Origin of the sequence: Rhodopseudomonas boonkerdii (genome assembly GCF_021184025.1) — a bacterium.
Lineage (GTDB): Bacteria > Pseudomonadota > Alphaproteobacteria > Rhizobiales > Xanthobacteraceae > Tardiphaga > Tardiphaga boonkerdii.
The window spans coordinates 458,272-513,280 of sequence record NZ_CP036537.1; the positions used below are offsets into that span (position 1 = coordinate 458,272).

The window sequence follows — 55,009 nt, forward strand, 5'->3', positions numbered from 1 at the left end:
ATGGCGCCGCCCGTCAGCAGAGCGGTGGCGGCGAGTGACGTGTTGGCGGTCGCCGCAACGAATGCGCCGTCGCCGGAACGATGGGCCTGCAGCATCATGAAGGCCACGCCGCCGCCTGTACCGAGAATGACGACGGCGCCAAGCACGTGGAGGAATTTGAGAAAGAGATAGACGGTCATCGTGAGCCCAGGTAGCGGGTATCCGGCTCTGCCTACCCACGTCGCCCATCGCCAGCAAGTATCGTCCGCGAATCAGGTGCGAGGCAAATCCCGACAACACATGCGTGTGGGGGAATCCCGCGACGCGTGTTTGAAGGTGCGGCGGTGGAAAACTGGATCGGCCACTGACCCATCCCGTCACGATCTGTCTTTTTCCGGGACAGATTTTCACGGAACTGATGCAAAAATTCCACATCTTAACTGATAATTAACGATGCTCTTGAAGACGGCGCGGTGCGCTGCTTTGATCATGCCCATGAGCACAACCCTGATCGAAGTCCGGCCGGCCAAGACCGCAGATGCGGTCGAGGTGGCGTCCACCCACGATGAAGCCTGGCGCGCGGCCTATCAGGGACTGATTCCGGGGCCGGAACTCGACAAGCTCATCAACCGCCGCGGTCCGCAGTGGTGGGATTCGGCGATCCGCAAGGGCAGCCGCGTCAGCGTTCTCTGTTTTGGCGACAAGGTCGCCGGCTATGCCAATTACGGCCGCAACCGCGCCCGCAGCCTGCAATTCGAAGGCGAAATCTACGAACTTTACCTGCGGCCGGAATTCCAGGGCCTCGGCTTCGGCCGCCGCCTGTTCGCCTCGGCCAAACGCGACCTGATGCAGAGCGGGCTGAAGAGCCTCGTCATCTGGGCGTTGTCGGACAATGCTGGCGCCACGGAATTCTATCGTGCGCTGGGCGGCCGCATGGTGGCCCGCTCGTCCGAGCGGTTCGGCGCCAAGTCGCTCGACAAGGTGGCCTTCGCCTGGAACGCGTGAGGTTTCCCGCTGCCCCGCATATTCTCTTTCCCTCATGGTGAGGAGGCGCGCAGCGCCGTCTCGAACCATGAGGTGGCCGGGCTCCTGAGCCCGTCACCATCCCTTGCGAATGGCTATGGCATTCGCGGGGAGAAGCGGCCTTGCGGTCGCTCCTTAGGATGAGGGCGGAGTTGGGGCGACGGCTATAGGTATTTCGGCTAAGCCATTCACCAGCCGCGCGATTTTCGCGCGGTTTGGCGTTGAAACCTTCAGCCCGCTCGGCTAGGTCTGGCGCAATTCGTCACACCAGAACCGGAGCTTTCGATGCGTCTTGACGCAATCCCCCTCGGCGCCAAGGCGCCGCATGAAGTGAACGTCGTCATCGAGGTTGCGGTTGGCGGTGAGCCGATCAAATACGAGATGGACAAGGCGTCCGGCGCGCTGTTCGTCGATCGCTTCCTCTACACGCCGATGCGTTATCCCGGCAATTACGGCTTCATCCCGCACACGCTCTCCGGCGACGGCGATCCCTGCGACGTGCTGATCGCCAACACCCGCGCCATCGTGCCGGGCGCCGTCATGGCGGTGCGCCCGGTCGGCGTGCTGTTGATGGAAGATGAGGGCGGCCAGGATGAGAAGATCATCGCTGTGCCGACCTCGAAGCTCACCCAGCGCTACGACAAGGTGAAGAACTACAGCGACCTGCCGCAGATCACGCTGGACCAGATCCAGCACTTCTTCGAGCACTACAAGGACCTTGAGCCTGGCAAGTGGGTGAAGGTGGTGCGCTGGGCGGATGCCGCCGAAGCGCATAAGCTCATCCAGGAAGGCATCGACCGCGCCAAGGCCGAGAAGGCCAAGTCCTAAAGGAGATGGGCTAAACAGCGTGCGGTCCCGGGGGAGCTTCCGATGCGCCGCATGCTGATCTGGTTTCGCAACATCATCCTCGCCGCGGTTGCCATTGTCGTGGTGCTCGCGGCGGTGGTTTTCGTGAATACGTTCCGGCAGGGCTCGCGACAGATCGCCGTAGCGCCCGTGCCGAAGGTCGCGGTGGACGAACAGGCCGCGGCCAAGCGCCTGGCCGAGGCGATCCGCTTCCAGACGATTTCCAACGCTTTCAATCCAGATCAGGCGGCGGGTCCGCTGCGCGCCATGCAGGCGCATCTCGCGGCGAGCTTCCCGGCCTTTCATGCCGCGACCACGCGTGAGGTCGTCGGCGGCTACAGTCTGCTCTACACGTGGCAGGGCAGCGATCCCGCCGCCGGGCCGATCGCGCTGCTGGCGCATCAGGACGTGGTGCCGGTGGCGCCGGGCACCGAGAAGGACTGGCAGTATCCGCCCTTCGACGGCGTCGTCGCCGATGGTTTCATCTGGGGGCGCGGCTCCTGGGACGACAAGGGCAATCTCTACGCGATCCTTGAAGCCGCCGAGGCGATGGCGAAGGCCGGTTTCCGCCCGAAGCGGACGATCTATTTTGCGTTCGGCCATGACGAGGAAGTGTCAGGCACCCGCGGTGCCACGGCGATCGCAGCACTGCTGAAATCGCGCGGCGTGAAGCTCGACTTCGTGCTCGACGAAGGCCTGCTGATCACCGAAGGGATCTTAAAGGGACTCGACAGGCCGATGGCGCTGATCGGGGTGGCCGAAAAGGGCTATGCGACCCTGGTGCTGAATGCGCGCGCGACGCCCGGCCATTCCTCCATGCCGCCGCGCGAGACGGCCATCGGCATGATGAGCGCCGCGCTCACCCATCTGGAAAATGCGCGGCTGCCGATGCAGATCCGCAGCACGGTGGGAGAGATGTTCGCCACCATCGCGCCGGAGATGAGCGGTTTCAATCGCGTGGTGCTGTCGAATCTGTGGCTGTTCAAGCCGCTGCTGCTGCGCGAATTTGAGAAGAGCGGGCCGACGGAAGCGACGGTGCGCACGACGACGGCGCTGACCATCTTCAATGCCGGCGACAAGGACAATGTGTTGCCGGGCAACGCCGAGGCGGTGGTGAACTTCCGGCTCTTGCCGGGCGATACGCAGGCCAGCGTGACCGAGCACGTGCGCAAGGTGGTCGGCAATGAAAAGATCGAGATCAAGCCGTATCCGGGCAACACCGATCCGCCGCCGGTGACGGGTACCGCGAGCGCTTCCTATCGCGCGTTGAACACCACGATCCGCGAGGTGTTTCCGGATGCGCTGGTGGCGCCTGGGCTGATGGTGGCGGCGACGGATTCGCGGCACTATGCGGATGTGACCGACAACATTTTCCGTTTTTCACCGGTGCGCGCGAACGAACAGGATCTCAAGCGCTTCCACGGTACCAACGAACGGCTCAGCATCGCGAACTATGCGGATATGATCCGGTTTTATCGGCGGCTGATGGAGAAGCAGTAGGGCAGTGGCTATCTGTTGCCCCACACTCAGCCCCTCATGGTGAGGAGCGCGCTCTTGCGCGCGTCTCGAACCATGAGCTGGCATCGCTCCGAGCGTGCGGCCATGGTTCGAGACGCGGCCTACGGCCGCTCCTCACCATGAGGGGCGGAGTGCCTTACACCGCCGGAGCCTTCAGTCCGTTGATCGCGCTGGCTGCACGCAGCGTGTTGACCAGCAGACACGCCACCGTCATCTGGCCGACGCCGCCCGGCACCGGGGTGATGGCGCCGGCGGTCTTCAGCGCCTCCTGATAGGCGACGTCGCCGACCAGCTTCGATTTGCCATCCGCGGCCGGCAGGCGATTGATGCCGACATCGATCACCGTGGCGCCGGGCTTGATCCAGTCGCCGCGCACCATTTCCGCTTTGCCGACAGCGGCGAAGACGAGATCGGCCTGTGCCGTCAGCTTCGGCAGATCGCGCGAGCGCGAATGCGCGATGGTGACGGTGGCGTTCTCGTTCAGCAGCAATTGCACCAGCGGGCGGCCGACGAGATTGGAGCGGCCGATCACGATGGCATTCATGCCTTCCAGCGAGGGATGCACGCTCTTCGCCAGGATGATGCAGCCGAGCGGCGTGCAAGGCGACAGCGCGTTCATGCCGCTGGCGAGACGGCCGGCATTGACGGGATGCAGGCCGTCGACATCCTTGGCAGGGTCGATGGCGTTGATGACGGCCTGGGTGTCGAGGCCCTTCGGCAGCGGCAGCTGCACGAGGATGCCGTGCACGGTGGGATCGTTGTTGAGCTTCTGCACCAGCGCGATCAGATCGCCTTGCGCGACATCGGCGGGCAGCACGTGTTCGAAGGAGGCCATGCCGGCTTCCTGGGTCTGCTTATGCTTGCTGCGCACATAGACCTCGGAGGCGGGATCGTTGCCGACCAGCACCACGGCGAGGCCCGGCGTCAGGCCGTGATCCTGCTTCACGCGCGTCACTTCGGCGGCCACGCGGGCGCGCAGTTCTGCGGCGATTGCTTTTCCATCGATCACGCTGGCGGTCATGCAGGGTCTCCGTCGTCAGAAGGGGCGGCTGCGAGGGCGCGCAGCAGCAGCCCGAGTTTGTGAGGATCGCCGTTCACGGCGATCTGTTTGATGCGGGAGGTGGCGCCCGACAGCAGCCGGACATCCCGCTTCGGCACCTTGAGTTGCGTCGCCAGCAGTTCTGTCACGGCGCGATTGGCTTCGCCGCCTTCGGCGATAGCGCGGACGCGCAGCTTCAGCACCGCGCGACCGTTGGCCATGGTCTCAACCCCATCGATGTCGTCGCGGCCGCCGCGCGGGGTCACGCGGACGGCGATGCTGACGCCGTCGGCGCCATATCGCCAGGGATCGGCCAACGTATCAAACGACGTAAGGATAGATGTAGTAGCCGATCACCCGCTGCAGGAAGATGATGATCAGGATCACCACGATTGGCGACAGATCGAGGCCGCCGAGATTCGGCAGCATCCGGCGGATCGGCGCCAGCACCGGCTCGGTGATGCGGTACAGGAACTCGCCCACTGCGGCGATGAACTGGTTGCGGGTGTTCACCACGTTGAAGGCGATCAGCCAGGACAGGATCGCCGAGGCGATCAGCAGCCAGACGTAGAGATCGAGGACGATCAGCACGATATCGAGAACGGCGCGCATGGCGGAGGGAGCTCGCGGGTTGGATCGCGGATGGGATAGAGGCTAAATATCGGTTCGGCAGGGTGCAAACAAGGGAAGGGCGGGGCAAAAAGGCCCGGAAAATCGAGACTTTGCGCTGTTTGCGGGTCGTTCTTGACTTGCCGTTAACAGGGATTGTAAATGGCGCCCATTCCAGACCTGCGCCGCTTCGCGGCACAAGTTCTCGACGGGCCCATAGCTCAGCTGGGAGAGCGCGTCGTTCGCAATGACGAGGTCGGCGGTTCGATCCCGCCTGGGTCCACCACGCTTCGCCAAGAGGCTTCGCGTGGCGCAGCCATGCGAAGCCTCTTGGCGAAGCGTGGTGTCCGGCGAAGCCCGAAGGGCGAAGACGGACGGAAGTTGAAACTCCGAAACGCGGATTTTGTAGGGACGAATCCCCCCTAAACCTGCCCCACCCGCGTCAGCTGCAGCTTCGCCACTGCTCCCGCGATAAAGCTCCTTGGAAACAGACGGAGCAGGATCGGGACGATCTTGATTCCGAGGCCCGGAAATACTGTGCCCTTGTTCGCCATCAGGCTCTTATAGGCGAGGGCCGCCACATCCTTCGGCGACACGCCGAGAATCATCGAATCCAGGCCTGGCTTGAAGCCCGCGCGCGCCTGGAATTCCGATGGCACCGGACCGGGGCACAGCGCGGTCACGCGCACGCCCTTGGGGCCGAGCTCCTGCCGCAGCGCTTCGGTGAAGGACAGCACATAGGCCTTACTGGCATAGTAGACGGCCATGCCAGGGCCCGGAATCAGGCCGGCGATCGAGCTCACATTGAGGATACCGCCCTTATGACGGATCACAGCCGGTGCCAGACGCAGGGACAGATCGGTGAGCGTGCGGATATTCAGGTCGATCATGCGCAGCTGCGCGTCGCGGTCCATGTCGACGGCGAATCCGAACATGCCGAAACCGGCATTGTTGATCAGATACTCCACTTCGACATCGGCGCTTCGCAGCGCGTCTTCGACCGTCGCGCAGGCGCCGGGCTGCTCGAGATCGCAGGGAATGATGATGGGCGCCGGACCGCCGGCGGCGACGATCTCGTCCGACAGCGCGACGAGGCGATCGGTGCGTCGTGCCACCAGCGCCAGACGGTGCTTGTGCGCGGCGAAGACACGGGCCATCTCGGCGCCAATTCCCGCCGAAGCACCGGTAATCAACGTCACGCGCTCGGTCACAGAAATTCTCTTGCCCGTATGGCCTGAAGACGAATGGTTCTAACTAACGGGTAATAGGGATATCATTGATGTGCAAGCGCGAATGACCACCGGAGTACCAGGGCCAGGTCGGCGCATGTGTCGCGGTGTCGCAAATCGCGCATCGAAGCATCAGCAATGTGCCGTTCGGGTCAGGCTGTCTCGGCCGTATCGCCGGCAACGCGGCGCTTGAGTTCGACACGGTCACGGGCGGATACACCGAGCAGATCGGCCGCGCGCCACACCACGTTTTCCTCGAACTCGCTGACCTTGCCATCGGCGAAGACCAGCTCCCACATCATCTCGACCAGGCGGATGCGACCGGGCTCATCGACCACGCGCATGATGACGCTGGTGAAGTGATAGAGATCGACGGCTTCGCCTTCGACCAGCGTCGCGGCTTCGATCAGGCGATCTGCGGTACCGGGGTCGAGTTCGAAGCGTGTCTCGATCAGGCTATGCAGCTTGGCCTGTTCGACTTTGGACGGCGCCCCATCGATCGAGATCACGTGGATCAGCAGCGCCGTGGCAGCGAGCCGGAAGCCGGTATCGTCGAACTTCTGGTCGGCGTTGGCGTCGGGAGACACCACATCGGTGATGAACTGGCGCAGTTTCTCGAGCATGGGATTTTATGAACCGGATGGGGCATTCGCCTTGCGGTGAACAAGACTGGTGCGTTGTGGCGCGGAAAGGGAACGCACACAATACACAGCGGTTCCTGACGGCGTCATTACAGTTAAGCAAGGCTTTGCCGGCTCATGGAATCTCGTAGACCAGAACCTTGTCGGCAATGCCGCGTAAAGCGGCAGCCTTTTCGATAGGCATCGCCCCCGATTTTTGCAGGATCGCTTCGACGCCTTTCGCGGAAACGATCGGCGATGTCACATGAATGGATTGTGACGTGGCGAGTCCCTGCACGCGTGCGGCAATATTCACGGTCTGGCCGAAATAATCCTGCCGCTCGTTGAGCATGACCGCGAGGCATGGCCCTTCATGGATGCCGATCTTGACCACGAGGTCGCGGGTTTCGCGTTCGTCATTGAGGCGCTCCATCGCCTTGCGCATTTCGATCGCGGCAAGCAGCGCCTGTTCGGGATGCGTGAAAGTAGCCATCACGCTATCGCCGATGGTCTTCACCACGGCGCCGCCCTCGGCCGCGATGATGTCGAGCAGGGCATGGAAGTGAGCGCGAACGAGATCGAAAGCGGCGAGATCGCCCACGCGCTCATACAGCGCGGTAGAGCCCTTGAGGTCGGTGAACAGGAAGGTCAGTGAGGTGATATTCAGCCGCTGGTCGATGCTGAGATTGTCGGCCTTGTAGAGATCGCGAAAAGTCTGGTTGCTGAGGATCCGCTTGGCGGTGAGGAACGGCTTGCGCTTGCCAATCAGGAGGTGGAGCGCATCGGCGGCCACAAGGATCGAGGGCAGCACGCGGGTGCTGGTCTGATTGTCGTAGGAGATTGTCAGCGGGCCGGGCCGCATGGTGGTGGTCAGCGTCGGCGCATGTTCGTTCTTGTAGGTGAGCGACAGCTGCCGTGCCTCGTCGGTCGGCTCGCCCTGCACGTCGATGAAATGCGCCGTATGCGTCACCGGATCGAACAGGATGATGAATTGCGGCGGTAGCATCAAGCTGAGCTCCGCTTTTTGATGCGCAGGCAATTCGCGTGCATCGAGCACCACGTCTTTCGACAAGGTGGCCAGCGCGTCAGCATTGAATTCGATGCCCGAACTCCAGAAGACCTGGCGGTAGTATTCCCAGATAGGCAGCGAATTCGGATCGTGCGCAGCGACGCGGCGGATACGCGGCGCGATGGTGAAGGCGACTTCCACCTGCTCGTCCACGGATGCGGCGTAGCCGCGACCGCAGAGGCCGCACTGGTAATCATCGCTGCGCAGCGATTTTAGCGTGCCATGAGCATCGAGCACGCCGCCGCAGCCGGGGCACATCACATTCCAGGTGAGATCGAACAGGCCGAGCTTCGAGGCCTGCAGGAAGCCGGCGATGACCTTCTCCTCGTTAAGGCCAGTGCGAACAGCGAAGTCCAGCGGATTGACGCGGTTGAGTTCATGATCGGCGCCGTCCTGTGCCAACAGCGCAATGGCCTCGGCGACCGCGGGATCGGTGACCTCCTTGAGACGCGAGAACTGAGAGAGGATGTCGGACATGGAGAGAAGATAGGGTGAGTTGGTGATAAGGCCAAGACGTCGACGAATTCGCCCCTCACCATAAAGAGACGATGACTAGCGCCTCTCGATCCGGAACATGGGCGAGCGATCCGGTTGCGTCGTCACCACGCCCACCGGCATCACCGGCTCGCGCTCCGGCAGCGTCACCCGGAAATTGCCGATGATCGTCGCCAGTGCCAGCGTGGCCTCGACGATCGCGAAATGCGCGCCGATGCAGACGCGGGCGCCGACCCCGAAGGGAAGATAGGCGAACCGATCCGGCTGCGGGGCGCCGGGCATGAAGCGTTGCGGCATGAAAGCGTTCGGGTCGGACCAGCGCTTCTCGTTCCGGTGCAGCAGCCACGGGGCCATCAGGGCGATGTCGTCTTTGGCGATTGCCATGCCGTTTACTGTATCCGCTGCACGCGCCGCGCGTGCGATCAAGAAAGCGGGGGGATACAGGCGCATGGTCTCGTCGATCACGGCGCGGGTGAATGTCAGCCGGTCGAGCTCCAGCGCACCCGCTGACATGGCGGTGCGCGCTTCGTTTGCCACGCGCTCCTGCGTGGCCGGATCGAGCGTCAACAGATAGAGCGCCCAGAACAGCGCTGTTGCCGTGGTCTCGTGGCCGGCGAGGATCATGGTCGCGACCTGATCGCCGAGCTGGTCGTCGGAGAATTCGGTGCCGGTTTCCGGATCGCGCGCCGCGAGCATCAGCTCGAACAGGTCGCGCGGCGGTGCGTTGTCCGCCTTGCCAGCGGCGCGGCGTTCCGCCACCAGCATGGCGACGAAGCGGGTCCAGCGCCGGCGGAAGAAATAACGCGGGATGTCCTGCGGCGTCGGCCAGCCTTGCGGCAGCAGCAGATCGAAAAAATGCGGCCTGGCGAGGGTCGCGCCATATTCCATCACGAAGTCGCGCAGCGTCTTGCCGTGTTTGGCCATGCCGTAAGAGAACATGGTGCGTCCGGCGATCTCCAGCGTCATACGCTGCATGATCTCCCGCAAATCCACCGGGCCGTCCGTCTTGCCCTGCAGATCGGCGACGGCGTCGTCGATGGCCGACAGCATGTGCGGCACCAGCGTCGTCACCGCACGCGGCGTGAACGCAGGCGCCAGCGTGCGGCGCTGATGCTTCCAGACGCGGCCCTCGGCGATCAGCAGTCCCTCGCCAAGCATCGGCCGCAGCACGCGGAACGCGGTCGGCGTGCGGGTATAGTTCTCGTAATTGTCGACCAGTACATGGCGGATGGCATCGGGGTCGTTCAGGATGAAGCTGGCACGCCCGAAAAAGCGGCCCTTGATGATGTCGTCCTCGTAGGCCTTCTGGCCCCACGTCTCGATCGCGCTACGGCGCATCGCCGCCATTCTTGCGCGGGCGGTCATGTCGTCAGGCGCCCGCGGCGGGGCGGGCGGCACCACGCGGCGCGGGGGCACGGGAAAGTCGTAGACCTCGGCAATGCTCACGACGGGCCTCGCTCAGTCGATAACGATGCGTGAGCATATCACGCGCTGAAACGGGCGCTATGAGGGCGATATGGGAAGATGCCTCCGCTTGTCATCCCCGCGGAAGCGGGGATCCAGTAGACATCGACAGCCCAATTTCCATCTCTCAGTGTCTACTGGATCGCCCGGTCAAGCCGGGCGGTGACACGAGAGATTTGTGCTGCAGTGCGGGCATCTCGGTTCGGTCGTGGAAACACTGGACAGGCACCGCAATTCGCAGGCATCAACGGGTGGCATGACGGATACGCCGAAGTTCACCCCCACATCGACGCCTTTACCCTCTGACGGCATCGCCGCGCCGCTGCGCTATCCGGTATTCCGGCGCATCTGGCTGGCCAGCCTGCTGTCAAATCTCGGCCTGATGATCCAGAGCGTCGGCGCCGCTTGGGCGATGACGCAGATGACGGCCTCCGCCGATAAGGTGGCGCTGGTGCAGACGGCCCTGATGCTGCCGATCATGATCCTGGCCATGCCGGCCGGTGCGGTGGCCGACATGTATGATCGCCGCATGGTCTCGCTGGCGTCGCTGGCGCTGTCCCTTGTGGGTGCCAGCGCGCTGACGGCGATGGAGTGGACCGGCCACATCACGCCGAACATCCTGCTGGCTTTCTGTTTCATCATCGGCAGCGGCATGGCGTTGTTCGGGCCGGCCTGGCAGTCGTCGGTGGGCGAGCAGGTGCCGCCGCAAGTGCTGCCGCCGGCCGTCGCGCTCAGCGGTATCAGTTACAATATCGCCCGCAGTTTCGGCCCAGCGATCGGCGGCGTGATCGTGGCGGCCGCCGGCGCGGTCGCGTCCTTTGCGGCGAATGCATTGCTCTATGTTCCGCTTTTTGTCGTGCTGCTGCTGTGGCGCCGCAAGGTCGAGGTGTCGCGCCTGCCGCGTGAGCGGCTGAACCGGGCGATGGTCTCGGGCATCCGCTACATCGCCAATTCGCCGTCGATCAGGATTTCGCTGGCGCGCACGCTGATCACCGGCATTTGCGGCGGCTCGATCTCCGCGCTGATGCCGCTGGTGGCACGCGACCTGTTGCATGGCGGCGCACAGACCTATGGCATCATGCTCGGCGCCTTCGGCATGGGCGCCGTGATCGGCGCGATGAATATCGGCCCGATCCGCAAGCATTTTTCCGGCGAGACCGCGATCCGTGGCTGCGCATTGATCATGGGTGTGGCCATCGTTGGCGTCGCGATTTCCACCGAGCCGGTGCTGACCGCAGCGGCGCTGGTGGTGGGCGGCGCAGTCTGGATGGCGGCTATCGCCCTGCTCAATATCGGTGTGCAGCTGTCGGCACCGCGCTGGGTCGCCGGGCGCTCGCTCGCCGCCTTTCAGGCGGCGATTGCGGGCGGCGTCGCCATCGGCAGCTGGGGCTGGGGCCGCCTCACCGACATGGTCGGTGTCGAATGGGCGTTGATCGTGTCGGGCCTTGCGATGCTCGCCTCGCCACTGTTCGGGCTCGTGTGGCGGATGCCGCCGACCGGCGCGCGCGACGAGGATGCGGAGCGTCTTGAGGATCCCGAGGTGCGGTTGCAGCTCACCGCGCGCAGCGGGCCGCTCGTGGTGGAGATCGAGTATCGCGTCGATCAGGATCAGGCGCGGGCCTTCCATGGCGTGATGCAGGACGTGCAGCTGTCGCGCCAGCGCAACGGCGCCTATGGCTGGTCGATCGCGCGCGACATTTCCGACCCGGAGCTCTGGACCGAACGCTATCACTGCCCGACTTGGCTGGATTTTCTGCGCCAGCGCAACCGTGCCACACAGTCGGAACGCGCATTGTATCAGCGCGCGGCGGGCTTCCATCTCGGCCCCGACCCGATCCGCGTTCGCCGCATGCTGGAACGGCCATTCGGTTCGGTGCGCTGGAAGGACGAGACGCCGGATCGCGCCGCGACAGAAGTACTGCCCGCATCGACACCGGCGGGCAGCAGCTGATCCCTTCTTCCCGCTTGCAGGAAGACGTCAAAGATCGAGCGTCACTGTCCGTTATCTGCCAGCACTTTCGCGCAAGCCTTTCCGAGCCGGGCGCGGTTGTCCTTCAGGCAGCCGAGCACGACCATGTCGCCTTCGCTCATCTTGGCGCGGCAGAACCGCGAGACGTCGCGCGCGCAGGCATCCTTGTTTTGAGGCGAGTGCGCGCCTTGCTGCGCCAGCACCGGCGTCGCGAGCAGCAGCAGCGGAACGATCAAAAAGTGTTTCATTGCAATGGTTCCCTGATCAATCGGTCAGTATTGAAGGGGGCGCAGGCAAGACTGCGGGCATGGCGCAATGATGGCGGGAACCGCGCGCTATGCGGCGCGTCACCGTTGTGGAAGTGATGAAACGGAAGTTAGTTCCAGTCTCGGTCCTCATCCTGAGAGTTTGACTGGAAATGCGGTCCGTAGTCTGGCGCTGCTGGTCGCCCAGGCGGAACGCGACACACCGCCCCTCATGGTGAGGAGGCGCGCAGCGCCGTCTCGAACCATGAGCTCGCCTGGCTCAGAGTGTGCGGCCATCCTTCGAGACCCGCGCAAGAGCGCGCTTCTCACCATGAGGGGCTGGAGTTTGTTAGTTCCGTGAACCGCCCATCACCAGATCGTCGCGGTGGATCATCTCGATGCGGCCGGTGATGCCGAGAATGTTCATCGCATCCGGCGACGAGCGTCCCTTGATTTTTTCCGCATGCTCGGCGTCATAAGCCACAAGCCCGCGGCCGATCTCATGCGCATCGGGATCGCGCACGATCACGGCATCGCCGCGCGAAAACGCGCCATCGACGCGGATCACGCCGGCCGGCAGCAGGCTCTTGCCCGCGCGCAGCGCAGCGACGGCGCCGGCATCGATGGTGAGCGTGCCCTTCGGCTCCAGCGAGCCGGCGATCCAGCGCTTGCGCGCGGTGACGGGATTCGCCGGCGTCAAAAACCAGGTGCAGCGTCCGCCATCGGCGATGGCCTGCAGCGGATGATCGATCTTGCCCGAGGCGATGATCATATGCGTGCCGGCAGTGGTCGCGATCTTGCCGGCCTCGATCTTGGTGTACATGCCGCCGCGCGAGAGTTCAGACTCCGCAGCGCCGGCCATGCTCTCGATATCGGCGGTGATGTGCTCGACGACAGGAATCAGCTTCGCATCGGGATTAGCGCCGGGCGGTGCGGTGTAGAGGCCGTCGATATCCGATAGCAGCACGAGCAGATCTGCGGAGGTCATCGTCGCGACGCGCGCGGCGAGGCGATCGTTGTCGCCGTAGCGGATCTCGTTGGTGGCGACGGTGTCGTTCTCGTTGATCACGGGCACCGCGCGCCATTCCAGCAACTTGCCGATGGTCGAGCGCGCGTTGAGATAACGGCGGCGTTCTTCGGTGTCCTGCAGCGTGACGAGAATCTGGCCGGCGCCGATGCCGTGATGGCCGAGCACTTCCGACCAGATGCGCGCGAGGGCGATCTGTCCGACGGCGGCAGCGGCCTGGCTCTCCTCCAGCTTCAGCGGGCCGCGCGGCAGCTTCAGGCGATGACGGCCCAGCGCGATAGAGCCGGAGGAGACCACGAGCACGTCGCGGCCATCCGCATGCAGCTTGGCGATGTCGGCCGCGAGCGCCGCCAGCCACCCTGCGCGCACTTCGCCGATCGCATGGTCGATGAGCAGCGAGGAGCCGACCTTGACGACGATCCGGCGGAAGTTTTTGAGCTCAGGGGACGACATGGTGATGCTTTGTTTCGAAACTGAGAAAATTTGTGTCCCGGACGCGATGCGGCGCGTAGTGCCGCTTCGCTGAGCCGGGACCGTTACAAGCTCCGGCGGTTGGTATGGTCCCGGTTCTGCGGAGCAGCGTAAAGGACGCTGCACCGCGCCCGGGACACAGTCCCGTAAATCATCAGGGGACGGTTCTTAACTCTCCATCGGCGCCCATGGCTCCGCCAGCGCGGCGGACTTCGCCTTGTCGGACACCGGCGCTTCGCCGATCACCTCGACCAGAGCGCGCAGCGCCTCGGGCACGCCTTCACCGGTGGCGCCGGAAATCAGCAGCGGCGTCTTCTTCGACGCGCGCTTCACGCGGTCCTTCTGCTTCTTCAGCTCGTCCGGCTCGACGGCGTCGATCTTGTTCAGCGCGACGATCTCGATCTTGTCCGAGAGGTGGCCGGCATAGGCTTCGAGCTCGCCGCGCACGGTCTTGTAGGCCTTGCCCGCGTGTTCACAGGTGGCGTCGATCAGATGCAGTAGCACGCGACAACGCTCGACATGACCGAGAAAGCGGTCGCCGAGGCCGGCGCCTTCATGCGCGCCTTCGATCAGGCCGGGAATGTCGGCCAGCACGAATTCGCGGCCGTCGCTGTTCACGACGCCGAGCTGCGGATGCAGGGTGGTGAAGGGATAGTCGGCGATCTTCGGCCGGGCCGCGGAGACCTTGGACAGGAAGGTCGATTTGCCCGCATTGGGCAGGCCGACGAGACCGGCATCCGCGATGAGCTTCAGCCGCAGCCAGATCCAGCGTTCCTGGCCGGGCTGGCCGGGATTGGCGTTGCGCGGGGCACGGTTGGTCGAGGATTTGAAATGTGCATTGCCGAAGCCGCCATTACCGCCTTCAGCCAGCACGAACTTCTCGCCGAGCTTGGTGAAGTCATGGATCAGCGTTTCCTTGTCTTCGTCGATGATCTGGGTGCCGACAGGCACTTTCAGCGTGATCGACTCGCCATTGGCGCCGTGGCGGTCCTTGCCCATGCCGTTGACGCCTTTCGGCGCCTTGAAGTGCTGCTGATAGCGATAGTCGATCAGCGTATTGAGGCCGTCCACGACCTCGACGATGACATCGCCGCCGCGCCCGCCATTGCCGCCGGAGGGGCCGCCGAATTCAATATACTTCTCGCGGCGGAACGCCACGCAACCGTTTCCGCCGTCGCCGGAGCGAATGTAAACCTTGGCTTCATCGAGGAATTTCATGGCGTATCCGTATCGCAGGGGGGTGTTTGCGGCAACAACTCATCGCCGCCGACAAGGAGGCCGAATGGCTGCCTTGCTGCGGTTTCAATCGCGTCCTAAAGGACAATGGGGAAACGTTAACGATAGTCTCTGCCGCTCCGAAACTCCGGACCCTCATGGTGAGGAGGCGCGTCTTCCGCGCCGTCTCGAACCATGAGCTGGTTAGGCTCCGGAGTTCGCAGCCATCCTTCGAGACGCGGCCTGTGGCCGCTCCTCAGGATGAGGGACTGAGAGGGTTCTAATAAAGGCGCATATGGGCATGTTTGCGACCATTTCGACCGCAGCGGACAATCGCGCCGCCCGGATAGCCGGTATCGGCCTGATGCTGGCCGGCATCGGCATGTTCTCCTGCGGCGATGCCATCGGCAAATATCTGGTTTCGACCTATTCGGTCGGGCAATTGATGTTCCTGCGTGCCATCGCGGCGCTGACGCTGCTGGCGCCGATGATCTGGCGGCACCGCGGCGACTTCCTGTCGCTGGACCGGCCGGGTTTGCAATTTCTGCGCGTGATGCTGTCCACGCTGGAGGTCGCGGCCTTCTTCTGGGCTGCCGCCTATCTGCCGCTGGCGGACGTCATTACCTACTATCTGGCCTGTCCTATTTTCGTCACCGCGGGTTCGGCGATCTTTCTGCGCGAACCGGTGGGCTGGCGGCGCTGGAGCGCGGTGTGTGTCGGTTTCATCGGCGTGATCATCGCGTTGAAACCGTCGGCACAGATGGTGACCTGGCCGGCGCTGATCGCGCTCGGCGGCAGCCTCTCCTTTGCAGCGCTGATGCTGATCACGCGATCGCTGCGGTCGGCGCCGGATGTGGTGCTGGCGACCACGCAATTCATCGGCACCTTTACCTTCGGGGCGGTGCTGACGACCTTCGGCTGGGTTACGCCGGGTGCTGCCGACCTCGGCCTGTTCTTTCTGGCCGGCATTGTTTCGATCGCGGCGCTGTTGTGCGTGAACCGCTCGTTGAAGCTCGCGCCGGCGAGTGTAGTGGTGCCATATCAATATACGATGATCATCTGGGCGGTGATCTTCGGCTATCTGGTATTCGATGAACTGCCGTCGATTGCCACGCTGATCGGCGCGGCGATCATCATCGCGGCGGGTCTCTATATTTTCCTGCGCGAGCAGAGGCTCGGCAAGATCGCCGACGAAGTGCCGCCGGCGGTGTGAGCGTTGCCTTCTTCACTCTCCCACAAGGGGAGAGGGAAGAAGGAGAGCGGCCATCACCTCCGCGTCGAGCTCGCCCAGTTCTTCAGCGAGCTCCACACGCCCCGCGTCAGCTTGAAGCAATCCACCGGCGTGGACGAACCGATCGCTTCGAAACGATGCAGCTGCACGCCGGTCCACTGGAAGCCGCACTTTTCGAGAATGTTGCGCGACGCCGGATTGGCGACGCGGGCACCGGCGATCAATTGATCGATGGTGAACTCCTCGAATGTGTAGTCGATCGTCGCGCGCGCCGCCTCGGTCGCGTAACCGCGCCCCCAGTGGTCGACACCCAGCCAGTAGCCGAGTTCCGGTGCATCCGGCTCGCGCCAGTCGATGCCGACCATACCGATCGGGCGATAGTCGAGCTCGATCAGGAACACGGCATCGGTAGCGGTCTCGTCATGCAGCGAGCCGACGAACTGCTCCGCATCGCTCTGCGAATAGGGATGCGGCAGCCGGCGGGTGTTCTCGGCAATGCGGCGGTCATTGGCGAGTTCGGTCACCGCGATGGCGTCGGCCATCACGGGCTTGCGCAAGGTCAGGCGCTGCGTTTGCAGAACAGCGGGTCTGTTCTCAACCAGGCGAGGTGTCGGAATATCCTGCAGCATTGTCGGCTCCTGCAGTGCGCCCCGAAGCGACGCACCAAACGAAAAAGGGAGGCCGGTTTCCCGCCTCCCCTCTGGAGCCCAATTCTGGCACTCCGCCGGTTCAACAGGACCCGGCGGACTCCATGTGAGTGTCCACCGTTTATTCGGCCGCGGCCTGGGTGATCGGAAGTACCGACACGAAGGTGCGACCATTGGCTTTGGCTTTAAACTCCACGCGGCCTTCCACCTTGGCGAACAGGGTATGATCCGTGCCCATGCCGACATTAAGGCCGGGGTGCCAGGTGGTGCCGCGCTGACGCGCAATGATGTTGCCGGGAATCACGCGTTCGCCGCCGAAAGCCTTGATGCCAAGGCGCTTGCCAGCTGAATCGCGGCCGTTGCGCGATGAACCGCCTGCTTTTTTATGAGCCATAGCTCGTCTCCGATCTCGATCGATTCAAAGATCAATTCCTCGAAGGAATTGTCTCACGGATTTTCAAATTTGCGCAGCGGATAATTCCGCTGCTGCAGCGATTCTATTTACTCGGCCGCTTCGGCCGGAGCGGCCTTCGGGGCTGCAGCCTTCTTCGGGCGCGGGCCCTTGGTCGGTGCCTTGCCATCGGCGAGGATCTCGCTGATGCGGACGAGGGTCAGCTCGTCACGATAACCACGCTTGCGCTTCGAGTGCTTGCGGCGGCGCTTCTTGAAAGCGATGACCTTGGGGCCGCGCTTGTGGTCGAGAATTTCAACCGCAACGCTGGCGCCAGCAACGGTCGGCACGCCGAGCACGGGCGTATCGCCACCGAGCACGAGCACTTCACCAAGCTGCACGATCGTGCCGGCTTCGCCAGCGATCTTGCCAATCTCAAGTACATCATCCGGAACAACGCGGTACTGCCGGCCGCCGGTTTTGATGACTGCGAACATCGTTCTATTCCTTCGTGTTCGATCCCGTCCTCGAATTGCTCCGGGACGGCTTCTTGTTCAGTCGATAAGGGTTTGGTGTTTTTGGGCTTTTCGATCGACATTGCGATCCCGCACAAAAACAATCGGCGCGAGACGGAGCTTGCGCCGAAGGGTGCTTTATAGAGGGGGATTGCGGAGAGTCAACAACTCCAAGCCGGAAAACTAGCCAAAAACAGGGTCTTGGCCTGTCCCCGTCATTGCGAGGAGCGCAGCGACGAAGCAATCCAGTCTTCAGCTTGTGGCCCTGGATTGCTTCGCTCTGACGGCTGATGGGTCTACGACGCCAGGCTGCGCATTTCCTTGATCAGGTCCGACTTGCCCTCAAAACCGATGCCCGGCAGTTCCGGCATCACGATATGGCCGTTCTCGACCTTCACGCCATCCGGGAAGCCGCCATAGGGCTGGAACAGGTCTGGGTACGACTCATTGCCACCGAGGCCGAGGCCAGCGGCGATGTTCAGCGACATCTGGTGCCCGCCATGGGGGATGCAGCGGGTCCAGGACCAGCCGTAATTCTTCAGCATTTCCAACGTCCTGAGATATTCAACCAGGCCGTAGGAAAGGGCGCAGTCGAATTGCAGCCAGTCGCGGTCCTTGCGCATGCCGCCATAGCGGATGAGGTTGCGGGCGTCCTGCATGGAGAACAGGTTTTCGCCGGTCGCCATCGGCTTCGGATAATGCTCGGCGAGCTTGTCCTGCAGCTCGTAATCGAGCGGGTCGCCGGCTTCCTCGTACCAGAAAAGATCGTATTCTTTCAAAGCCTTAGCGTAATCGATGGCGGTCGCGAGATCGAACCGGCCATTGGCATCGACGGCCAGCTGGGCACCCGAGGGCAGCAGCTTCAATACGTGTTCGATACGCTTGAGGTCTTCGGCCAGCGAGGCGCCGCCGATCTTCATCTTCACGACATTGTAGCCGCGGTCCAAATAGCCTTTCATTTCAGTGGCTAAGCCTTCGAGGCCTTTGCCGGGATAATAATAGCCTCCGGCCGCATAGACGAACACTTTGGGGTTCGCCGTGGTGCCGTAACGCTCTGACAACAAACGGAAAAGCGGCTTGCCCGCGATCTTGGCGACGGCGTCCCAGACCGCCATGTCGATGGTGCCGATGGCCACCGAGCGCTCGCCGTGGCCGCCGGGCTTTTCATTGGTGAACATGGTCGCCCACACCTTGTGGGGGTCGATGTTTTCACCAGTCGAATCAATGAGATCGTCCGGCTTGGCATCGACGATGCGGGGCGCGAAACGTTCACGGATCAGGCCGCCCTGGCCGTAGCGGCCGTTGGAATTGAAGCCGTAGCCGATCACGGGCTTGCCGTCGCGGATCACATCGGTGACCACGGCGACCAGGCTCAGCGTCATTTTACTGAAGTCGATGAAGGCGTTAGCGATGGGGGAGGCAATCGGAGCGGTGCGCTCCCGGACTTCGACAATGCGCATGGAATTTCCTCGATTTCGCGTTTTCGCGTGCGGCGACACAGCGGCCGTCTCGTGGCAGGCCTGAGGCAATACGCCGGTCTCAGCCATCTCTGAAATGGTGATTTTTCATCCAAGACGTTCCAATCTAAGATGGCTGAATGCGCAGCTTCGACCCTGTCTCCCTCCGCCTGTTCATCGCCGTCTGCGAGGAGCGCAACATCGCGTCGGCGGCGAAGCGCGAGGCGATCGTCCCGTCCGCGGTGTCGAAGCGCATCAGCCAGATGGAAGTCGAGGCCGGCGTGCAATTGCTCGAGCGGGGTCGCCGCGGTGTCACGGTGACGGCGGCGGGCGAGGTGCTGTGGCGCTACGCCCGCGAGTCGCTGCAACTGCTCGACCGCATGCAGGCCGAACTCGGCGCCTTCGCCGATGGCGTGCAAGGACATGTGCGGGTGTTCGCATCGAAATCGGCGCTGGCGCAGGTGTTGCCGGAGGATGTGAGCGCCTTCGCCAAAAAATATCGCGATGTGCGGGTCAGTCTCGAAGAGCGCGAGATCTGGGAAGTCGTGCGCGGTGTCGAGGAAGGCCGCGCCGATATCGGCGTGTGCTGGGACGCCGTCGATCTGCGCGGGCTGAAGACACATCCCTATCATCGCGATCGCCTCGCCGTGGTCGTGCATCCCGATCACGCGCTGGCGTCGCGCGCGCGTGTCTCATTCGAGGAGACCATCGACTTCGAACATGTCGATATCGTCGCCCGCAGCATCATGCAGGCGACGCAGCGGAGTGCGGCCGCAGCAGCGGGCAAGCAGATGCGCTATCGCATCCAGGTTTCCACGGTGGATGCCGCCTATCGCGTCGTCGCGGCGCAGCTCGCGGTTGCCATCGTGCCGCAGGAAGAGGCATCCGCGATTCAGCAGACGCTGGGGCTCAAGGTGATTCCCCTCAGCAATGACTGGGCGCAACGGCAATTCGTCGTCGCCGTGCGCAACAAAGGGCTTAGTGTGCCGGCACAATTGTTGCTGGAGAGTTTGCAGGCGAGTGCCGGGGCGTGACGGTGGCCCTGCAATGTGTCTAATATGCCTAGACAAATAAAATGGCGTAGGGCGGATGAGCCGAAGGCGTTATCCGCCGTTCTTCGCCAAACATCATCGGCCGGCGGATGACGCTTCGCTCATCCGCCCTACGTTGAAGGGATTATGTATGACGCCCTCTTTCGATCCCGGTGCGATGTCTCTCTCCGACTGGCGCGCGATCTATCGCGGCGCCGTGCCGTCGCTCGATGCGCGGCATCATCCCCGCATCCAGGCCAGTGCGGATGCGGTCGCGCGGATCGTGGCGCGGGGCGAGCCGGTCTACGGCATCAATACCGGCTTTGGAAAGCTGGCCAGTGTCGGTATCGCCGCCGAGGATCTGGTCGCGTTGCAGAAGAATATCGTGCTGTCGCACTGCGCCGGTGTCGGCGAGCCCCTGTCGCCGGTGATCACGCGCCTGATGATGGCGCTGAAGATCGCGTCGCTCGCGCAGGGCTTTTCCGGCGTGCGGCTGGAGACGATCCTGCTCCTCGAAGCGATGCTCGCGCATGATATCGTTCCCGTTGTGCCGGCGCAGGGCTCGGTGGGCGCCTCCGGCGATCTTGCGCCGCTCGCGCATATGACGTCGGTGATGATCGGCGTCGGCGAGGCGTTTGCCGGCAACACACGTCTCCCGGCCGTCGATGCGCTCGCCAGCGCCGGCTTGCAACCGATCGAACTCGGTCCCAAGGAAGGCCTTGCACTGCTCAACGGCACGCAATTCTCGACGGCTTGCGCGCTTGCCGGCCTGTTCGAGGCCGAGCTGCTGTTCAAGAACGCGCTGGTGTCAGGCGCGCTCGCCACCGATGCCGCGCGCGGCTCCGATACGCCGTTCGACGCGCGCATCCATCAACTCCGCAAGCATGACGGGCAGATCGCCGTCGCATCGGCGCTGCAGACCCTGATGGCCGGCAGCGCCATCCGCGAGTCGCATCGGCTCGGCGACGTGCGGGTGCAGGACCCCTATTGCCTGCGGTGCCAGCCGCAGGTGATGGGCGCCGCGCTCGACGTGCTCAGGCAGGCGGCCGCGACGCTGCTCACCGAGGCCAATGGCGTCTCCGACAATCCGCTGATCTTCCCGGACGAGGACCTCGCAATGTCCGGCGGCAATTTCCATGCGGCGCCGGTGGCTTTCGCCGCCGATATGATCGCGCTCGCAGTCTGCGAGATCGGTTCCATCGCGGAGCGGCGGATCGCCATGCTGGTCGATCCCGCACTGTCCGGCGTGCCGGCCTTCCTGACGCCGCGGCCGGGGCTCAATTCGGGCTTCATGATCGCGCAGGTGACCGCAGCGGCGCTGGTCTCCGAGAACAAGCAGCGCGCCCATCCCGCCAGCGTCGATTCGATCCCGACCTCAGCCAATCAGGAAGACCATGTCTCCATGGCCGCGCATGGCGCGCGGCGTCTTGCTCCGATGGTGAACAATGCGATGGCCGTCATCGCGATCGAACTGCTCGCTGCGGCGCAGGGCTGCGACTTTCATGCGCCGCTGACCTCCAGCGAAGCGCTCGAAGCCGTGCGAAAATGCGTTCGCGACCATATTGCGCATCTCGATGACGATCGCTACTTCCATGCGGATATCGAAAAGGCACTCGTTCTGGTGCGGTCCGGCGCCGCGGTCGAGGCAATACAAGACACGGCGCTTCCAGAACTCTGACCGCAACGTTGCGCGTCTGTGCAGTCATGTCGCCTGTCTGGTTCGCTCGTCACCGTCGGCGGTATGCCATGCGATGCAATTGCACCGATCTGTCGCGGACGTCGTCGCAACATTGCCAGGAATGATCAACAACGAGCATATCAGAGCTCATTTGATCAACGCTAGCTGGTTGCAATATTGTCAATGCGTGGCGTCGAGCGCACATTGTCACGCGCTTGGCTGAAAATTCGTTCGTTGGACGACGGTCGCATCTCGCGATTGAGATCGACAGATAAATGGCCCAGGATACGACTGTTCGATAGGTCGATGGTTGGGTGACAGCCAATATGGATGTGAAGCTCGAGCTGCCTGGCATCGAACTCCTGAGACGCAGCAGCGGGCCGTCGCTGCGCGCGCATATCGCACGCGAGCGTAGCGTCCTGATGCAGGTCGCGGCAGGTCGTCCGCTATCGGATGTGTTGCAGGAGTTGCTGCGGAGCGTCGAAGACGCGTCGCGACTCCGCATGATGGCGTCGGTTCTGGAAGTCAGCGAGGATGGCGGATGTCTGCGGCACTTGGCGGCCCCCAGTTTGCCGGCGGCTTACAGCGATGCGATCGACGGCGCTCCTGTCGGGGAGGGTGTCGGCTCCTGCGGCACTGCCGCGCATCGCGGCACACCGGTCTATGTGACGGACATCGCCTCCGATCCGCTCTGGACGGACTATCGTGATCTGGCGCTGGCACACGGTCTGCGCGCCTGCTGGTCCACACCGATCAGGGGAATGGACGACATCATTCGCGGCACTTTCGCCGTCTATTACGATGAGCCTCGCTCGCCCCACCCGCACGATCTCGAAGCCATCGCCGGAATCACTCTGACCGTGGCCCTGGCGATCGAGCGACATCGCACGGATATGCAACTGCGGAGCATGCGCGCCGAGCTCAGCGCATTGATCAAAGCCACATCCTGAGCGCCGCGGCTGCGCACGTCATCACCTGAAGCGCGCCGGCGTCGCCGCATGTGCAACCATTCGGTTCCATGCGCGTTGTCGCCCGGTTCACACGTTCAGGAACAACATGGCTGAAGACATAACGACGCCGATCGGCATCGGCGTGCACGGCGCGAGACGTCTGCCATCGGTGGATGTCGATACTTTCAATATCGAGATCAAGGATGGGGACGGCTTTCTCGGCGATCGTGCCAGCAAGCGTGCGTTCCAGGAAATCATCGATGAGTTGCGCAAGCCGCTGAAGAAAAGCGGCGATGATCCGCTCGGCAAGAAGCGGGTGAAGGACATTCGGAAGTCCACATTCGACGAGCTTCTGGTCGGCGACGACGTGGCGGCGGCGGCGCTGGTGCACGGCGCCATCGAGGAATTCGCGCGGGAATTCGCCTACGTGATCCAGCGCTTTTTCAAGAACAAGGCATGGGAAGACACCGAATGCATCGTGGTCGGCGGCGGCTTTCGCCAGAGCAGGGTCGGCGAACTCGCGATCGCCCGCACCGGCCTAATTCTCAAGGCTGAAGGGCTCAAGGTGGACCTCGTCCCGATTCAGTATCACCCGGACGAGGCCGGCCTGATCGGCTGCCTGCATCTCGCGCCGTCCTGGATCTTCGAAGGCTATGACAGCATTCTCGCCGTCGATATCGGCGGCTCCAACATCCGCTGCGGGGTGGTGGAGACGGGCTGGAAGAAATCGAAGGATCTGTCCAGGGCCTCGGTGTGGCAAGTCGATCTCTGGAAACATACGGATGACGAACCGACCCGCGAGGGCGCGGTGAAGCGGCTCATCAAGATGCTGCAGGATCTGATCGGCGCGGCGGAAAAGGAGGGCTTCAGGCTGGCACCGTTCATCGGCATTTCCTGTCCCGGCGTCATCAATGAGGACGGCACCATCGAGAAGGGCGCACAGAATCTGCCGGGCAACTGGGAGAGCAGCAAGTTCAACCTGCCGGCGCTGCTGGCCGAAGGCATCCCGACCATCGGCGATCACGACACCGCGGTGCTGATGCATAATGACGGAGTGGCACAGGGGTTGAGCGAGGTCCCGTTCATGCAGGATTTCGATCACTGGGGCGTGTTGACCATCGGCACCGGCCTTGGCAATGCCCGCTTCACCAACCGCAAGCGGGAAGCCAGGAAGGAGAAGAACGGGAAAGACCCGAAAGGCCGGACCGCGAAGGAGTGAACAGGGAGGGGCCGGGGGCCGCCTCCGTCGATGAGCCTGCATCGTGGGGGCGTCTGCGGTTGAATCTGCGCGAATCGGTCGGCTGTCTCTGCGGTCCCGGGCGCACACATGCCGTATCCGGCGTCGGATTCAGGATCGCGCGGCGCCGGATTGGCCGTCCCGGAGGCTGCGTGCGGCTGATTTCGCCAAGTCCCGGTGGGCTGGCGGCTGAATTTCCGCATCCGGCGCTTGTCTGCTCCGCCGTCCTCGCCTAGAACACCGCCAACCACCCGGCGGGGCGACCGTCGGATTTCGGCACCAAGGAGAGGTGGCAGAGTGGTTGATTGTACCGCACTCGAAATGCGGCATGGGTGCAAGCCCATCGGGGGTTCGAATCCCCCCCTCTCCGCCATTCGGCCGTTTGGGCCCCTGAAAATCCAATTTTATCTATAGAATAAGGCATTTCTAAAAAGGCCGGTGGTACACAGGAGTGGACACACCGTGAGCCTCAACATGCTTCAACCCATCAAAAAAGACCACACGAAGAACTACTGGTTTCGTCGGCGTGTGCCGGCGAAATACCGCAAGTTCGGCATGCCGTCGGAGATCAAGTTCTCGCTCGGAACCGCAGATTGGGACGAGGCGGTGCTGCGCTGCCAGGAAGAGAATCTGAAGCTGGAGCGCACCTGGCGCGCCAATCTCGAAGGCGAGCCGCCCTCGGACCTTTCGCACATGCAGATCAACGCGCTCGCAGGCGAGTTCTACAACGAGATGGTGGCGAGCCATCGCGACGAGCCTGGCCGTCCCATCCTTTGGGAAGAATCGCTGCGCGCGCTGGAGAAGAAGAAGACGCGGCTGATCAGCATCCAACCGGTCGGCGTGCACCTGCGCTTCGCGTTCGGCGACGAAGCGCGCGAGTTCCTGGCCCGTCGGCGCCTGAAACTGGTCGGTGACAGATTCGAAACCTTCATCAAGGCGTACGTCAAGGCTAAGGAGCATGCGAGCAGGGTGCTGCTTCGCCACGCGGAGGGCGATTACACCCCCGATCCGGAGCAGGCGAAATATCCCGCGCTCCAGTTGACCGAGCCGAAGAAGCCCTTCGAGGGCCTGTGGACCGAATTCTGCGAGGCGAAGAAGATTTCAGCGTCGACCAAGAAGAAATGGCGTCCGTATTTCTCGGCGTTGATGCTTCGGGTCGGGTCGAGCGACATGAACCTCGTCACCGAGCAGCATCTGCTGGATTGGCGGGACGCGCTGCTGGCGACGAAGCTGTCACCCATCACCGTCAAGGACGGTTACATCGCCGCCGCGAAGGCCTTCTTCGGCTGGTGCAAGCGGATGAAGAAGCTGCGAAGCGACCCGAGCGCGGAAGTCGTCGTCGACGTCAGCGAAAAGCATGAGACCAAGATGCGCGGTTTCACGGACAAGGAAGCCGCGATCATCCTGTCCGCCGCGTTGGCTCCTATGAGCAAGCTGATGGCGCGGGAGAATGCCGCGGCGCGCCGGTGGGTGCCGTGGATCTGCGCCTATACCGGAGCCCGCGTCAACGAGATCACGCAGCTTCGGGCCAGCGACGTCCTGAACGTGGACGGCATCGATTGCATCCGCATAACGCCCGAGGCCGGAACCGTGAAGACGCTGCGGGAGCGCGTCGTTCCGATCCATCCGCATCTGGTCGAGCAAGGATTTCTCGACTTCGCTCGGATGAAGAAGGGCAAGGCGCCGCTGTTCTATTCCGTCGCGCGGCAGCGCAACCCGGACCGGAAGAATCCGACCTACACGTCGGTCGGCAACAAATTGGCCGAGTGGGTTCGTGAACTCGGCATCAAGGACCCACGGGTCGCGCCGAACCATGGTTGGCGCCATCGCTTCAAGACCGCGGGCCGCAAGGCGAGGATGGACTGGCTGATCCTCGACGCCATCCAGGGGCACGCGCCCCGCACCGAGGGCGAGGAGTATGGCGAAGTGCCGCCGGACGTCATGCAGCCAGAGATCCTGAAGCATCCGAGATACGATGTTGCTGCCGGAAAACTCCGCGACCGGCGAGGCGATGCGAACAGGAGCCGTGCCGGGAAAAGGAAGGAGCCGGCGTGACCGCCCACTTTGCGGGTTGAGAACGGCCGAGGCGATCGTCGGACGACTTATCCGACGGATCCGATCCGCCAAGCCTCGCGTCCTGAGTGGCCCGCCGCCGACCGTCGGGCCGAGTGATACCCGCCTGATCACGCCGTCATTGTGTTATGCAGTCAAAGGCCCGATATTGGGGGCGGAGAACGCATGGATAAGGTCGTCACCATAGCAGAGAGGGACGCGCGCGAAGCAGCGCGGCGACGATCGGCTGCGGACGCGATCATCGCGAAACTGAAGGCATTTGCGATTTCGCGCGGCGGCCGGTTCCTTGTGTTCGGATCGGCGGCGGTGGATGCCATGTCGTCCGAGAGCGATCTGGATGTCGTCGTCGATTTTCCATCGGATCGCGAAGGCGAAGCCGTCGACTTCGTTGAAGACTTGTCACGAATTCACGACCTGCCTGTCGATTATTACTTGAGATCGTTGGCAAGCGAGCGGTTCCTCGCCCGGATAGCGAATGAAGCGGTGACGCTGTCATGAGCGACCCGCGTTGGACGGATGTCGATGCTGATATCGACCATGCCATTCTGCAGATCGGAAACGCCGTTCGCGCGTTCGACCGCGGAGGCTTCGATTCTCCGGACCTCGACGCGGTATGGGAACGGTCCAATGCGTTTCTCCATGGGATGGAGACCGGGTATTCGCTGCTGGAAGCCGCATTGGAGAAGATCCTTTCCATTTTGAAGGAAAAGAGCCCGGTCGAGGGGCAGCACTCGCACAGGGATCTCGTCGAGCGGGTCTCAAGGCAGATGACCGGCGTTAACGCGAGGCCTGCGATCATCGACGCAGATCTCAAGAAGGACTTGCTCGAACTTTTGAGGATGCGCCATAGGGCTCGGAAGGTCATCTACGACGACTTCGACGCGTCGAAGGCGGGGCCTTCGGTCGAGGCCGCGCGACGGGTCCTGATCGGGCTCCGGGACGCGATCGCTGCGTTCAAGGCTGCGGTGGATCCGGAGCCTGGCGAGGACGACGAAAATTCCGCGTCGTCACGGCCTCGCATCTGACGCCAGCCATATCGCGCCGAAGTCGGCTTCCGATATGCACTGGACCTGGTACGGCGATGGCGCGGTACCATTTCGTCGCACACCGAAAATATCGCGTCGTTTTCCGATTGTGCGACCAGCCCATGAGCGTCGGCAGGGAGCGAGGCATTCACATCCTCTGCCGTTTGGATCCGGATAGGCATCGCCACCGCGAGGTCTACAGTTCGAAGCATCAGGCGGTCCGACGTTGTTCATGCGATGCGTACGGCATCATCGGCCCGTTTCTTCGCTGCCGGCGAACAAGGCGCCGGCCCCGTACCGATCCTCCCAAGCAGAATCCGACTTCGCTCGGCCATTGCAAAGATGGGAGGCAGTCAGCTATCGGTTGTGTGGGGGATCGGCGGGGGCGAGCTTTTCATGTGGCATGACAACGAGACGGAGCGCGACTTCCTGAATTTTTCGGGCGTCGCGGACACCGTGGCCGAGATCGTCGTGCAGGCGCGAGGGCGCCCGGTCTCGATCGGGGTGTCCGGTTCGTGGGGTATCGGCAAGTCGTCGATGATCAAGCTCATCCGGGCGTCCGTCGCCGCGCGCCCCCTCCCTGCCGGCGAGCGGCAGTTCGTCTTCGTCGAATTCAATGCTTGGCTGTATCAGGGCTACGACGATGCGCGGGCGGCGCTGATGGACGTCATCGCTTCGAAGCTGGAGGCGGAGGCGGCCGCGCGCGCGACCGCCGTCGACAAGACGAAGGCGTTGCTGAAGCGCGTCAACTGGCTACGGGCCGCCAAACTCGTCGCCGTGCCTGCGATCTCGCTCGCGCTCGGCCTGCCGCCGACGGGCCTGGTCGGCGACGTGATCGGCCTCGGCCGTCGGGCCTTCGACGAAGGCCTCGGCGGCAACCTAGCCAAGGATGCCGAAGCCGCGGCGGGCAAGGTCGCGGACGCTGCAGGCGGACTCCTGGATCCGAAGCCCGACGAGTCGCCGCCGAAACAGATCCAGGCTCTCCGGGATTCGTTCGAGGACATCCTCGAGGAGTTGGGGATCACGCTGGTGGTCCTGATCGACGATCTCGACCGCTGTCTTCCGGAGACCACGATCTCGACCCTCGAGGCCATCCGTCTCTTCCTGTTCCTGAAGAACACCGCTTTCGTCATCGCCGCCGACAACGACATGATCAAGCACGCGGTCCGCAAGCATTTCGGCGGCATCCAAGACGATCTGTTGGTCACCAACTATTTCGACAAGCTGATCCAGGTACCGATTCGGGTCCCGCCGCTCGGAACGCAGGAAGTGCGCGCGTACATGATGTTGCTGTTCGTGGAGAACAGCGTCCTGGACGGTGAGATCCAGGAGAAGATCCGCGTCGGCATCTGCAATCAGCTTCGCCGGACGTGGGAAGGCAAGCGCGTCGACCGGGCGTTCGTCCAGACGCTTCATGATCCGATGCCGGACGAACTGATCGGCAAGTTCGATACCGCGGACCGCCTCGCCCCGTTGATGACGACCGCGTCCGGCATCGCCGGCAATCCCCGTTTAATCAAAAGATTCCTGAATGCGCTGTCCATACGGATGTCGATCTCGACCGCTCAAGGCGTCGGTGTCGACGAAGCTGTGCTTGCCAAGCTCATGCTGTTCGAACGTCTAGGGGACACGAAGGCCTATGCTTCGTTGATCTCCGCGGTCGGTGCCAGCGAGTCCGGGAAACCCGCGTTCCTCGGCGAGTGGGAGGAAGCCGCAAATGCGGGCAAGGAGCTCGATCTCCCGTCCCCGTGGAACGCTCCGTTCGTGCGGGAGTGGCTGACGTTGCCGCCGGCCCTCGCGGAGGTCGACCTCAGAGGCGCGTTATACGTCAGCCGCGAGCATGTCGCGCTGGTCACTTCCGAGGATCGCCTGTCGTCAGAGGCCGCGGAACTGTTGACCGCTCTGCTGCAGAATCCGGAGATGGCGGCGCGCCTCAAACCGCGGCTGCAGACGGTGCAGCGGCTCGAGACGGCCGTGATCATGGATCGTCTGCTGGAGAAGGCACGGCAGGAGCAGGAATGGGGCGTGCCGCCGATACTGGAGGCCTGCCTGGCCTTGTCGGAGGTGGATCCGCCTCAGGGCAGTCGTCTCGCGGCCTTTCTCGCCGAGCGGCCGGCCGCGCAGGTCAAACCCAACATCGTACCGAAGATCGCCGATCAGCCCTGGGCTCGAGGTGTGCTGGAGAAGTGGGACGGTCTTGACGTGTCGAGGCCGGTCAAGACCGCAATCAAGAGAACGTTTGAAAATGGGAACGTCGCAATCTAGCGGTGGGCCGGGGCCAGGCGTGCCGATGGTTCCGCCCTGGACGCCGCCATCGCCGCCACCCGAGCCGCAAGTGCCCGAACCGGGTACTCCCGACCCGTCGCTGCCGCCGCCGCCCGATGAGCAGCAGCCGTCGCCGCCGATCCCAACGCCTCCGGCTGTCCCGCTGACGGCGGCGCCGCCCGTGGCGCCCGCAGCACGCTTCCGGGGCACGCGGCGCAGCCTCGGAGACTACGCCCGCAGCGGCAACCGGGACGATCTGAAAAAGGCGCTCGGACACTACGTCCGCAGCGGTTACTCCGGCTCGGCGACCGCCTCGGCCAGGCTTGGAGGGACCGCGGCGACGGCGCAGTCGCTCGGTAGTGCGCTGTCGAACATCGCCGCCGGCCAGCCTGCCACGGCTGGAAGTCCGCTCGATCCGGCGCTTCTTGCTGGCCGCTCCGCGCGGGAGGTCATGGACGCGGTCGTCGAGGCGGTTCGTCCCACCGACGGCACACAGGACGCGGAGGCGGCGCGCGCGGCCATTCGCGACGCGTTGTCCGAACTGCTCACGCACTACCCCGAAGCGGACCTCTTGAATCTCGATTCCGAACAGAGAGACTTCGTCATAGAGCGATATGCCGCAATGGACGTCTTCCGACGGTTCGAACTGGATGTCGGCGTCGCGATCAGCGAAAAATCGCCGACCGCGACCGTGGCGCTCGCGCGTCTCAAGGATGCCAGGGACTACGTGAAGGAGATCGTCGGCGCGGAATTCCGGAAGCTGCGCGACGCAGGGAAACGGCTGACGGTGGACAGGATCAACCGTGTCGTGAGCGAGGCCGTCAGGGAAACCTGCATCGTTTTCGAGGGCTACGCGGAATGAGGCTGGTTTGTGCTCCAGAGGACATCGATCTGCCGGCGACGGCCGACGATCTACGGGTCGTGCTGTTCGGTCAGCCCGGCAGCGGCGACCGTGGCAGCGCCGGTGACGCAGCGAAGCATGAGTTCCTGCGCCGGCGGCTGGAGGCGGCACCTCGGGCTTGGGATCTGCTTTCGATAGCGCTCTCGGTGGTGACCGCGGATTATGCGGGCCTTCGTGAACGGAGTCCGGACGGATGGACCCGGGAGTTCGATCTGCAGATCGCGGTCTCGGATCCCGCGTTCTGGAACGCCCAGGCCGGCCATCTCGCGAAAGCGGTCGGATTCCTGACGACGGACCTATGGCGTTTCGGTTTTCAGGGGGGCGGCATGCAGCCGGCGCCGCCGAAGCCGGCCGAGCGTCCGGATGCCGATTGCGTCGTTCTGCTTTCGGGCGGTCTCGACAGTCTGGTCGGGGCGATCGATTTGGCCGCCGCCGGGCGGCGGCCCCTCGCCGTCAGCCAGACGGTTCGCGGGGACGCCGCGAAGCAGGTCGACTTCGCCGCCCATATCGCCGGCGGCCTCGACCATCTGCAACTGAACCACAACGCCCACGCTCCCGGCGTCGAGGAAGCGTCCCAAAGGGCCAGATCCCTGATCTTCATCGCCTTCGGCGTCATGGCCGCGACATCGCTCGCCGCCTACCATGAGGGCGGGACGGTCGATCTTTTCCTGTGCGAAAACGGCTTCATCGCGATCAATCCACCGCTCACCGGAGCGCGGATAGGCAGCCTCAGCACGCGTACCGCCCATCCGCACTATCTCGGCAGCGTGCAGCGAATGCTGGATGCGGCCGGCCTTCGCGTGAAGATCCGTAATCCGTACGCGACATCGACGAAGGGTGAGATGCTGCGGTCATGCGCGGACCAGACGCTGCTGCGCGTTCAAGCGGCGCGGTCGACGAGCTGCGGACGGTTCCAACGCTTCAATTACCGGCATTGCGGTCGTTGCGTGCCGTGCCATGTCCGTCGCGCCGCATTCCGCGCTTGGGGCGTACCCGATACGACGAACTACGTGTACACAGACCTCGGCCGAGACGACGCCGAGCACGCCGGCTTCGACGACGTCCGGTCCGTCGCCATGGCCATCCGGAACGCCGCCGGAGATGGCCTGAGCGATTGGCTGGGACCTTCGCTCAGCTCTCCTTTCATAGCCGACAGGGCAGGACTCGAAGCCATGATCTCACGCGGAATGGCCGAGCTGCAGGCGCTGCATGGGGCGCTGGGCGTTAAATGATCGACTTTCATTGCCATCTCGACCTCTATCCCGACCCCGTCGAGATGGTGCGGGAAGCCCGGTCGCGGGAGATGTTCGTGCTCTCGGTGACGACAACGCCGACCGCGTTCGAGGGGACGTCGGCGCTCGCCTCGGATGCCCCGCGCATCAGAACCGCTCTCGGCCTTCATCCCCAGCTTGCCCACGAAAGAAAAGGCGAACTTGCGCTGTTCGATGAGCTCGTCTCCACGACCCGCTACGTCGGTGAGGTCGGCCTTGACGGCGGCCCCGAGCTCAAGCGCTACTGGCGCGATCAGCAATTCGTCTTCGACCGGATACTGAACGCGTGCTCCACCGCGGGCGGACGAATCCTTTCGATACACAGCAGGCGAGCAGCCGGTCAGGTTCTCGACGCCTTGGAGCGACATCCGGGCGCGGGCGTGCCGGTCCTCCACTGGTTTTCCGGGACCCGTCGCGAACTCAAGAGAGCGGTCGCGATGGGATGCTGGTTCAGCGTCGGTCCAGCCATGCTTGCAGGGGAAAAGGGACGCGCGCTTGCGGCGGAGATGCCCCAGGAAAAGGTGCTGACCGAGACGGATGGTCCCTTCGCTCAACTCGACGGCAGAGCCGCCTGTCCCTGGGACGCGAAGGGAGCGATCGCCGCGCTGTCCGCCGTCTGGGGGAAGAGCGAGCTCGAGATCGAGGCGCGACTTCTCTCCAATCTCAAAGCCTTGGTCTCGTCTGCATAGGATCGCCCCGAGAGCCCGCTTCAAAGGACTGGAGGTGGGCGTCGCCGCCACGGCGCACGGCCGCGAAAGGCCTCTGGCCGGCTCCGGCGATCGCGCTTCCCCGGGGAGGCCGTGGAAAAGTCCCGACTATCGGATCGGCTACGTCCTCGGCATTGCATTTGAGGTCGTAAGGATCAGACGGCCGATCACGCTCAGAATGAGTTTGCCCGATCGCCCGGCGAATATTGCGCTCTGCGCCGCGATCGTATCGTTCAGACGACGGACCGTGTGGTCTGGGACGTCGTAGATGGGTGGGCTCTCCCACCGCTCGCCGATATACAGCAGGGCGACGTTCGCGCCGATCGGCAACCAGACTTCGGTCGCCGGGTCCGGCAAGTTGCCGCGCGAGCGCACCACGGGGCGGCTGCCGATCATGAAGCTGAGTTTCGTTCGGGTGCGTGCGATGACGAGCGATTTCGAGGCAAGGGCGCGCATGACCCTGGGCGAATGGCGGGACAGTGCGCCGACGCGCGCGTTCTGACGGAACTCCTCGATCGAAGAGGGGCGAAGCGTGTTCTCCCGCTGTTCAGCCGGGACTTCCCTGAACCTTCGTTCGTATTCGTCGAGCGCCAGTCGGATCTGCCGCTCCGAGTCGCTGGTCGGCATTATCTGTTCGTGGAATTCCGGCACGCGTCGCATCTGTTCGTAGGCGAAGTGGTCGATGACCTCCCTGGTCGTCGACGGGATGCGCGGTGTTCGGTCACCAAGAGCCGCGTTCACAAGTTCAGCAAATATCGGCTCGGCGACGCCTTCAAGCGCGGCGTAACGAAGCTCGAGCGCGACGTCCTTGGTCCCGTCCGAGAGGATCTTCGAGTAAAGATGCGTTTTGACGTGTAGATTGCCTGGCCTGGTGGACTGAACGCCCTTCTCCGGCGTTCGCTTGTTGTAGAAGTGCAGAAGGCCCGCCTCATCGACGAAGCGCTTTTGCAGCATTTCGGGAACGAAGTGGTGTCGTTTTGGAACGTTCATCCAGGATCGCGACTGCAGATGGCCGACCGGCTACTTCTTTGTCCCGTACGGACTCCGGTTGGTCGGCTTCAGCGAAATACCCTCGACCTGGGCTTTCGCACGTATCGCCGCTTCTGTGCGCTTGTGCTTCAGTCCCATGACCCTGGTGGGAGTGTTGCCAGCAGCTTCCTGCTTGAGCTGCTTCACTTCCGCAGGTGTCCAGGGCTTTCCAGTATTGCTCGTCGACTTAGCCATCACCGATTCTCCGGGTTGCATTCGGCGACGATCCCAACCCAGGCTGCAGGAGTCCACAGCGAAACCTCGGCGCGGGCGACTTTTCCCCCGCTCGGCCATCGTCGAAGCGATGCGCATTGCCGGCAAGTTCGTGATGTATGTCCGTCGGTAGGATCGGAAATTCTCGACTGCTACTCGATGCCTTCGCCGGAATGCTCCGGCGGAGCAAGAGCCCCGAGCACCTCGTCGGGCAGTTCTTCGATCGCCACCGCGAACACCACGTCCGGCGAACCGCAAAGCGGACAGGCATAGCCGCGGTCGTCGTATCCGCACTCGCCGGAGCGTGTGCAGGCGGCACATCTGAAGCGCGCCATGGTCACTCCACTTGGCTACAGGGAAAATCCGCTTCGACGAAGCGGTCGGAGGTGCGGTCGTAGAACCGGAAGACGGCGTGCCAGTGCCCGTCGATGAACCTTCGCTCGACGTGGGGATGTTCGATTCCTTGCTCGACCTCTGCCGGGTGCCGTCCGTCCCCGTGCGCATCGCAGCGGGTCGCGAGCCATTCGCCGGCGCGGAGCACGCCGGGTTCGCCGCAGACCTCGCAGGTCGTCGCGCTGCGCGCCTCCGCCAGATCGACGGCCTCTTCTACTCGCGCGGCCGCTTCGGGCGACATCGATCCCTCCCAGCGGATGCGCAGGGAGCCGTACTTCTCGCTGATCTCCGTCACCCGAAGCGAGCCGCCGTGCGTGCGGACGGACGCGCGGATGCGTGCGCACGCGCGCTCCAGCAGGTCACGCCAGCCGTCGTCGACGGCGGGCAAGCCCGGCGCCGCCGCCGAAGGGCCGAAGGGGCGAAAGATGTCGTCGTAGGATTCGACGAGCGCCTGACGCCAATCCGGATGCGGGCGGATCTCCATCTCAGGTCTCCCGGAACGCGAGCGCGCTGCCTCCGACGCGTCGTCTGGCCGGTTGAAGATGTCGATCGAATGCGTCGGGGCAACGCCTCGCGGCGACCACCCGTGTCGAGGCGCTCACGGCGACGCCTCGATGCACGCCGCGATGGCCGCCCGGGTCTGGCGGTCGCAACCGCGGACGATGTTCTGCCAGGTGACGTGCGGCTCCGACAGCTTGTCCGCGAGATGTCCGAAATCGACCATCGCGCAGATCGCGAGGAGAAGGCTGTGTTCGCCTTGCGAGGCGACGCCGGCGTAGGTCCGCACCGCCGTGGCGAAGCAGCCCCGCGCCTCGTCGTTCCGCTGAACAACGGCGTGTCGAAGCTCGTTGAACGAAAGCGAACGCTCGAGGAGGTCGGCCCATTCACCGCCGAGTCCGGCGAATACGCGGCAGGCGGGACCGTTCTTGAAGGTCGCGTAGTCCATCATCTGGTATTCCTTTCTCGGTCGGTTGCCGTCCAGGGAGCCCGGCACTCGGGGACGAGGATCGTGACGGATCACGGCTCGTCCAATTCCGCCGGGGTGCCGACCGCGCTGTCTTTGAGCAACTTGGCGTAGTAGAAGATGGACAAGGTACTGAAGGAGTGCCCGCCGACCGTACGCAGCTCGATGAAGTCCCATTCGTCGGCGATCCCCGGTGGCACAGGAAGCTTGGCGTTCGAGTAGATGTGCTTGCGGTGCTCGGACATATATTCGATCACACCGTACAGAACCTCGCCGCGGTCCCCCCACAGGATGCTGACGCCGATGTCGGCATCCTCGTCGATAATGGGCGCGCGCATGTTCTGCCATGTCTGCTTGATCACTTCCGCCACGCCATGGACGAACAGATCGGACGGCAGGCGTCTCGGCTCCGTCGACACGATCGTTGGCCTGGCGACGGCGACCTGGTGCTGCATGTCGCGGAGCCTGCCTAGCACGCGGACAATCGCGTCGGCTTTCGTCTGCCGGCTGGCCAGGGCCATCAGGACCATGGCGCCATCGATCGCCAGCGCGTCGGCCTTTCCGTCGGACACGCAAGGCAGCAAGCCTTCCTCAATAAGCGCTTTGCACGCGGTGTCGACGATCCGCGGGTCTTGGACGGTCGCCTGGCCGATGTGCTCGATGACCCGCGGGGTCCTGAAAAGGTTGCGTCTGGCATGCTTGAGCTCGTTGAAGGCCATCGTCGGTCCTGTCAGCTAGGCCGCGACGACGGTTGACGCCAGCGGCCGTTCTCTCTAGTGAAAAAATCTCACTGGAAGCGGTGCAGGTCAACGGGGAGAGGTCGCCATGGTTAATTCGCGCCGGTTGGCTGCGATCGTCGCTGATGCGCTGGGAGTGCCTCTGACCAGCACCGTCCAGCATGCCCGCAACCTCCGCGAGGCGCCCGACGGTCCGTTGATCGCGCAGGGCGGCCGTGGCCGCCATGTACCCGAAATGACCCATGACGACGCCGCCGCGCTCGTCTGTGCCGTGATGGCATCTGAAGCGGTCGGCGCGAGCGCGGAAACGGTCAAGTCGCTTCGAAAGCTAAGGGCCCAATACCACGGCCACCATTCGGGCGGTCGTGGTGGAAGAGCGGCCGAACCGGGCATGCCGGCTTTTCGTCTGGATATAGGACCGGACGACGACGTGATCCGAGGTCTGGCGGCCGTTCTGCGTTTTTTCGGTCGTGAGGACGCCTTTCTCGACGAGCTCAACCGTATGCGCATCGAGCGTCAGGCCGTCTGGGTGACGTTCGAGGTCGAATACCCGCAGCATTTCGCGTCGATATCGATCGGCGTCCGGAACCTCGCTTCGCAAAGCTGGACATTCGGAAAAAGGGCGTTCGCTCGCACCGAACAGATCCGCCGCTGCCGGCAGGACGCCTTACGGGCGATCGCTCGCTGCTTGACACCGTCCTGATACCGAGCGCGCTGCCTCCCGGGCCACGTTGACATCGTCTAGCTGAGCACGGGTCGATTGAACGCGAAGTTGGCGACGGCGTCCGGGTGCTATGCCGAACCGTGAAGGTGCCGGAAGGTCTGCAGCTTGTCGCGCCGACAGGAGCGCCCGCGGCCGCCCCGCCGCTTGGCCGACAACGGTGCCGGCAGGCTCGCACCGGATCCGGCCGGTTGGCCAGCGGACCGCGTCGGTCCGTTCGAACTGTGTCCGCTCAGGCGCCGCCGACCGCTGGCGGGATTTTCAATCCTCTACGACGATCTCGGCCGGATCGAGTCCGGTCCAGCGCATGATGCCGGCCGAGACGAGCTGTATGAACGGTTCTGGCCGTTCCCGCATGCGCATGAGCCGGAGCCGCAACCACGTGTCCCCGAAGTTCCTGAGTTCGTCGCCGCACGCGTCCTCGATCTCGGCCTGGGTGAAGTCGCGCCCGAGCGCTGCGATCGTATGCGCGATGCGCCACCACAGCACATCCCCTTGTCGGCGTTTCTCGGCCGCCGGGGTGCCAAGAGTCACGCGATGCTTGGGGAGGGGTTCGCCCTTGAACCAGAACCAGCCGCCGTTCGCCCATTCGATTCTCGACCCGAACAACCCTAACTTCAAATCCCTCTGGGCATGGTCCCTGGTACCAGGCCGGAGGTTTTTCGGCAGCCTCTTGTGAATGTCGAAGGCCCGCAGCCGATTGCCGTTTTTGCGCAGTATGGTCGCGACCGCTTCCGCGAGCTTCTCATTCGACGCGCCGGTCCAATCGGCGGCAGTGAGTACTCCCGGCTGCAGGGGTGGCTTCGGATCGACAAGCACGAAAAGTTTCTGACCCGCCTCCCGTATCTGAAAGTTCCTGGCGGTCGCCACCCGCTTGGCGCTGGGCTTGGCAGCCTTCGCCGGACGTTCAGGCCGAGGAATGTCGCTGAACGCCCCGTAGTTGCTCGCGTCGCGACGTTGACCTGTCTGTGCCGTAGCCGGCACCGCAGTTGCCTTGGTCTGGGGTGGCTGGGTTCGTGCGGCGGGCCGCGCCATTGGCGTGCGAGCGTTTGGAGGAGGCGGCATAGGATGGATACCGTCCCCCGATCCACGGGAAAGCAACTGCGCCATCAGCCAGAGACGGCCGGCGAACTCCTCGGCGATGGCGGCGAGTGCGGCCGGTCTCGAACTGAGCATGGCTTCCCGCGAAGCCCGCCAATCGTCGAGCAGCGGCCCCACGTCGTTCGAACCACCCTTTGCCCGGTCGCGGACGGCGCGCTGGCCGACGCTATGGAGGGAACCGGACACAATGAACAACTCGTCGGCCGCCTGATAGACCCTTGCTCTCAGATTGTTCTTCGTCATGATCCGGTCCTGGATGTCGCCGGTACGAAGCTAGTGGACGCTGGCTTTCCAACCCGTCAACAAACTAGCGTAACGCTCCGTTACGACCTCCCGAAATCTCCCGAAATGTTCGAAGGAGGGCTCGGAAACCCTACAAAACAAGGCCTCCGCGACAAACGCAAACCTGTAATCAAAGCAGATTCACGGGCGCCTTTCCGGAGGGTGCGAGTCCTTGTGGAGGCCCGTCGTTATTGGGTTTCCGATCAATGGGTTAGCCGGGACCCGGTTCGAAGCTATGGCGTGAACGTTCCACGAACTTTAGCGGAATTTAAGGGAAACAGACCCACGCAGGCGGACCGTAGGTCCCGGAAATCTCCCGTAGTGACGCAGCGTCACGATTTTCGCCGGACGGCCGTCGCAAGTATAGATTCAGTAGAGGCAAAGCAGACGCAACCCGGCCGAAAATCGTAACGTATCGTCACGATCGTAACGCGCGATCACGATCGTGGCGGCGCGTCACGATCGTGATCGGCGGTCACTCGGCGTCCGGCGCGGTTGCTTCGGCGCGGATCGCCGGCCGGTCCGTGCGCCGTGCCTCCGGGTCGGGGCACGGTCCGCCCGGCGCGGGCGCGTCCGACAGGGCATCCCATCGGCACCGACCCGGGTCAGGCGCCTTGGCTCCGACGCCCGGCGTCGAGGACATCGAGCACCGGACAGCCGGGCGCTTCGCCGTCGGAACATCGGGCGACCGTCTCCGCCAGGATGGCTTCGAGCTTGACTAGATCGGAGAGCTTGTTGCGGATCTTCGCCAGATGGGCGCCGGCGATCTTGTGCACGTCGACACAGGGCGCGCGTTCCGGCGCCCCCAACGCGAGCAGCGCGCGAATTTCTTCGAGCGTGAACCCCAGATCGCGCGAGCGCCGGATGAAGGCCAGCGTCCGTTCCTCGGCTCGACCGTACAACCGTCGGCCGCCCGCCGTCCGCGGCGGCGGAGGCAGCATCCCGATGCGCTCATAGTAGCGGATGGTCTCGATTTTCACGCCGCCTTGTCTCGAGAGCGCGCCGATCGATATCCTTCCGGCTCGCGAAATCGTGTTTTTGCCCATCGAATGGTCCTTGCTCCTGTAGCCGCTACAGGATGCATCCTGACCGTCATGAAAGTCCAACAGACGCATCGAATAGACGGCGAGCGGCTACGGCAGGGGGCGTGGCGGTCGGCGGGCTGTGGGGGGCGGTCGCGGCTTCCTCTTGTTCCATCCCTAGCCCTCGTCGGTCTCAGCGTCAGCGGCGTGAGGATAGGGAACCTCACCCGGCTCGCCGCCTATCGGCCCTGGATCGTCGCGGCGACGCTGGCGGTCCTGAGTTACGGCTATCGGCTGTCCTGCCTGGGGCGTTCGTCATGCGCAGCCGCCGGATCCTGTGCCCGCCCGCTGTCGGATCGCTTCGTCAGGACGGGTCTCGTCGTGGCGACCCTCCTGGTCGCCGCCGAGCTCGGCTTCGACCTCATCGCACCGCTCTTCCTCCATCGTTAAAGGTCCCCAATGAGCAAACTTCTTCTTCGCGCGGTTCTCACAGGAGGCATCCTGGCCTCGTCGGCTGCAATGGCCGCGGACCGCGCGGTGGACAACATGTATTGCGCCGCATGTCCGTCGATCGTCAAAGGCAGCCGCGAAGCCATACCGGGCGTCGCCCGGGTCGTGGCGTCCTTCAAGGAAAAGACGGCGACGGTCGTCTACCGCGACACAGTGGCCGTCGTGAACGGACTGATGTCGGCGACCGCCAAGGCGGGTCATCCGTCAGCGCCCCGGGGCTGACGGATGCTTTTCGAATCGATCATCACTTGTCCCCAGTGCGCCGTCGCCAAGACGGAGACGATGCCGACCGATGCCTGTCAATTCTTCTACGAATGCACCGGCTGCGGCATCATGCTGAAGCCGAAGCCTGGCGATTGTTGCGTGTTTTGCTCCTACGGCTCGGTTCCCTGTCCGCCGATACAGGCCGAGGGCGGAGGCGACCGGTGCGCCGGGCCGTGCTGCAGCCAATCGTAAATGGAAGCCGCCGGCTTGCAGAAAAAGCCAACCGACGTGTCGGTGGCCGCCGGCGTCCGTCGCCGCAGTGCGATCCACGGGCGTGGTCGCGGATCGCCTCCGATCCACGACGATCGCCTAGAACTCCGGCTGCGGAGCGGGGCAATCGGTCGTGGAGCCGCGTTTCGACAAGGGGCGCCCACGACCGATGCCGCCACGGACGTTCTGTCAAGCTCCGACCGCTTTGCAGGTGCGGCCGCTCTGAGCCAAGGCGACGATTTTCTCGACGGTCGCGGAGGTCGCCGCCTTGCGCGAAGGCTTCAACCGCCAGCCGCGGCCGGCGCGGTCCCTCTCCATGTTGAAAACGCCTTCGATGACGTTCTCGAGCGCGATCTTGATGTAGCGTTTGGTGACCTCGACGGACGAGTGCCCCAGGAACTGCCGGGTGGCTTCGTAGTCCTTGGTCGCCAGATAGTACCGCGTGCCCGCGGTGCGCCGCAGGTCGTGGAAGGTGAGGTCGTCGACCTTCGCGGCCTCGAAGGCCTTCTTCATACGCGTCCCGAAATGCGACTTCTTGTAGGGAATCCGCGTCGCGACCTTGACCGGCTCGCCGTCGACGATCGCCGTCGTCTCGACGACCCGGGTGAAGACGTGGGTCGGGTGGAGACCCTTCATCTGTTCGAGGATCGCGACTGCGCGGTCGTTCAGCCAGACCTTGTAGATTTTGCGCCCCTTGGACTTGCGGTGGGCGAGGATGTGCCGCTGCTTCAGCCGGACCTGCGACCATTGCAGCCCGATGACGTCGCCGCTCCGGATCGCGGTCTCGAGTTCCAGCACGAACGCGGCCTGGAAATCCTCGTCGAGATGCTCGCAGATCGCCGTCTCGTCGTCGTAGTCGATGATCCGGTCGCGGTCGTCCTCCACCAACTTGATTTCCTTCATCCGGGGCCGCTTCGGCAGCGGCGTGGACATATGGTCCCTCGCGAAGTTCAGGACGCAGAAGATCAGCTCGAGCTGGCGGTTGATGGCGCTCGGCTTGAGCCGTCCAGTCGCCGTGTTGGCCGTGGCCGATTTCAGTTCTTCGCGGATCTCCAGCATGCGCGTGGTATCGACGTCGGCGCAGAGGGTGTCGAGGCCGACCTGCTTGCCGGCAGAGGTGAGCGCGTCGAACTTGGCGATCTCGCGATTGATCTTTTCGTCGGTCTTCAGCTCCTTCGGACGGGGGTCGAACACCTTGAGCTTCCAGTACTTGTGCATCGCCTGGTTGAAGGTGACGCGTGGCCCCGCCGCCATCTCGAGGGCCAGGTCCCGCTTCGCCTGTGCGCGGTACTCGTCCTCCAGTTCCACGGCCGTGGCGTGACAGGTCGTCTCGCTGGAGTAGGAGAACTTGCGCTTCCTCAACTGGAAGCAGATCTGCCAATAGGGCGAATTCTTATGCATGTAGACGGTCATACGACGCCTCCCGTCGACTTTGGGCACGCGCCGGACGTGCCGGAAGCGTCCGCAGCGGTCTCCCTCCTGGCGGACACGCGCGCTGTGCGGACGGCTTCGGCGGAGCGACGGGTGGGGCGCTCGACACCGCCAACGAAACCGGGCGCGTCCGACGTCCACGGCGTACGGGCACGACGCGGCGGAACCGGGTCAGCCGCCGGGTTCCCCAGATTCTTGAAGAACTGAACCACGTCATCCATTGTGAAGTACCGCCTGATCCGTCGCCGCCCGGTTCCCATCGCCCGGTAGGGCAACCTACCAGAGCGCACGTGGCGGAGCAACGTTTTCTCGTCCAACATCAACATCTTACTCAGATCTGCCATCGGCACCGCGGGCCGGTTCCCAAATCCGGCGCGCAGGAGGGAGGTCATCTCGGTGCCGGAATTCGGGGCGTCGGCGGCGCCCGTTGGGCGGGTCATGTCATCGAATCCTTGAAATCGAATCCTTGAGAAATGGAACCAGAGGCAAGCTGCGAATCCTTGTGACATGCTTGTCACAAGGGCTTTCCGGGAGCGGTCCCGGCGCGGCGCTCGCGCGACGGGTGAGACTTCCGGCGTCGTGTCGGTGTATTTCGAATCCTTGGGCCGCCCGCCCCGTCGGCACGCCCGGGGAGCCTGGTCGCGGCCCCTCCGGCGGCGCCGCCCGGGGGATTGGCCGTCGCGAGCAGCCGGCACACGCCTTCGCCGTCGATCCTGCCCTCGGCCAGCAGCACCTCCGTCACGGCCTCCAGGGCGCCGCGGTGACGCTGCAGGAGCGCCCGGCAGGCGTCGGCCGCCTTGGTCAACTCCTCGTTCGCCGCCAGGCGGACCTCGGGATAGGACAGCAGCTCGGGAGTGTTCTCGCGCGGGGCGAGGAAGAGCAGCGGTCGCGGTCCGGAGAGCCCGACCGAGCCCGACATCGCCGCCGCCATGCTGGCCGCGACTGCCATGTCGGAGCCGGCGACGCCGCCGGAACCGTGACCGCAATCACCGCACATGAGGATCTCCGCCGTCCGTCCCGCCAGCAAGACCTGGAGGCGGCGCGCGTAGTCTTCGTAGGTGCCGGCCGTTTCCGTCGCCTCGGTGCGGACGACCCGCCCGCCGGTCCCGCGCGACGGCGAGATGCTGGCGTGGATCCCGGCGCCGCCGTTGAACAACACATCGACGACGATGTGGCCGGCTTCGTGGATGGCGGTGCGCCGCCGCAGCGCCTCCGGCCGGGCGTCCTCGCCCTTCACGATGCTCAGGAGATCGTGCATGACGATCGAACGGGCGCCATCGTGCCTGGCGAGACGGCGGGCGTCGTTGACGATGCGCTCCACCTCGGCGCCCGAGCCGCCGAGCGTCCGTTCGCAGATTTCGCGGAGATCGGCGTCGACGAGGTCCGGACCCAGGCGGACCCTGAACATCTTCTCCAGGTCCGCGAGGTTCGGCAGACCGATCTCGATCACCGGATTGAACCGTCCCGGGCGGACCAACGCGGGATCGCAGCGACGGACATCGTTGCAGGCCGCGACCAGAAAGAGATTCTCGTTTCCGGCGAGACCGTCGGTCAGTTCGAGAAAGCCCGAGACTACCTGGATCACGTAGTCCGCGTGGTCATGCCGGATCGAGCTTCTGTCGGCGAAAGCATCGACCTCGTCGATGAACATGACGCACCCTGAGGCTGAATTTGCGAGGTTTCTCGCCTTCTCGAAGTCGGTCCGCATGGCCTTCAAGAGGTCGCCGAGGTGCCCCTGCGACTGCCAGCCGGCGAGCGAAGCCGTGACGATCGGAAGTCCGGCGGCCCGTGCGAAAACGGCGGCGAAAGTGGTCTTTCCGGTGCCCGGCGGCCCGTTCAGCAGGACTTTCGACGACACCGCGGACCAGCTCCCGACGTCGCCACGCCTCCAGGAATTCAGATCGACGATCGCCGAACGGGCCCACGCCACGGCGGAGTCCATTCCGTGCAGTTCGTCGAGCGTCAGGTCGCGCGAACCGCGCTTGACCGCCTTGGCCTCGGCGAGGCGTCGCAGGCCGGCGACGCACTCGGCGGGCGTCCGGTCGAAGCGCACGGCGATGGCGATCTCGCCGAGTCCCGTCCGCGCGACGGTGACGTCGTCGAGCCGCGCGCGGCACGTGCGTCCCGTCACGATCTCGATCGTTCTGACGATGGTGCGCGCGTCCAGCGCCGGAATCGCGATCCGGTGGGTGCATGCGAGGAGCAGCTCCGCCGGAAGATGCGTCTCCGCGCACGGCGAGAAGGCGATCACCGGCAAAGCGAGACCGAGGGCGTCGAGCGTCGACCGGCGCGTGTCGTCCGAATCCTTGGGCTTCGTCGGGCTCTTGGCCACGACGTAGAGGGCATCGTACTGGCCGTGGCGGAGCGCGCCGCTGCCGAGAAACTTCACGCACACCGCGGTGGCGGGCATCAGGACGCTCTCCCACACGCGTCCGAGACGGTCGAGCATCGCCGCATCCGGCACGTCGACCACGACCACCGGAGATCCGCTCCTGACCGCCGCCGCGAGCCCGCCCAGCGCGTCGACCTGCCTGGCCAGCATCAGCTTGGCGGCGATCTCGACGGACGTGACCGGCTCCACCTTCGGGTGCTTCGTGGCGACGGCGACGTCCAGGTCGTCATCGTCGTCGCGCGTGCGCCGGCGGAGCGCCGCCAGTCCGACGAATCCCTTGACCGGCGATGGAACGGCCGGGGCGAGCTGTTCGACGCGACGCACCTGGGCCGCGCCCATGGCCTTCCGATAGATCCGCGATGCCTCGACGGCGAGGCGGTCCGTCTCCGCCTCGAGCGGGCCCATGGCGGCCGGCGAGGCGGTCGCCACCGATGCCGGGCGGCTCGGCCCGGCGTTGCGCGCGAGCGCTGCGCGGCGCTTCTTCGTCTTCGTGTACTTGGTCACGTGGATGTTCCTGTGTCGAAGGTCATGGTCGCTAGGGTGGATGCACCTGCGGATTCGGGGGTATGGCGAGGCGGATCGCGGGCTTGGGGTCGGGCATCGGATTCTCCATGGTGTCGGTGATGGTGGTCGGGTCGGCGGCGCCGGCCCGCTAGGGGGGATGCACCTGGAACGTGAGGAGTATGGCGAGGCAGTGCCCTGGCTCAGTCATCGGCGATCTCCATGACGAAGGCGGGATCGAAACCGGCGTTCTCGCCGGGATAGCCGCGTCCGTTGCTGACCAACCTCGTCCCGCCGCGCCGCAGATTCATGGAGTGATGGGTGTGGCCCGAGACCCAAGCCGCGGGACGGTGACGGTCGACCAGCGGCAACAGCTCCGAGGCATATGCGGCGCTCAGAAGAGAGCGCTGATTCACCGGCGAGACGGCTTCCAGCGTCATGCCGTGGTGGGACACCACGATGACGGGCCCCGGGTGGCTCTTCGCAAGCTCGGTCTCCAGGAAGTTGCGTGACCGCAGATGCAGCGCCGCCGCCTCCTCCGGCCGGAACCTGGCCCAGGGGTTCCGGCGCCACGCGATCCGCTTGTGGTCCATCATCGTGTCGCGCGCCGTGTGCATCGCGAGTTCGCGCAGATCGGCGCCGAACAGGCAGTAGTCGGTCCAGAGCGTGCAGCCCACGACGCGCGCCCGGCCGATCGTCACGGCGTCGTCGGACAGCAAGTGCACCCCCAACTGGCGCGCGCGGACGCGACCGGCCTCGAGCTCGGCGGCGAGCTCGCACCCGTGGTATTCGTGGTTTCCGGCGACGGTCGCCACCTCGACGCGGGGGAAGGCGTCGCGCAGCGTCTCCACGGCCCTGACCAGGCCCTTGCAGGTGTCGCCGGCGACCACGACGAAGTCGGCGCCGTCGACCGCCCGCGGCATCGCCGCGGTGCCGTAGAACTCGACGTGGAGGTCGGACATGACCTGGATCCTCACGACAGGTCCTCCCCGTCATCGCCGCGACGATGCGTGCCGGCCTTGACGATGCGGAGGCGCTCGTCGAGCTCCGGCCAGGCCTGGCGGAAATTGTGGGCCAGCCAGGACGTCGCCAGGCGGCGGCGGTCGGCGCGGTCGATCGGCATCCGGCGGATCAGGTTGGAGAGCACCAGCGTGGCGCCGGCGCTGCCGCGCAGCGCGTTGTGCAGCAGCACCGTCATCGTCAGGTCGGTGCGGATCGTGACCTGCTGGGGGATGCCCATGCTCAGAGCCAGGCCGATGGCGCTCGCGGCATCGCCGGCGATGGCCAGGCGCCATGCGTCCATGGTGGACGACGTGCGCCGCATGCACTCGTTAACGGCGGCGCGGTGATCGCGATGGAAGCGGTGCGCCGGCACGGAGCGCCACAGCAGATGTGCGTGCTCCCAATCCGCCGGCGTCTCGCCGAGGAAATGCGCCGCGATCGAACGCGGTTTGGACATCTCCAGGGCACGGGCGGTGCCGCGGGTCGGCTTCGTCTTCTTCGTTTCGGTACGCATGACATGGTTCTCCCGTTCGCGCCGAATGGCACGTTGCGGTCTTCCAGACCGCGAAGTTGGTTAGGTTCGGAATTCGGTGGGTGGGGAGCGTCCTAGAGTGGACGCTCCCCATGCCTCGCCAAGCCGGGCCGTGCCCTGCCTCGCCGGGCCACGCCCCGCCAAGCCTTGAAACTCATTCCTTGCGCTCCTCGGCCAGGTAGGTGCCGAAGGTTGGCCGCCAGTCGCCGAGCCCCTTGGTGAAGCCCGCCGTCATGAAGGTGTCGACGACCTCGCTGCGATTGAGCAGCGTAGGCAGATACATCACGTCAAATTCGACGGCCCAGTCGTCGAACCGGGCGCGCGTCCGGATGGTGCGGGCGCGTCCGACCCTGACGGTGGTCCGGAACACGAAGCGTTCGTCGGCGCCGAGCTCATCGAGGTCGCGCGGCCCGTCGTACTCCAGGATGGCCGGGCGACCGATCTGGATGCCCGCGGATGCTTCCTGGCCCTTGTTGCGTGCCCTTGCGGCGGACTTGAAGGTGCTCAAGAGCGCTTCCGCCGGGATGCACGGGCGACCTTCGAAGATCCACAGGCCGCCATGCCATTCGATCCGCGAGATTTCGAGATGGTCCGCCAGCGTCTTCGCCCTCTTCGTCGTCACCTTCGTGAGGCGCGCCCGGATCGGATCGAGCGGGTCCGCAAGGCGCGACGAATGCATCAGCAGCGGGCGCGTCCCGGTCAGGCGCATGGTGATCTTCTCGGCTTCCATCACGCCACCTCGCGGGTCGGGTCGAACAGCGGCGCGTCGATGCGGATGGTCTTCACGTCGGCGCGCAGCGGCTGCAGCAGCGCGTAGCGGCGGGCCCGCAGGAAGGACGTCACCGCGCGGTGGCAGTCCGAGCACAGCGAGGTGAGGTCGCCGTCGATCTCGTTGCCGAGACGGTCGTAGGTACGGTGATGCGATTCCAGCGTAGCGCCGTCGGAGGCCGCCGCCGGGCAGAGACGGCAAGCGAAACCTGCCGCCTCGAATTCGCGCAGCCGGACCGGACTGGTCCGCCATGCAGTGCTCTGGATGTACTCGCTATAGGTCATCGCAAATTCCCTTTCGATGGGAACAAGATGCCATCGCGATGGAGCCAAGTCAATTATTCTTCCCATTATGAGAAGAATAAGGCTTGCTAACGTTAATTTTCCTGCATAGAACTCGGGGATGACCGACGCCGAAATACCCGAACTCCTGATATCCGCTGCCATGATCCGGGCCGCACGGGGCCTGTTGAACCTGTCCCAGACCCAACTCGGCGAGACGCTGACGCCGAACGTGTCGCGGCGCACGATCTCCAAGATCGAGACTGAAACGGAAGGCCGGCCCGACAGGCGCAGGCGGGACGTCCACAAGGCGCTCCGGGCCGCGCTTGAAAAGGAAGGAATCGAATTCTTCTTCGGTGACGAGGAATACGTCGAGGGCGTCAGGCTAAGGCGCCGTCCCGAATAGATCGCTGCCGACAGACCGACCGGTGACGTCCGTCTCCCTACGGGACGTCGATCATGGTCCGGGGCGCTAGAAGCACCAACTCCCTGATCGATCTGCTTTTGACGGAGGCCTCTTGGATCTCGTTGTTGCCGCTTCATTTGCCATCGTCGCTCTGCTCTATTCGGCGGTCGGGCAGGCCGGCGGCACGGGATATGTCGCGGTCATGGGCGTTCTCGGATACGCGCCCGACGTCATCAAGCCTACGGTCCTGGCGCTGAACATCCTCGTCGCAGCCATCGGATGCGCCCGCTTTCATCGGAATGGACTGCTATCGTGGCGCGCCTGCTATCCCTTCGGTGTGCTGGCGCTTCCGTTTTCCTTCGTGGGAGGAACGCTGAACCTCCCTGCGGCGGCTTATCAGCCCGTGGTCGGCCTGCTGCTTCTGCTGGCGGCGGCGCAAATGGCGCGTTCGGCACGGCGCGCGGCGCATCTCGATCTGCAGGCGCTCCGCGAGCCGCCCTTCGGCATGTCGCTTCTTGCCGGAGCCGCCATCGGCGTGGTCTCGGGCATCACCGGCGTCGGTGGCGGAATCTTTCTCGCGCCGCTAATCTTGGCGATGGGTTGGGCGGAGACGCGCAAAGCGGCGGCGATCGCGGCGACCTTCAACCTGCTGAACTCTACCGCCGCGCTCGCCGGCGCCGCGGCAACCGTTCATGATCTGCCGGTCCAACTACCGGTCTGGTCGGCCGCCGTGGTGTTCGGAGGAGTCGCCGGATCGTGGCTTGGATCCACGCTCATACGGCCAAGCCTGATGAGGCTGCTGCTCGCCATCCTGCTCGCGCTGGCAGGCTTCCGGATGGTAGCTCACCCATGACACGGCCGCCGGTAGCCGTGATGTCGATGGAAACGCCAGGTGCGGTCAGGCGAGCGACCGTCGTGTGGCGTCCGTCGCGTGCGTCGGCAGGACGAACGTCAGCACGAAGCAGGAGAGCAGCATCACCGCTGAACCGGCGAGGCATCCAACGATGCCGCCATGATGATAGAGCACGCCGGACAACGTGATGCCGAGAAGTCGACCAGCCGCGTTGGCGGCATAATAGAAGCCGACGTCCTCCCGCCTTCTCGGATCCGGCGTATGTCAGGATCAGGTACGAATGCAGCGACGAGTTGACTGCGAAAGGCAATTCTTCGGTCGAAACACCTGACCTCGCCGGCGCAGGTGCCAGAACTCAATAACACTTGATCTGCAATCGCTCTCGAACTCACAGCGCCTTCGAGAGGCTCAACCGCTCGGAGAGCTTCTCGGCCGATTCCTTGCGCTCGCTGTAACGGTCGGTCAGGTAGCCGGAGACGTCGCGCGTCAGCAAAGTAAACTTTACTAGCTCTTCCGCAACATCGACGATGCGGTCGTAATAGGGCGAAGGCTTCATCCGGCCGTCGTCGCCGAATTGTTCGTATGCCTTGGCGACGGACGACTGGTTCGGGATCGTGATCATCCTCATCCAGCGGCCGAGCACCCGAAGCTGGTTCACCGCATTGAACGATTGCGAACCTCCACTGACCTGCATAACCGCCAGCGTCTTGCCTTGCGTCGGACGAACCGCGCCGACCGACAGAGGGATCCAATCGATCTGCGCCTTCATGATGCCGGTCATCGCGCCGTGGCGCTCCGGGCTGCACCACATCTGCCCTTCGGACCATGTCGTGAGGTCGCGCAGTTCCTGCACCTTCGGATGCTCGACCGGAGCGCCGTCCGGAAGCGGGAGGCCCGTGGGATCGAATATGCGGGTCTCGGCTCCGAAGCTCTGAAGGAGACGCGCCGCTTCCTCCGTCGCGAAACGGCTGAAGGAACGCTCGCGCAAGGATCCGTACAATAGGAGAATGCGGGGCTTGTGCATCGACGGACTTGCGCGGAGCGCATCTTGGTCCGGCACCGCGAACGCCTGCTCGTTGATGTTGGGTAGATCAGGCTTCGACAACTTCGCCGTCCTCCTTCACGAAACGGCCGATCTTCCGCGGAAGCAGGTCGAGTACCCGCTCCGAGGGACGGCATAGACGAACGCCCGTCGGCGACACTACGATCGGTCGGTTGATGAGAATGGGATGGGCCATCATCGCATCGAGGAGGGCGTCGTCCGACAGCGTCGGATCGTCCAGACCAAGTTCCGCATACGGCGTTCCCTTTTCGCGCAGCAAGGCGCGGACGCCGATGCCCATCGCCGCGATCAACTCCTTGAGCCGTTCCCGGGTCGGCGGCGTCGTCAGGTATTCGACCACGACCGGCTCCTCGCCGCTCTGCCGGATCATCGCCAAAGTGTTGCGGGAGGTGCCGCAATTCGGATTGTGATAGATGGTGATGGTCATCGGGGAAGCTCCACGCTCTTGTCGCCGGCGCGATCGCCGCCGGCTTCGTACCAATCCTTGGATGCCGTCACGATCTTCACGACGGTCAGCATGACGGGCACCTCGACCAGCACGCCGACGACGGTCGCCAGCGCCGCTCCAGAGTTGAGGCCGAACAGGCTGATCGCAGCGGCGACGGCGAGTTCGAAGAAGTTGCTTGCCCCGATCAGCGCCGCGGGTGCGGCGACGCACCAGGCCACACCGAGATAGCGGCTCAACACGTAGGCCAGTCCGGCGTTGAAGTAGACCTGGATGAGGATGGGCACGGCGAGGATTGCGATGACGATCGGCTGCGCGATGATTTGCTCGCCCTGGAAGCCGAAGAGCAGGACCAGCGTGGCCAGCAGGGCGACGAGCGACAGAGGCTGCAGGCGCGCCATCGTGCGGTCGAAGGCGCCCTGTCCGGACGCCAGCAGCGAGCGGCGCCACAACTGGGCGACGATCACCGGCACGATGATGTAGAGCGCGACGGAGAGGAGGAGCGTCGCCCACGGCACGGATACCGACGCGACGCCGAGCAGCAGTCCGACGATGGGAGCGAAGAGGAAGACCATGAGTACATCGTTCAGTGCGACCTGGCCGAGCGTGTAGTTGGGATCGCCGTTGACCAGGTTGGACCAGACGAACACCATCGCGGTACAGGGAGCCGCCGCCAGCAGGATCAGTCCGGCGATATACGATGGAATCTGGTCGCCCGGCAGAAACGGCGCGAACACATGGGCGATGAAGAAGGTGCCAAGGAGAGCCATCGAGAAAGGCTTCACGGCCCAATTGATGAACAGGGTCACACCCACGCCTCTGGCATGCTCGGTCACTTTGCCCAGCGCTCCGAAGTCGATCTTCAGCAACATTGGAATGATCATGAGCCAGATGAGGACGGCGACGGGCAAGTTGACATTCGCCACTTCGGCGCCGGCGACCGCCGAGAAGAGTCCCGGCAATGCATGACCCAATGCGACGCCTGCGGCGATGCAGAGGATGACCCAGAGGGTCAGATATCTTTCGAAGATGCTCATGGACGCTTTCGGCTCGGAATGTTCGGGGTGGTTGTGGTATCACCTCTCGTCGGCAGCGGGCTGCTAGAGACGCCAGCGAAGGCTTGGGCCGTCCTTTGTGGCCTACGCCAGTCGAATTCGTTTCCAGCGCCTCGGCTGCCGACGGCGGGCGAATGCATCACATCTCGCCGTCCGACCGCGTCAGGCACGGGATCGCTCCTTCGCCTTGGCTTTCGCCTTGGGTGGCGCGCAGCAGGACGAAAGCTGCTCGATCACCGGCGCGCAGAACTCGGCACGTCCGCCGCAGCAGTCCTGGAGCATGAAAAGGATGATGGCCTGCAGCGCGGAGATCTCGGCGCGATAGACGATCGAGCGGCTGCGGCGCTCGCTCACGACGAGCCCGGCCCTCGCCAGGATCGACAGATGCGCCGAGAGCGTGTTCTGCGGAACTTCGAGGAGCCGCGCCAGGTCGCCGGCCGGGAGACCCTCCGGTTCGTGCTGGACCAGAGTACGGAACGCTTGAAGCCGGGTGCCTTGGGCGAGCGCGGCGAGCGCGAGGACTGCTTGTTCGTTTTCCATATATCCAGACTTACGGAAATAAAGGAGCGCGTCAACCCCGCATCGGTGATAATTTCGAATATTCTAGAAATACGGTTGACTGACTGGGGCGGCGAGCTCATCTTGCCCGCATGAAGATCGAAGACGCAGCGGCCAGGCTCGAAGCGCTCGGCAACCCAACCCGCCTCCGGATCTACCGCGCGTTGGTTCGCGCCGGCCAGGCCGGGATGCCGGTCGGCCGTCTGCAGGAGAGGCTCAAGATTCCGGCCTCGACGCTCTCACATCACATCAAGGCGCTGGTGGCGGTCGATCTGATCTCGCAGGTCCGGGAATCGACGACGCTCGTCTGCCACGCGCAGTACGCCAACATGCAGGGGCTGGTCGATTTCCTGGTCGCGGAGTGCTGCGCGGACGAGAAATGCGCGGATACGCAGTCGGCCGCCTGATCGGGCTTCGCGCGTAATTTCGATGATACTAGAAGGATCGGAGAATAACATGTCGAAGACCGTAGCGATCATCGGGGCCGGCCCCGTGGGACTGGCGGCGGCGGCTCACGTCATGGAGCGCGGCATGATGCCGATCGTGCTGGAAGCCGGCCATACCGCCGGCGCCTCCGTGCGCGAGTGGGGGCACGTGCAGCTCTTCTCGCCCTGGGAATACAATATCGACAAGGCTGCGGCCCGCCTGCTCGAGCCGACGGGCTGGAACTCTCCAGACCCGCGCGTCTATCCGACGGGAGCGGAGCTCATCGAGCGCTATATCGAGCCCCTCGCCACGCGAACCCCGCTGCGGGACGTGATCCGGACGGCGAGCAGGGTCGAGGCCATCGGTCGGGTCGGTTTCGACAAGGCCAAGTCCGCCGGCCGGGAAACGGCGCCGTTCGAGATCAGGTACCGGAACGGCAAGGGGCCGGAGACCCTCCTCGCCGATGCGGTGATCGACGCATCCGGATCCTGGTCGTCGCCGAACCCGGCCGGCGCGAACGGGCTTCCCGCGGCCGGCGAACGCGAGTTCGCAGACCGGATCGCCTACGGAATGCCGGACGTGCGCGGAACTGCGCGCGGGCGCTACGCCGGCAAAGCGGTGGCGGTGCTCGGCGCGGGGCACTCGGCGATGGGCACCCTGACGGAGCTCGCGCACCTTCGCGCGGACGTCCCCGGTACGCGGGTTATCTGGCTGTTGCGCGGGAACGACCCTTCCAAATCCTACGGGGGCGGAGCGAACGACAAGCTGGCCGCCCGCGGCGAGCTGGGCACGACCTTCGCTTCGCTGGTCGCGTCAGGCCGGATCGAGCTTGAGCAAGGATTCGCGGTCTCGCACGTGACCTCATCCGGAGACCGCCTGCGCATCGGAGCCGGGTCCGCTTGCTGCGGCCGGCACGTGGTCGTGGACGAACTCGTCGTCGCGACCGGCTTCCGTCCGGACCTGTCGTTCCTGAGCGAACTGAGGATCCGCCTGGATCCCGCGATCGAGGCGCCCGTCGCGCTCGCGCCGCTGATCGATCCCAACGAGCACTCCTGCGGAACGGTAAGGCCTCACGGCGCGCGCGAACTCGCGCAGGACGATCCGGGGCTCTACATCGCCGGCATGAAATCGTACGGTCGGGCACCGACCTTCCTCATGGCGACCGGCTACGAACAGGTCCGCTCGATCGCCGCGGACATCGCCGGCGACCGTGCCGCGGCCGAGCGGGTCGAACTCGAGCTGCCCGAGACCGGCGTCTGCACGCGCGGGGGCGTCGAGAGCGGCGTCGCCGAGGCAACGTCGTGCTGCGGGACACCGGCCCCGGCCCCCTCCACCGGTTGTTGCGGTCCGCGCCCATGACTGGCGTCCGGACGTCGATCGTAGGCACCGAACCTTCACGGTCGTTCCGCGAATGAGGTGGCACGGCGATCTTCAGGGGAAGCCTGCCATCTTGGCCATGTGCGTCGGCCAGTTGGGCAACCTGCTGCCGCATGTCGCCGTGCCATCGATACTGGCGCAATTTCTGATTCCGGAATGGGGCCTGACCGGCACGTCCGCGGGCTTGCTCGCCGGGAGCTTCGCGGCCGGCTACATGCTGGCCGTCCCGGTATTGTCCACGCTGACCGACAGGATCGACGCGCGTCTGATCCTGATCGCCGGCTCGGCGCTCAGCTCGGTCGCGACGGTCGCCTTCGGAATGTTCGCGAACGGCTTCTGGTCGGGAGCGGCGATCTGGGCCTTGGCCGGGATCGGCTTCGCCGGCGCCTACATGCCCGGCCTGAAGGCCCTGACAGACCGGCTTGAACCCGGCGCCTCCTCGCGCGCGGTCACCCTGTACACGTCGAGCTTCTCGCTCGGCGTCGGGCTGTCGTTTCTGGTCTCGCAGATCGTGGCGGAGCAATTCGGCTGGCGCGCTGCGTTCTACGCCACCGCTCTCGGGCCTTTGGTGATGATGGCCGTCTGCCTGTCCCTGACGCCCGTCACGCCCAAGGCCACCACCACCAAGCTGCTCGCGTTCGGACCGGTGCTGCGGAACAAACCCGCCATGGGCTACGTACTCGGCTACGGAGCGCACTGCTTCGAGCTCTACGGCATCCGGACGTGGCTCGTCGCCTTCTGGACGTTTGTCGTCGCTCACAATGGCGGCGCCGGCGTCCTGACGCCGGTTGCCGTGAGCTTCGGATTCTCCCTCCTGGCGATGCCTTCCAGCATCATCGGGAACGAACTCGCGCTCCGGTTCGGCCGCCACCGCGCGGTCTCGGTCGTCATGATCGTGTCGGCTTGCGTCGGGCTGTCCATCGGCGCGCTTGCCGGGGCTTCGCCCTATGCCTTGCTTCCCCTCCTCATCCTGTACGCGGTCACCGTGCCGGCCGATTCCGGCGCGCTGACCGCAGGCATGGCGATGTCCGCTCATCCGGAGAGCAAGGGCGCGACCATGGCCGTCCACTCGACCGTCGGCTTCGGTCTGTCCGCGCTCGGGGCCTGGTGCGTCGGAGCCGCGCTCGACGCGTCTGGAGGCCCCAACGTGCCGTCCGCGTGGTTCGCGGCATTCGCGGTGCTCGCGGCCGGCATCCTCATCGGTCCGCTGGCTCTGAAATGGTCGCGAGTCGCTCCAACCCCGACGACATCGTCTCTTGATCCGGACTCCATGAAATGACCGATCGCCAGCTTCCCATCATCCTGTCGCTCGGAACGACGCAGACGCTGGCCTGGGCATCCAGCTACTATCTGCCGGCCATCCTCGCCGATCCCATCGCGCGGGATCTCGGCATATCGAGCAACTGGTTCTTCGCGGCATTCTCCGCGTCGCTCGTCATCTCAGGATTGCTGGGACCCCGTGTCGGCCGACAGATCGACCGCGTCGGCGGCAGGCAGGTCCTGTGCGCCTCCAACCTGCTATTTGCCGGCGGCCTCGCGCTGCTCGGGCTGGCATCCTCGTTGTGGATGCTCGGCCTCGCCTGGTTCCTGCTCGGCATCGGAATGGGACTCGGTCTCTACGATGCGGCGTTCGGCGCCCTCGGGCGCATCTTTGGAAACAAGGCCCGGCGCCCGATCACCGGCATCACGCTGCTCGCGGGGTTCGCCAGCACGATCGGATGGCCGTTGAGCACGCTGGGCCTCGATACGATCGGATGGCGCGGCACCTGCTTCGCTTGGGCGGCCGCTCACATCGTGATAGGGCTGTCGCTCAACATGCTCTTCCTTCCAAAGACCGAGCGCGTGGTCCGCAGCGAGGCGGAGGCGCCGGCTGCGAAGCCGCACGTCGCGATCGACGGCACGATGATCCTGCTGTCCTTCGCGTTCGCCGCGGCTTGGACCGTCACGTCGGCGATGGCCGCGCACCTACCCCGGATCGTCGAGAGCTTCGGAGCCACTCCCGCCCAGGCCGTCTTCGCGGGAATGATGATCGGACCCGCACAGGTGGCCGCACGCATCGTCGAGGCAGGGCTGCTGAACCGCTTCCATCCGCTCTTCTCGACGAGCCTCGCCTGCATCACGCATCCGATCGGGGCCGGCGTCATCGCCCTGTTCGGAGGGGGAGTGGCCGCGGCATTCGCGCTTCTGCACGGTGCCGGCAACGGCATCCTGACGATCGCCAGAGGCACCCTGCCTCTCTCGATCTTCGGTCCAGAGAATTACGGCTATCGACTCG

59 protein-coding genes and 2 tRNA genes (2 of these 61 running past the window's edge) are annotated in these 55,009 nt (G+C 64.4%); 28 read left to right on the forward strand and 33 right to left on the reverse strand.

Going from position 1 to position 55,009, the window contains the following annotated elements; translation table 11 throughout:
- On the reverse strand, positions 1-179 hold the 5' end (the start) of the coding sequence (locus E0H22_RS02115; RefSeq protein ID WP_233024120.1) for a DUF2269 family protein. 286 nt of this gene lie to the left of the window's left edge; only the first 179 of its 465 coding nucleotides appear in the window; the start codon lies at positions 177-179; the stop codon falls past the left edge of the window.
- Between the two features lie 295 nt (positions 180-474).
- Between E0H22_RS02115 and E0H22_RS02120 the strand changes: the two genes are divergently transcribed.
- The 3 genes from E0H22_RS02120 (at position 475) to E0H22_RS02130 (ending at position 3,348) form a co-directional block, all read left to right on the forward strand.
- On the forward strand, positions 475-984 hold the full coding sequence (locus tag E0H22_RS02120; RefSeq protein WP_233024121.1) for a GNAT family N-acetyltransferase: 510 nt from the start codon (positions 475-477) through the stop codon (positions 982-984).
- Between the two features lie 303 nt (positions 985-1,287).
- The gene (gene ppa / locus E0H22_RS02125; protein WP_233024122.1) at positions 1,288-1,830 is read left to right on the forward strand and encodes an inorganic diphosphatase; all 543 of its coding nucleotides are present in this window, start codon (positions 1,288-1,290) and stop codon (positions 1,828-1,830) included.
- Positions 1,831-1,872: 42 nt separating this feature from the next.
- Complete coding sequence (locus E0H22_RS02130) at positions 1,873-3,348, forward strand: M20 family peptidase (RefSeq protein WP_233024123.1); 1,476 nt, start codon at positions 1,873-1,875, stop codon at positions 3,346-3,348.
- A gap of 154 nt (positions 3,349-3,502) precedes the next feature.
- Here E0H22_RS02130 and folD read toward each other — a convergent pair whose 3' ends face one another.
- The 3 genes from folD to E0H22_RS02145 are packed head-to-tail and all read right to left on the reverse strand — an operon-like array spanning position 3,503 to position 5,017.
- Positions 3,503-4,387 carry a bifunctional methylenetetrahydrofolate dehydrogenase/methenyltetrahydrofolate cyclohydrolase FolD gene (gene folD, locus E0H22_RS02135; protein WP_233024124.1) on the reverse strand — a complete coding sequence of 295 codons (885 nt, stop codon included), beginning with the start codon at positions 4,385-4,387 and terminating at the stop codon, positions 3,503-3,505.
- A complete protein-coding gene (locus tag E0H22_RS02140; RefSeq protein WP_233024125.1) occupies positions 4,384-4,722 on the reverse strand; it encodes a DUF167 domain-containing protein in 339 nt (112 codons plus the stop codon). Before E0H22_RS02140 ends, folD begins: the two co-directional genes overlap by 4 nt.
- 4 nt (positions 4,723-4,726) lie before the next feature.
- Positions 4,727-5,017: a YggT family protein gene (locus E0H22_RS02145; protein WP_233024126.1), complete on the reverse strand. Its 291-nt coding sequence runs from the start codon at positions 5,015-5,017 to the stop codon at positions 4,727-4,729.
- Positions 5,018-5,224: 207 nt separating this feature from the next.
- Here E0H22_RS02145 and E0H22_RS02150 point away from each other — a divergent pair.
- A tRNA-Ala gene (locus E0H22_RS02150) sits at positions 5,225-5,300 on the forward strand.
- Between the two features lie 136 nt (positions 5,301-5,436).
- On the opposite strand, the gene E0H22_RS02155 is transcribed toward E0H22_RS02150, so the two are convergent.
- From E0H22_RS02155 to E0H22_RS02170, 4 genes are all read right to left on the reverse strand, one after another.
- Positions 5,437-6,225, reverse strand: a complete 789-nt coding sequence (locus E0H22_RS02155) for an SDR family NAD(P)-dependent oxidoreductase (protein WP_233024127.1) — start codon at positions 6,223-6,225, stop codon at positions 5,437-5,439.
- A gap of 170 nt (positions 6,226-6,395) precedes the next feature.
- A complete protein-coding gene (locus E0H22_RS02160; RefSeq protein ID WP_233024128.1) occupies positions 6,396-6,866 on the reverse strand; it encodes a tellurite resistance TerB family protein in 471 nt (156 codons plus the stop codon).
- 133 nt (positions 6,867-6,999) lie between these two features.
- Complete coding sequence (locus tag E0H22_RS02165) at positions 7,000-8,409, reverse strand: adenylate/guanylate cyclase domain-containing protein (protein ID WP_233024129.1); 1,410 nt, start codon at positions 8,407-8,409, stop codon at positions 7,000-7,002.
- Positions 8,410-8,484: 75 nt separating this feature from the next.
- Positions 8,485-9,873: a cytochrome P450 gene (locus E0H22_RS02170; RefSeq protein ID WP_233024130.1), complete on the reverse strand. Its 1,389-nt coding sequence runs from the start codon at positions 9,871-9,873 to the stop codon at positions 8,485-8,487.
- Between the two features lie 274 nt (positions 9,874-10,147).
- On the opposite strand from E0H22_RS02170, the gene E0H22_RS02175 reads away from it, so the two are divergent.
- Positions 10,148-11,842: an MFS transporter gene (locus tag E0H22_RS02175; RefSeq protein WP_233026067.1), complete on the forward strand. Its 1,695-nt coding sequence runs from the start codon at positions 10,148-10,150 to the stop codon at positions 11,840-11,842.
- 41 nt (positions 11,843-11,883) lie between these two features.
- Here the strand turns inward: E0H22_RS02175 and E0H22_RS02180 are convergent, their stop codons facing one another.
- From E0H22_RS02180 to obgE, 3 genes are all read right to left on the reverse strand, one after another.
- Entirely contained in the window at positions 11,884-12,108 is a 225-nt protein-coding gene (locus tag E0H22_RS02180; RefSeq protein ID WP_233024131.1) for a hypothetical protein, read from the reverse strand.
- Between the two features lie 346 nt (positions 12,109-12,454).
- Positions 12,455-13,585: a glutamate 5-kinase gene (proB, locus tag E0H22_RS02185; RefSeq protein ID WP_233024132.1), complete on the reverse strand. Its 1,131-nt coding sequence runs from the start codon at positions 13,583-13,585 to the stop codon at positions 12,455-12,457.
- Positions 13,586-13,771: 186 nt separating this feature from the next.
- On the reverse strand, positions 13,772-14,821 hold the full coding sequence (gene obgE, locus E0H22_RS02190; RefSeq protein WP_233024133.1) for a GTPase ObgE: 1,050 nt from the start codon (positions 14,819-14,821) through the stop codon (positions 13,772-13,774).
- 292 nt (positions 14,822-15,113) lie between these two features.
- Between obgE and E0H22_RS02195 the strand changes: the two genes are divergently transcribed.
- A complete protein-coding gene (locus E0H22_RS02195; RefSeq protein ID WP_233024134.1) occupies positions 15,114-16,031 on the forward strand; it encodes a DMT family transporter in 918 nt (305 codons plus the stop codon).
- Between the two features lie 53 nt (positions 16,032-16,084).
- On the opposite strand, the gene E0H22_RS02200 is transcribed toward E0H22_RS02195, so the two are convergent.
- The 4 genes from E0H22_RS02200 to E0H22_RS02215 all read right to left on the reverse strand — a co-directional run bounded on the left by E0H22_RS02200 (position 16,085) and on the right by E0H22_RS02215 (position 19,062).
- Positions 16,085-16,678 (reverse strand): GNAT family N-acetyltransferase, encoded by a 594-nt coding sequence (locus E0H22_RS02200; protein WP_233024135.1) that lies wholly within the window; start codon positions 16,676-16,678, stop codon positions 16,085-16,087.
- Between the two features lie 139 nt (positions 16,679-16,817).
- Entirely contained in the window at positions 16,818-17,090 is a 273-nt protein-coding gene (gene rpmA, locus E0H22_RS02205; RefSeq protein ID WP_233024136.1) for a 50S ribosomal protein L27, read from the reverse strand.
- A 107-nt stretch (positions 17,091-17,197) separates the two neighbouring features.
- Positions 17,198-17,584 carry a 50S ribosomal protein L21 gene (gene rplU / locus E0H22_RS02210; RefSeq protein ID WP_211911334.1) on the reverse strand — a complete coding sequence of 129 codons (387 nt, stop codon included), beginning with the start codon at positions 17,582-17,584 and terminating at the stop codon, positions 17,198-17,200.
- A 314-nt stretch (positions 17,585-17,898) separates the two neighbouring features.
- Positions 17,899-19,062, reverse strand: coding sequence for a mandelate racemase/muconate lactonizing enzyme family protein (locus E0H22_RS02215; RefSeq protein ID WP_233024137.1), 1,164 nt, complete (start codon positions 19,060-19,062; stop codon positions 17,899-17,901).
- A gap of 137 nt (positions 19,063-19,199) precedes the next feature.
- Here E0H22_RS02215 and E0H22_RS02220 point away from each other — a divergent pair, with 137 nt between their 5' ends.
- From E0H22_RS02220 to qatD, 12 genes are all read left to right on the forward strand, one after another.
- Entirely contained in the window at positions 19,200-20,093 is an 894-nt protein-coding gene (locus E0H22_RS02220) for a LysR substrate-binding domain-containing protein (protein WP_233024138.1), read from the forward strand.
- 148 nt (positions 20,094-20,241) lie between these two features.
- A complete protein-coding gene (gene hutH / locus E0H22_RS02225; protein ID WP_233024139.1) occupies positions 20,242-21,768 on the forward strand; it encodes a histidine ammonia-lyase in 1,527 nt (508 codons plus the stop codon).
- 332 nt (positions 21,769-22,100) lie between these two features.
- On the forward strand, positions 22,101-22,718 hold the full coding sequence (locus E0H22_RS02230; RefSeq protein WP_233024140.1) for a GAF domain-containing protein: 618 nt from the start codon (positions 22,101-22,103) through the stop codon (positions 22,716-22,718).
- Positions 22,719-22,824: 106 nt separating this feature from the next.
- Positions 22,825-23,937, forward strand: coding sequence for an ROK family protein (locus E0H22_RS02235; RefSeq protein ID WP_233024141.1), 1,113 nt, complete (start codon positions 22,825-22,827; stop codon positions 23,935-23,937).
- A 301-nt stretch (positions 23,938-24,238) separates the two neighbouring features.
- Positions 24,239-24,328: transfer RNA gene (locus tag E0H22_RS02240), tRNA-Ser, on the forward strand.
- A 101-nt stretch (positions 24,329-24,429) separates the two neighbouring features.
- Positions 24,430-26,010, forward strand: coding sequence for a DUF6538 domain-containing protein (locus E0H22_RS02245; RefSeq protein WP_233024142.1), 1,581 nt, complete (start codon positions 24,430-24,432; stop codon positions 26,008-26,010).
- Between the two features lie 183 nt (positions 26,011-26,193).
- Positions 26,194-26,526 (forward strand): nucleotidyltransferase domain-containing protein, encoded by a 333-nt coding sequence (locus E0H22_RS02250; protein WP_233024143.1) that lies wholly within the window; start codon positions 26,194-26,196, stop codon positions 26,524-26,526.
- Positions 26,523-27,053 (forward strand): ribonuclease toxin HepT-like protein, encoded by a 531-nt coding sequence (locus E0H22_RS02255; RefSeq protein ID WP_233024144.1) that lies wholly within the window; start codon positions 26,523-26,525, stop codon positions 27,051-27,053. The genes E0H22_RS02250 and E0H22_RS02255 overlap by 4 nt, the downstream gene beginning before the upstream one ends.
- 456 nt (positions 27,054-27,509) lie before the next feature.
- The gene (locus E0H22_RS02260) at positions 27,510-29,318 is read left to right on the forward strand and encodes a KAP family P-loop NTPase fold protein (RefSeq protein WP_233024145.1); all 1,809 of its coding nucleotides are present in this window, start codon (positions 27,510-27,512) and stop codon (positions 29,316-29,318) included.
- Between the two features lie 70 nt (positions 29,319-29,388).
- The gene (qatB, locus tag E0H22_RS02265; protein WP_233026623.1) at positions 29,389-30,180 is read left to right on the forward strand and encodes a Qat anti-phage system associated protein QatB; all 792 of its coding nucleotides are present in this window, start codon (positions 29,389-29,391) and stop codon (positions 30,178-30,180) included.
- A complete protein-coding gene (gene qatC, locus E0H22_RS02270) occupies positions 30,177-31,451 on the forward strand; it encodes a Qat anti-phage system QueC-like protein QatC (protein ID WP_233024146.1) in 1,275 nt (424 codons plus the stop codon). The genes qatB and qatC overlap by 4 nt, the downstream gene beginning before the upstream one ends.
- Positions 31,448-32,179, forward strand: coding sequence for a Qat anti-phage system TatD family nuclease QatD (gene qatD / locus E0H22_RS02275; RefSeq protein ID WP_233024147.1), 732 nt, complete (start codon positions 31,448-31,450; stop codon positions 32,177-32,179). Before qatC ends, qatD begins: the two co-directional genes overlap by 4 nt.
- A 138-nt stretch (positions 32,180-32,317) precedes the next feature.
- Here qatD and E0H22_RS02280 read toward each other — a convergent pair whose 3' ends face one another.
- From E0H22_RS02280 to E0H22_RS02305, 6 genes are all read right to left on the reverse strand, one after another.
- Complete coding sequence (locus tag E0H22_RS02280) at positions 32,318-33,187, reverse strand: DUF4238 domain-containing protein (protein WP_233024148.1); 870 nt, start codon at positions 33,185-33,187, stop codon at positions 32,318-32,320.
- 30 nt (positions 33,188-33,217) lie between these two features.
- Entirely contained in the window at positions 33,218-33,421 is a 204-nt protein-coding gene (locus tag E0H22_RS02285) for a hypothetical protein (protein ID WP_233024149.1), read from the reverse strand.
- Between the two features lie 170 nt (positions 33,422-33,591).
- Positions 33,592-33,774 carry a hypothetical protein gene (locus tag E0H22_RS02290; protein WP_233024150.1) on the reverse strand — a complete coding sequence of 61 codons (183 nt, stop codon included), beginning with the start codon at positions 33,772-33,774 and terminating at the stop codon, positions 33,592-33,594.
- A 2-nt stretch (positions 33,775-33,776) separates the two neighbouring features.
- The gene (locus tag E0H22_RS02295; protein WP_233024151.1) at positions 33,777-34,316 is read right to left on the reverse strand and encodes a hypothetical protein; all 540 of its coding nucleotides are present in this window, start codon (positions 34,314-34,316) and stop codon (positions 33,777-33,779) included.
- A 114-nt stretch (positions 34,317-34,430) separates the two neighbouring features.
- On the reverse strand, positions 34,431-34,781 hold the full coding sequence (locus E0H22_RS02300; protein ID WP_233024152.1) for a hypothetical protein: 351 nt from the start codon (positions 34,779-34,781) through the stop codon (positions 34,431-34,433).
- A 68-nt stretch (positions 34,782-34,849) separates the two neighbouring features.
- Positions 34,850-35,515, reverse strand: coding sequence for a hypothetical protein (locus E0H22_RS02305; RefSeq protein WP_233024153.1), 666 nt, complete (start codon positions 35,513-35,515; stop codon positions 34,850-34,852).
- A 106-nt stretch (positions 35,516-35,621) separates the two neighbouring features.
- On the opposite strand from E0H22_RS02305, the gene E0H22_RS02310 reads away from it, so the two are divergent.
- Positions 35,622-36,236: a hypothetical protein gene (locus E0H22_RS02310; protein WP_233024154.1), complete on the forward strand. Its 615-nt coding sequence runs from the start codon at positions 35,622-35,624 to the stop codon at positions 36,234-36,236.
- Between the two features lie 279 nt (positions 36,237-36,515).
- Here E0H22_RS02310 and E0H22_RS02315 read toward each other — a convergent pair whose 3' ends face one another.
- Together E0H22_RS02315 and E0H22_RS02320 are read right to left on the reverse strand one after the other, a co-directional pair.
- The gene (locus E0H22_RS02315) at positions 36,516-37,598 is read right to left on the reverse strand and encodes a DNA-binding protein (protein WP_233024155.1); all 1,083 of its coding nucleotides are present in this window, start codon (positions 37,596-37,598) and stop codon (positions 36,516-36,518) included.
- A 644-nt stretch (positions 37,599-38,242) separates the two neighbouring features.
- Positions 38,243-38,683: a MerR family transcriptional regulator gene (locus E0H22_RS02320; protein WP_233024156.1), complete on the reverse strand. Its 441-nt coding sequence runs from the start codon at positions 38,681-38,683 to the stop codon at positions 38,243-38,245.
- A gap of 183 nt (positions 38,684-38,866) precedes the next feature.
- Between E0H22_RS02320 and E0H22_RS26010 the strand changes: the two genes are divergently transcribed.
- From E0H22_RS26010 to E0H22_RS02335, 3 genes are read left to right on the forward strand one after another with little or no spacing between them, the layout of a single operon-like run.
- Complete coding sequence (locus tag E0H22_RS26010) at positions 38,867-39,109, forward strand: hypothetical protein (RefSeq protein WP_233024157.1); 243 nt, start codon at positions 38,867-38,869, stop codon at positions 39,107-39,109.
- Positions 39,110-39,118: 9 nt separating this feature from the next.
- Positions 39,119-39,391, forward strand: a complete 273-nt coding sequence (locus E0H22_RS02330; RefSeq protein ID WP_233024158.1) for a cation transporter — start codon at positions 39,119-39,121, stop codon at positions 39,389-39,391.
- Between the two features lie 3 nt (positions 39,392-39,394).
- Positions 39,395-39,625, forward strand: a complete 231-nt coding sequence (locus E0H22_RS02335; RefSeq protein WP_233024159.1) for a GDCCVxC domain-containing (seleno)protein — start codon at positions 39,395-39,397, stop codon at positions 39,623-39,625.
- Positions 39,626-39,832: 207 nt separating this feature from the next.
- Here E0H22_RS02335 and E0H22_RS02340 read toward each other — a convergent pair whose 3' ends face one another.
- From E0H22_RS02340 to E0H22_RS02365, 6 genes are all read right to left on the reverse strand, one after another.
- Complete coding sequence (locus tag E0H22_RS02340; RefSeq protein WP_233024160.1) at positions 39,833-41,005, reverse strand: site-specific integrase; 1,173 nt, start codon at positions 41,003-41,005, stop codon at positions 39,833-39,835.
- Positions 41,006-41,588: 583 nt separating this feature from the next.
- Positions 41,589-43,970, reverse strand: a complete 2,382-nt coding sequence (locus tag E0H22_RS02345; RefSeq protein WP_233024161.1) for an AAA family ATPase — start codon at positions 43,968-43,970, stop codon at positions 41,589-41,591.
- Between the two features lie 200 nt (positions 43,971-44,170).
- Entirely contained in the window at positions 44,171-44,929 is a 759-nt protein-coding gene (locus E0H22_RS02350) for a metallophosphoesterase (protein WP_233024162.1), read from the reverse strand.
- Positions 44,930-44,940: 11 nt separating this feature from the next.
- Entirely contained in the window at positions 44,941-45,483 is a 543-nt protein-coding gene (locus tag E0H22_RS02355) for a hypothetical protein (RefSeq protein ID WP_233024163.1), read from the reverse strand.
- Positions 45,484-45,655: 172 nt separating this feature from the next.
- A complete protein-coding gene (locus E0H22_RS02360) occupies positions 45,656-46,231 on the reverse strand; it encodes a hypothetical protein (protein WP_233024164.1) in 576 nt (191 codons plus the stop codon).
- Positions 46,231-46,554 carry a hypothetical protein gene (locus E0H22_RS02365; RefSeq protein WP_233024165.1) on the reverse strand — a complete coding sequence of 108 codons (324 nt, stop codon included), beginning with the start codon at positions 46,552-46,554 and terminating at the stop codon, positions 46,231-46,233. Before E0H22_RS02365 ends, E0H22_RS02360 begins: the two co-directional genes overlap by 1 nt.
- A 118-nt stretch (positions 46,555-46,672) precedes the next feature.
- Between E0H22_RS02365 and E0H22_RS02370 the strand changes: the two genes are divergently transcribed.
- Positions 46,673-46,957 carry a helix-turn-helix domain-containing protein gene (locus tag E0H22_RS02370; protein ID WP_233024166.1) on the forward strand — a complete coding sequence of 95 codons (285 nt, stop codon included), beginning with the start codon at positions 46,673-46,675 and terminating at the stop codon, positions 46,955-46,957.
- 112 nt (positions 46,958-47,069) lie between these two features.
- Positions 47,070-47,810 (forward strand): sulfite exporter TauE/SafE family protein, encoded by a 741-nt coding sequence (locus E0H22_RS02375; RefSeq protein ID WP_233024167.1) that lies wholly within the window; start codon positions 47,070-47,072, stop codon positions 47,808-47,810.
- Positions 47,811-48,198: 388 nt separating this feature from the next.
- Here the strand turns inward: E0H22_RS02375 and arsH are convergent, their stop codons facing one another.
- The 4 genes from arsH to E0H22_RS02395 all read right to left on the reverse strand — a co-directional run bounded on the left by arsH (position 48,199) and on the right by E0H22_RS02395 (position 50,913).
- Positions 48,199-48,915, reverse strand: coding sequence for an arsenical resistance protein ArsH (gene arsH / locus E0H22_RS02380; RefSeq protein WP_283818781.1), 717 nt, complete (start codon positions 48,913-48,915; stop codon positions 48,199-48,201).
- Positions 48,902-49,300: an arsenate reductase (glutaredoxin) gene (arsC, locus tag E0H22_RS02385; RefSeq protein WP_233024168.1), complete on the reverse strand. Its 399-nt coding sequence runs from the start codon at positions 49,298-49,300 to the stop codon at positions 48,902-48,904. Before arsC ends, arsH begins: the two co-directional genes overlap by 14 nt.
- Entirely contained in the window at positions 49,297-50,355 is a 1,059-nt protein-coding gene (arsB, locus tag E0H22_RS02390) for an ACR3 family arsenite efflux transporter (RefSeq protein WP_233024169.1), read from the reverse strand. The genes arsC and arsB overlap by 4 nt, the downstream gene beginning before the upstream one ends.
- A gap of 180 nt (positions 50,356-50,535) precedes the next feature.
- Complete coding sequence (locus E0H22_RS02395; RefSeq protein WP_233024170.1) at positions 50,536-50,913, reverse strand: ArsR/SmtB family transcription factor; 378 nt, start codon at positions 50,911-50,913, stop codon at positions 50,536-50,538.
- A 110-nt stretch (positions 50,914-51,023) separates the two neighbouring features.
- Here E0H22_RS02395 and E0H22_RS02400 point away from each other — a divergent pair, with 110 nt between their 5' ends.
- The 4 genes from E0H22_RS02400 to E0H22_RS02415 all read left to right on the forward strand — a co-directional run.
- Positions 51,024-51,338: an ArsR/SmtB family transcription factor gene (locus E0H22_RS02400; RefSeq protein ID WP_211911374.1), complete on the forward strand. Its 315-nt coding sequence runs from the start codon at positions 51,024-51,026 to the stop codon at positions 51,336-51,338.
- 49 nt (positions 51,339-51,387) lie between these two features.
- A complete protein-coding gene (locus E0H22_RS02405) occupies positions 51,388-52,716 on the forward strand; it encodes an NAD(P)-binding domain-containing protein (protein ID WP_233024171.1) in 1,329 nt (442 codons plus the stop codon).
- Positions 52,717-52,813: 97 nt separating this feature from the next.
- On the forward strand, positions 52,814-54,013 hold the full coding sequence (locus E0H22_RS02410) for an MFS transporter (protein WP_233026071.1): 1,200 nt from the start codon (positions 52,814-52,816) through the stop codon (positions 54,011-54,013).
- A protein-coding gene (locus E0H22_RS02415; protein ID WP_233024172.1) for an MFS transporter crosses the window boundary here: on the forward strand, positions 54,010-55,009 show its 5' portion. 191 nt of this gene lie beyond the right edge of the window; only the first 1,000 of its 1,191 coding nucleotides appear in the window; its start codon is at positions 54,010-54,012; its stop codon lies beyond the right edge, outside the window. The genes E0H22_RS02410 and E0H22_RS02415 overlap by 4 nt, the downstream gene beginning before the upstream one ends.

Coding starts and splice junctions, on each gene's coding strand:
- E0H22_RS02120 (WP_233024121.1), top strand. CDS start 475: ATGAGCACAACCCTGATCGAAGTCCGGCCGGCCAAGACCGCAGATGCG.
- ppa (WP_233024122.1), top strand. CDS start 1,288: ATGCGTCTTGACGCAATCCCCCTCGGCGCCAAGGCGCCGCATGAAGTG.
- E0H22_RS02130 (WP_233024123.1), top strand. CDS start 1,873: ATGCGCCGCATGCTGATCTGGTTTCGCAACATCATCCTCGCCGCGGTT.
- folD (WP_233024124.1), bottom strand. CDS start 4,387: ATGACCGCCAGCGTGATCGATGGAAAAGCAATCGCCGCAGAACTGCGC.
- E0H22_RS02145 (WP_233024126.1), bottom strand. CDS start 5,017: ATGCGCGCCGTTCTCGATATCGTGCTGATCGTCCTCGATCTCTACGTC.
- E0H22_RS02160 (WP_233024128.1), bottom strand. CDS start 6,866: ATGCTCGAGAAACTGCGCCAGTTCATCACCGATGTGGTGTCTCCCGAC.
- E0H22_RS02165 (WP_233024129.1), bottom strand. CDS start 8,409: ATGTCCGACATCCTCTCTCAGTTCTCGCGTCTCAAGGAGGTCACCGAT.
- E0H22_RS02175 (WP_233026067.1), top strand. CDS start 10,148: ATGACGGATACGCCGAAGTTCACCCCCACATCGACGCCTTTACCCTCT.
- E0H22_RS02180 (WP_233024131.1), bottom strand. CDS start 12,108: ATGAAACACTTTTTGATCGTTCCGCTGCTGCTGCTCGCGACGCCGGTG.
- proB (WP_233024132.1), bottom strand. CDS start 13,585: ATGTCGTCCCCTGAGCTCAAAAACTTCCGCCGGATCGTCGTCAAGGTC.
- obgE (WP_233024133.1), bottom strand. CDS start 14,821: ATGAAATTCCTCGATGAAGCCAAGGTTTACATTCGCTCCGGCGACGGC.
- E0H22_RS02195 (WP_233024134.1), top strand. CDS start 15,114: ATGGGCATGTTTGCGACCATTTCGACCGCAGCGGACAATCGCGCCGCC.
- E0H22_RS02200 (WP_233024135.1), bottom strand. CDS start 16,678: ATGCTGCAGGATATTCCGACACCTCGCCTGGTTGAGAACAGACCCGCT.
- rpmA (WP_233024136.1), bottom strand. CDS start 17,090: ATGGCTCATAAAAAAGCAGGCGGTTCATCGCGCAACGGCCGCGATTCA.
- rplU (WP_211911334.1), bottom strand. CDS start 17,584: ATGTTCGCAGTCATCAAAACCGGCGGCCGGCAGTACCGCGTTGTTCCG.
- E0H22_RS02215 (WP_233024137.1), bottom strand. CDS start 19,062: ATGCGCATTGTCGAAGTCCGGGAGCGCACCGCTCCGATTGCCTCCCCC.
- E0H22_RS02220 (WP_233024138.1), top strand. CDS start 19,200: ATGCGCAGCTTCGACCCTGTCTCCCTCCGCCTGTTCATCGCCGTCTGC.
- hutH (WP_233024139.1), top strand. CDS start 20,242: ATGACGCCCTCTTTCGATCCCGGTGCGATGTCTCTCTCCGACTGGCGC.
- E0H22_RS02235 (WP_233024141.1), top strand. CDS start 22,825: ATGGCTGAAGACATAACGACGCCGATCGGCATCGGCGTGCACGGCGCG.
- E0H22_RS02245 (WP_233024142.1), top strand. CDS start 24,430: ATGCTTCAACCCATCAAAAAAGACCACACGAAGAACTACTGGTTTCGT.
- E0H22_RS02250 (WP_233024143.1), top strand. CDS start 26,194: ATGGATAAGGTCGTCACCATAGCAGAGAGGGACGCGCGCGAAGCAGCG.
- E0H22_RS02255 (WP_233024144.1), top strand. CDS start 26,523: ATGAGCGACCCGCGTTGGACGGATGTCGATGCTGATATCGACCATGCC.
- qatC (WP_233024146.1), top strand. CDS start 30,177: ATGAGGCTGGTTTGTGCTCCAGAGGACATCGATCTGCCGGCGACGGCC.
- qatD (WP_233024147.1), top strand. CDS start 31,448: ATGATCGACTTTCATTGCCATCTCGACCTCTATCCCGACCCCGTCGAG.
- E0H22_RS02280 (WP_233024148.1), bottom strand. CDS start 33,187: ATGAACGTTCCAAAACGACACCACTTCGTTCCCGAAATGCTGCAAAAG.
- E0H22_RS02285 (WP_233024149.1), bottom strand. CDS start 33,421: ATGGCTAAGTCGACGAGCAATACTGGAAAGCCCTGGACACCTGCGGAA.
- E0H22_RS02290 (WP_233024150.1), bottom strand. CDS start 33,774: ATGGCGCGCTTCAGATGTGCCGCCTGCACACGCTCCGGCGAGTGCGGA.
- E0H22_RS02295 (WP_233024151.1), bottom strand. CDS start 34,316: ATGGAGATCCGCCCGCATCCGGATTGGCGTCAGGCGCTCGTCGAATCC.
- E0H22_RS02300 (WP_233024152.1), bottom strand. CDS start 34,781: ATGATGGACTACGCGACCTTCAAGAACGGTCCCGCCTGCCGCGTATTC.
- E0H22_RS02305 (WP_233024153.1), bottom strand. CDS start 35,515: ATGGCCTTCAACGAGCTCAAGCATGCCAGACGCAACCTTTTCAGGACC.
- E0H22_RS02310 (WP_233024154.1), top strand. CDS start 35,622: ATGGTTAATTCGCGCCGGTTGGCTGCGATCGTCGCTGATGCGCTGGGA.
- E0H22_RS02315 (WP_233024155.1), bottom strand. CDS start 37,598: ATGACGAAGAACAATCTGAGAGCAAGGGTCTATCAGGCGGCCGACGAG.
- E0H22_RS02320 (WP_233024156.1), bottom strand. CDS start 38,683: ATGGGCAAAAACACGATTTCGCGAGCCGGAAGGATATCGATCGGCGCG.
- E0H22_RS02330 (WP_233024158.1), top strand. CDS start 39,119: ATGAGCAAACTTCTTCTTCGCGCGGTTCTCACAGGAGGCATCCTGGCC.
- E0H22_RS02335 (WP_233024159.1), top strand. CDS start 39,395: ATGCTTTTCGAATCGATCATCACTTGTCCCCAGTGCGCCGTCGCCAAG.
- E0H22_RS02350 (WP_233024162.1), bottom strand. CDS start 44,929: ATGTCCGACCTCCACGTCGAGTTCTACGGCACCGCGGCGATGCCGCGG.
- E0H22_RS02355 (WP_233024163.1), bottom strand. CDS start 45,483: ATGCGTACCGAAACGAAGAAGACGAAGCCGACCCGCGGCACCGCCCGT.
- E0H22_RS02360 (WP_233024164.1), bottom strand. CDS start 46,231: ATGGAAGCCGAGAAGATCACCATGCGCCTGACCGGGACGCGCCCGCTG.
- E0H22_RS02365 (WP_233024165.1), bottom strand. CDS start 46,554: ATGACCTATAGCGAGTACATCCAGAGCACTGCATGGCGGACCAGTCCG.
- E0H22_RS02370 (WP_233024166.1), top strand. CDS start 46,673: ATGACCGACGCCGAAATACCCGAACTCCTGATATCCGCTGCCATGATC.
- arsC (WP_233024168.1), bottom strand. CDS start 49,300: ATGACCATCACCATCTATCACAATCCGAATTGCGGCACCTCCCGCAAC.
- arsB (WP_233024169.1), bottom strand. CDS start 50,355: ATGAGCATCTTCGAAAGATATCTGACCCTCTGGGTCATCCTCTGCATC.
- E0H22_RS02395 (WP_233024170.1), bottom strand. CDS start 50,913: ATGGAAAACGAACAAGCAGTCCTCGCGCTCGCCGCGCTCGCCCAAGGC.
- E0H22_RS02400 (WP_211911374.1), top strand. CDS start 51,024: ATGAAGATCGAAGACGCAGCGGCCAGGCTCGAAGCGCTCGGCAACCCA.
- E0H22_RS02405 (WP_233024171.1), top strand. CDS start 51,388: ATGTCGAAGACCGTAGCGATCATCGGGGCCGGCCCCGTGGGACTGGCG.
- E0H22_RS02410 (WP_233026071.1), top strand. CDS start 52,814: ATGTGCGTCGGCCAGTTGGGCAACCTGCTGCCGCATGTCGCCGTGCCA.